This window comes from Mesorhizobium silamurunense (genome assembly GCF_014843905.1).
GTDB classification, from domain to species: Bacteria; Pseudomonadota; Alphaproteobacteria; order Rhizobiales; family Rhizobiaceae; genus Mesorhizobium; species Mesorhizobium silamurunense.
Window position 1 is genome coordinate 56,579 of sequence record NZ_LPVS01000034.1, and the last position, 52,168, is coordinate 108,746.

At 60.8% G+C, this 52,168-nt stretch carries 72 protein-coding genes (2 of these 72 cut by a window edge); 5 read left to right on the forward strand and 67 right to left on the reverse strand.

What is annotated here, in order from left to right; translation table 11 throughout:
• The 8 genes from AU465_RS08995 to AU465_RS09030 all read right to left on the reverse strand — a co-directional run.
• Window positions 1-432, reverse strand: the 5' portion of a protein-coding gene (locus tag AU465_RS08995) for an ATP-dependent DNA ligase (protein ID WP_192246015.1). 480 nt of this gene lie to the left of the window's left edge; only the first 432 of its 912 coding nucleotides appear in the window; its start codon is at window positions 430-432; its stop codon lies off the left edge, out of view.
• 135 nt (window positions 433-567) lie between these two features.
• Window positions 568-783: a hypothetical protein gene (locus AU465_RS09000; protein WP_192246017.1), complete on the reverse strand. Its 216-nt coding sequence runs from the start codon at window positions 781-783 to the stop codon at window positions 568-570.
• A 42-nt stretch (window positions 784-825) separates the two neighbouring features.
• On the reverse strand, window positions 826-1,173 hold the full coding sequence (locus tag AU465_RS09005) for a hypothetical protein (RefSeq protein WP_192246019.1): 348 nt from the start codon (window positions 1,171-1,173) through the stop codon (window positions 826-828).
• A 2-nt stretch (window positions 1,174-1,175) separates the two neighbouring features.
• Window positions 1,176-1,706, reverse strand: coding sequence for a hypothetical protein (locus AU465_RS09010; protein WP_192246021.1), 531 nt, complete (start codon window positions 1,704-1,706; stop codon window positions 1,176-1,178).
• Window positions 1,703-1,906: a hypothetical protein gene (locus AU465_RS09015; protein WP_192246023.1), complete on the reverse strand. Its 204-nt coding sequence runs from the start codon at window positions 1,904-1,906 to the stop codon at window positions 1,703-1,705. The genes AU465_RS09010 and AU465_RS09015 overlap by 4 nt, the downstream gene beginning before the upstream one ends.
• A complete protein-coding gene (locus tag AU465_RS09020) occupies window positions 1,887-2,300 on the reverse strand; it encodes a hypothetical protein (RefSeq protein ID WP_192246025.1) in 414 nt (137 codons plus the stop codon). The genes AU465_RS09015 and AU465_RS09020 overlap by 20 nt, the downstream gene beginning before the upstream one ends.
• A gap of 177 nt (window positions 2,301-2,477) precedes the next feature.
• Window positions 2,478-3,119, reverse strand: a complete 642-nt coding sequence (locus AU465_RS09025) for a lysozyme (protein ID WP_192246027.1) — start codon at window positions 3,117-3,119, stop codon at window positions 2,478-2,480.
• Window positions 3,106-3,390 (reverse strand): DUF7940 domain-containing protein, encoded by a 285-nt coding sequence (locus AU465_RS09030; RefSeq protein ID WP_192246028.1) that lies wholly within the window; start codon window positions 3,388-3,390, stop codon window positions 3,106-3,108. Before AU465_RS09030 ends, AU465_RS09025 begins: the two co-directional genes overlap by 14 nt.
• A 134-nt stretch (window positions 3,391-3,524) precedes the next feature.
• On the opposite strand from AU465_RS09030, the gene AU465_RS09035 reads away from it, so the two are divergent.
• Together AU465_RS09035 and AU465_RS09040 are read left to right on the forward strand one after the other, a co-directional pair.
• The gene (locus AU465_RS09035; protein WP_192246031.1) at window positions 3,525-5,000 is read left to right on the forward strand and encodes a TadE/TadG family type IV pilus assembly protein; all 1,476 of its coding nucleotides are present in this window, start codon (window positions 3,525-3,527) and stop codon (window positions 4,998-5,000) included.
• On the forward strand, window positions 5,000-5,299 hold the full coding sequence (locus AU465_RS09040; protein WP_192246032.1) for a hypothetical protein: 300 nt from the start codon (window positions 5,000-5,002) through the stop codon (window positions 5,297-5,299). The genes AU465_RS09035 and AU465_RS09040 overlap by 1 nt, the downstream gene beginning before the upstream one ends.
• Here AU465_RS09040 and AU465_RS09045 read toward each other — a convergent pair.
• The 14 genes from AU465_RS09045 to AU465_RS09110 all read right to left on the reverse strand — a co-directional run bounded on the left by AU465_RS09045 (window position 5,296) and on the right by AU465_RS09110 (window position 19,413).
• A complete protein-coding gene (locus tag AU465_RS09045; protein WP_192246034.1) occupies window positions 5,296-5,982 on the reverse strand; it encodes a hypothetical protein in 687 nt (228 codons plus the stop codon). The two genes, AU465_RS09040 and AU465_RS09045, sit on opposite strands and share 4 nt — an antisense overlap.
• Window positions 5,983-6,492 (reverse strand): hypothetical protein, encoded by a 510-nt coding sequence (locus AU465_RS09050; RefSeq protein WP_192246036.1) that lies wholly within the window; start codon window positions 6,490-6,492, stop codon window positions 5,983-5,985.
• A gap of 4 nt (window positions 6,493-6,496) precedes the next feature.
• The gene (locus AU465_RS09055; RefSeq protein WP_192246038.1) at window positions 6,497-9,937 is read right to left on the reverse strand and encodes a GTA baseplate fiber-binding domain-containing protein; all 3,441 of its coding nucleotides are present in this window, start codon (window positions 9,935-9,937) and stop codon (window positions 6,497-6,499) included.
• Complete coding sequence (locus tag AU465_RS09060; RefSeq protein WP_192246040.1) at window positions 9,937-10,788, reverse strand: baseplate hub domain-containing protein; 852 nt, start codon at window positions 10,786-10,788, stop codon at window positions 9,937-9,939. The genes AU465_RS09055 and AU465_RS09060 overlap by 1 nt, the downstream gene beginning before the upstream one ends.
• 2 nt (window positions 10,789-10,790) lie before the next feature.
• On the reverse strand, window positions 10,791-11,390 hold the full coding sequence (locus tag AU465_RS09065) for a DUF2460 domain-containing protein (RefSeq protein ID WP_192246042.1): 600 nt from the start codon (window positions 11,388-11,390) through the stop codon (window positions 10,791-10,793).
• Window positions 11,387-15,595 (reverse strand): tape measure protein, encoded by a 4,209-nt coding sequence (locus tag AU465_RS09070; protein ID WP_192246044.1) that lies wholly within the window; start codon window positions 15,593-15,595, stop codon window positions 11,387-11,389. The genes AU465_RS09065 and AU465_RS09070 overlap by 4 nt, the downstream gene beginning before the upstream one ends.
• Before the next feature lie 315 nt (window positions 15,596-15,910).
• Window positions 15,911-16,282: a hypothetical protein gene (locus AU465_RS09075; protein WP_192246046.1), complete on the reverse strand. Its 372-nt coding sequence runs from the start codon at window positions 16,280-16,282 to the stop codon at window positions 15,911-15,913.
• Between the two features lie 11 nt (window positions 16,283-16,293).
• Window positions 16,294-16,743 (reverse strand): phage tail protein, encoded by a 450-nt coding sequence (locus AU465_RS09080; RefSeq protein WP_192246048.1) that lies wholly within the window; start codon window positions 16,741-16,743, stop codon window positions 16,294-16,296.
• A gap of 288 nt (window positions 16,744-17,031) precedes the next feature.
• Window positions 17,032-17,529, reverse strand: coding sequence for a hypothetical protein (locus tag AU465_RS09085; RefSeq protein WP_192246050.1), 498 nt, complete (start codon window positions 17,527-17,529; stop codon window positions 17,032-17,034).
• A gap of 3 nt (window positions 17,530-17,532) precedes the next feature.
• The gene (gp17, locus tag AU465_RS09090) at window positions 17,533-17,931 is read right to left on the reverse strand and encodes a tail completion protein gp17 (RefSeq protein ID WP_192246052.1); all 399 of its coding nucleotides are present in this window, start codon (window positions 17,929-17,931) and stop codon (window positions 17,533-17,535) included.
• Window positions 17,931-18,275 (reverse strand): hypothetical protein, encoded by a 345-nt coding sequence (locus AU465_RS09095; protein ID WP_192246054.1) that lies wholly within the window; start codon window positions 18,273-18,275, stop codon window positions 17,931-17,933. The genes gp17 and AU465_RS09095 overlap by 1 nt, the downstream gene beginning before the upstream one ends.
• A 1-nt stretch (window position 18,276) precedes the next feature.
• Window positions 18,277-18,795 (reverse strand): hypothetical protein, encoded by a 519-nt coding sequence (locus AU465_RS09100; RefSeq protein ID WP_192246056.1) that lies wholly within the window; start codon window positions 18,793-18,795, stop codon window positions 18,277-18,279.
• Entirely contained in the window at window positions 18,795-19,181 is a 387-nt protein-coding gene (locus AU465_RS09105) for a hypothetical protein (protein ID WP_192246058.1), read from the reverse strand. Before AU465_RS09105 ends, AU465_RS09100 begins: the two co-directional genes overlap by 1 nt.
• Window positions 19,182-19,194: 13 nt before the next feature.
• Window positions 19,195-19,413, reverse strand: a complete 219-nt coding sequence (locus AU465_RS09110; protein ID WP_192246060.1) for a hypothetical protein — start codon at window positions 19,411-19,413, stop codon at window positions 19,195-19,197.
• Window positions 19,414-19,692: 279 nt separating this feature from the next.
• On the opposite strand from AU465_RS09110, the gene AU465_RS09115 reads away from it, so the two are divergent.
• On the forward strand, window positions 19,693-19,905 hold the full coding sequence (locus tag AU465_RS09115) for a Flp family type IVb pilin (RefSeq protein WP_192246062.1): 213 nt from the start codon (window positions 19,693-19,695) through the stop codon (window positions 19,903-19,905).
• A 129-nt stretch (window positions 19,906-20,034) separates the two neighbouring features.
• On the opposite strand, the gene AU465_RS09120 is transcribed toward AU465_RS09115, so the two are convergent.
• The 26 genes from AU465_RS09120 to AU465_RS09240 form a co-directional block, all read right to left on the reverse strand.
• Window positions 20,035-21,336, reverse strand: a complete 1,302-nt coding sequence (locus AU465_RS09120; RefSeq protein ID WP_192246064.1) for a hypothetical protein — start codon at window positions 21,334-21,336, stop codon at window positions 20,035-20,037.
• The gene (locus AU465_RS09125) at window positions 21,336-22,913 is read right to left on the reverse strand and encodes a hypothetical protein (RefSeq protein ID WP_192246066.1); all 1,578 of its coding nucleotides are present in this window, start codon (window positions 22,911-22,913) and stop codon (window positions 21,336-21,338) included. Before AU465_RS09125 ends, AU465_RS09120 begins: the two co-directional genes overlap by 1 nt.
• Window positions 22,914-22,925: 12 nt before the next feature.
• A complete protein-coding gene (locus AU465_RS37410) occupies window positions 22,926-23,549 on the reverse strand; it encodes a phage head completion protein (RefSeq protein ID WP_210325036.1) in 624 nt (207 codons plus the stop codon).
• Window positions 23,550-24,185, reverse strand: a complete 636-nt coding sequence (locus AU465_RS09135) for a head-tail connector protein (RefSeq protein ID WP_192246068.1) — start codon at window positions 24,183-24,185, stop codon at window positions 23,550-23,552. It abuts the gene before it with no gap.
• A gap of 3 nt (window positions 24,186-24,188) precedes the next feature.
• Window positions 24,189-24,344: a hypothetical protein gene (locus AU465_RS09140; RefSeq protein ID WP_192246070.1), complete on the reverse strand. Its 156-nt coding sequence runs from the start codon at window positions 24,342-24,344 to the stop codon at window positions 24,189-24,191.
• 39 nt (window positions 24,345-24,383) lie between these two features.
• Window positions 24,384-25,235, reverse strand: coding sequence for a hypothetical protein (locus AU465_RS09145; protein WP_192246072.1), 852 nt, complete (start codon window positions 25,233-25,235; stop codon window positions 24,384-24,386).
• Window positions 25,235-25,615, reverse strand: a complete 381-nt coding sequence (locus AU465_RS09150; RefSeq protein ID WP_192246074.1) for a hypothetical protein — start codon at window positions 25,613-25,615, stop codon at window positions 25,235-25,237. Before AU465_RS09150 ends, AU465_RS09145 begins: the two co-directional genes overlap by 1 nt.
• A gap of 58 nt (window positions 25,616-25,673) precedes the next feature.
• A complete protein-coding gene (locus tag AU465_RS09155) occupies window positions 25,674-26,174 on the reverse strand; it encodes a hypothetical protein (RefSeq protein ID WP_192246076.1) in 501 nt (166 codons plus the stop codon).
• A 56-nt stretch (window positions 26,175-26,230) separates the two neighbouring features.
• Window positions 26,231-26,638 (reverse strand): hypothetical protein, encoded by a 408-nt coding sequence (locus tag AU465_RS09160; protein WP_192246079.1) that lies wholly within the window; start codon window positions 26,636-26,638, stop codon window positions 26,231-26,233.
• Between the two features lie 68 nt (window positions 26,639-26,706).
• Window positions 26,707-28,011 (reverse strand): phage major capsid protein, encoded by a 1,305-nt coding sequence (locus tag AU465_RS09165; RefSeq protein WP_192246081.1) that lies wholly within the window; start codon window positions 28,009-28,011, stop codon window positions 26,707-26,709.
• 93 nt (window positions 28,012-28,104) lie between these two features.
• Window positions 28,105-29,727: an HK97 family phage prohead protease gene (locus AU465_RS09170; RefSeq protein WP_192246084.1), complete on the reverse strand. Its 1,623-nt coding sequence runs from the start codon at window positions 29,725-29,727 to the stop codon at window positions 28,105-28,107.
• A gap of 8 nt (window positions 29,728-29,735) precedes the next feature.
• Entirely contained in the window at window positions 29,736-31,133 is a 1,398-nt protein-coding gene (locus tag AU465_RS09175) for a phage portal protein (RefSeq protein ID WP_192246086.1), read from the reverse strand.
• On the reverse strand, window positions 31,126-32,928 hold the full coding sequence (locus tag AU465_RS09180; protein WP_192246089.1) for a terminase TerL endonuclease subunit: 1,803 nt from the start codon (window positions 32,926-32,928) through the stop codon (window positions 31,126-31,128). The genes AU465_RS09175 and AU465_RS09180 overlap by 8 nt, the downstream gene beginning before the upstream one ends.
• 19 nt (window positions 32,929-32,947) lie before the next feature.
• Entirely contained in the window at window positions 32,948-33,433 is a 486-nt protein-coding gene (locus AU465_RS09185; RefSeq protein ID WP_192246091.1) for a hypothetical protein, read from the reverse strand.
• Window positions 33,434-33,625: 192 nt separating this feature from the next.
• Entirely contained in the window at window positions 33,626-34,354 is a 729-nt protein-coding gene (locus AU465_RS09190; protein ID WP_192246093.1) for a hypothetical protein, read from the reverse strand.
• A complete protein-coding gene (locus AU465_RS09195) occupies window positions 34,351-35,064 on the reverse strand; it encodes a hypothetical protein (protein ID WP_192246095.1) in 714 nt (237 codons plus the stop codon). The genes AU465_RS09190 and AU465_RS09195 overlap by 4 nt, the downstream gene beginning before the upstream one ends.
• Window positions 35,061-35,654 (reverse strand): SDR family NAD(P)-dependent oxidoreductase, encoded by a 594-nt coding sequence (locus AU465_RS09200; RefSeq protein ID WP_192246097.1) that lies wholly within the window; start codon window positions 35,652-35,654, stop codon window positions 35,061-35,063. The genes AU465_RS09195 and AU465_RS09200 overlap by 4 nt, the downstream gene beginning before the upstream one ends.
• A 19-nt stretch (window positions 35,655-35,673) precedes the next feature.
• A complete protein-coding gene (locus AU465_RS38020; RefSeq protein ID WP_446685765.1) occupies window positions 35,674-35,739 on the reverse strand; it encodes an Acb2/Tad1 domain-containing protein in 66 nt (21 codons plus the stop codon).
• A gap of 127 nt (window positions 35,740-35,866) precedes the next feature.
• Window positions 35,867-36,859, reverse strand: coding sequence for an FAD-dependent oxidoreductase (locus AU465_RS09205; protein WP_192246099.1), 993 nt, complete (start codon window positions 36,857-36,859; stop codon window positions 35,867-35,869).
• Window positions 36,860-36,863: 4 nt separating this feature from the next.
• Window positions 36,864-37,448 carry a methyltransferase domain-containing protein gene (locus tag AU465_RS09210; protein ID WP_192246101.1) on the reverse strand — a complete coding sequence of 195 codons (585 nt, stop codon included), beginning with the start codon at window positions 37,446-37,448 and terminating at the stop codon, window positions 36,864-36,866.
• A 3-nt stretch (window positions 37,449-37,451) separates the two neighbouring features.
• Entirely contained in the window at window positions 37,452-38,312 is an 861-nt protein-coding gene (locus tag AU465_RS09215; protein WP_192246103.1) for a hypothetical protein, read from the reverse strand.
• Window positions 38,309-39,160, reverse strand: a complete 852-nt coding sequence (locus tag AU465_RS09220) for a hypothetical protein (RefSeq protein ID WP_192246104.1) — start codon at window positions 39,158-39,160, stop codon at window positions 38,309-38,311. Before AU465_RS09220 ends, AU465_RS09215 begins: the two co-directional genes overlap by 4 nt.
• Window positions 39,145-39,915, reverse strand: coding sequence for a hypothetical protein (locus AU465_RS09225; protein ID WP_192246106.1), 771 nt, complete (start codon window positions 39,913-39,915; stop codon window positions 39,145-39,147). Before AU465_RS09225 ends, AU465_RS09220 begins: the two co-directional genes overlap by 16 nt.
• Window positions 39,912-40,535, reverse strand: a complete 624-nt coding sequence (locus AU465_RS09230; protein WP_192246108.1) for a hypothetical protein — start codon at window positions 40,533-40,535, stop codon at window positions 39,912-39,914. The genes AU465_RS09225 and AU465_RS09230 overlap by 4 nt, the downstream gene beginning before the upstream one ends.
• Window positions 40,536-40,544: 9 nt before the next feature.
• Entirely contained in the window at window positions 40,545-40,907 is a 363-nt protein-coding gene (locus tag AU465_RS09235; protein WP_192246110.1) for a hypothetical protein, read from the reverse strand.
• Between the two features lie 267 nt (window positions 40,908-41,174).
• Window positions 41,175-41,390: a hypothetical protein gene (locus tag AU465_RS09240; protein ID WP_192246112.1), complete on the reverse strand. Its 216-nt coding sequence runs from the start codon at window positions 41,388-41,390 to the stop codon at window positions 41,175-41,177.
• Window positions 41,391-41,786: 396 nt separating this feature from the next.
• Here AU465_RS09240 and AU465_RS09245 point away from each other — a divergent pair, with 396 nt between their 5' ends.
• Both AU465_RS09245 and AU465_RS09250 read left to right on the forward strand, forming a co-directional pair.
• On the forward strand, window positions 41,787-42,089 hold the full coding sequence (locus tag AU465_RS09245) for a hypothetical protein (RefSeq protein ID WP_192246114.1): 303 nt from the start codon (window positions 41,787-41,789) through the stop codon (window positions 42,087-42,089).
• Between the two features lie 2 nt (window positions 42,090-42,091).
• Window positions 42,092-42,355, forward strand: coding sequence for a hypothetical protein (locus AU465_RS09250; RefSeq protein ID WP_192246116.1), 264 nt, complete (start codon window positions 42,092-42,094; stop codon window positions 42,353-42,355).
• A 232-nt stretch (window positions 42,356-42,587) separates the two neighbouring features.
• Here AU465_RS09250 and AU465_RS09255 read toward each other — a convergent pair whose 3' ends face one another.
• The 19 genes from AU465_RS09255 to AU465_RS09345 form a co-directional block, all read right to left on the reverse strand.
• Window positions 42,588-43,151 carry a twin-arginine translocation signal domain-containing protein gene (locus AU465_RS09255; protein ID WP_192246118.1) on the reverse strand — a complete coding sequence of 188 codons (564 nt, stop codon included), beginning with the start codon at window positions 43,149-43,151 and terminating at the stop codon, window positions 42,588-42,590.
• A gap of 19 nt (window positions 43,152-43,170) precedes the next feature.
• Window positions 43,171-43,371 carry a hypothetical protein gene (locus tag AU465_RS09260; RefSeq protein WP_192246120.1) on the reverse strand — a complete coding sequence of 67 codons (201 nt, stop codon included), beginning with the start codon at window positions 43,369-43,371 and terminating at the stop codon, window positions 43,171-43,173.
• Window positions 43,368-43,859, reverse strand: a complete 492-nt coding sequence (locus AU465_RS09265; protein ID WP_210325037.1) for an HD domain-containing protein — start codon at window positions 43,857-43,859, stop codon at window positions 43,368-43,370. Before AU465_RS09265 ends, AU465_RS09260 begins: the two co-directional genes overlap by 4 nt.
• 47 nt (window positions 43,860-43,906) lie before the next feature.
• On the reverse strand, window positions 43,907-44,179 hold the full coding sequence (locus tag AU465_RS09270; RefSeq protein WP_192246122.1) for a hypothetical protein: 273 nt from the start codon (window positions 44,177-44,179) through the stop codon (window positions 43,907-43,909).
• A complete protein-coding gene (locus AU465_RS09275; protein ID WP_192246124.1) occupies window positions 44,176-44,529 on the reverse strand; it encodes a hypothetical protein in 354 nt (117 codons plus the stop codon). The genes AU465_RS09270 and AU465_RS09275 overlap by 4 nt, the downstream gene beginning before the upstream one ends.
• The gene (locus AU465_RS09280; protein ID WP_246505938.1) at window positions 44,526-45,479 is read right to left on the reverse strand and encodes a DNA polymerase beta superfamily protein; all 954 of its coding nucleotides are present in this window, start codon (window positions 45,477-45,479) and stop codon (window positions 44,526-44,528) included. The genes AU465_RS09275 and AU465_RS09280 overlap by 4 nt, the downstream gene beginning before the upstream one ends.
• An 11-nt stretch (window positions 45,480-45,490) precedes the next feature.
• On the reverse strand, window positions 45,491-46,831 hold the full coding sequence (locus AU465_RS09285; protein ID WP_192246126.1) for a hypothetical protein: 1,341 nt from the start codon (window positions 46,829-46,831) through the stop codon (window positions 45,491-45,493).
• Between the two features lie 3 nt (window positions 46,832-46,834).
• A complete protein-coding gene (locus AU465_RS09290) occupies window positions 46,835-47,209 on the reverse strand; it encodes a hypothetical protein (protein ID WP_192246128.1) in 375 nt (124 codons plus the stop codon).
• Between the two features lie 47 nt (window positions 47,210-47,256).
• Window positions 47,257-47,652: a hypothetical protein gene (locus tag AU465_RS09295; protein WP_192246130.1), complete on the reverse strand. Its 396-nt coding sequence runs from the start codon at window positions 47,650-47,652 to the stop codon at window positions 47,257-47,259.
• Between the two features lie 14 nt (window positions 47,653-47,666).
• Complete coding sequence (locus AU465_RS09300) at window positions 47,667-47,891, reverse strand: hypothetical protein (protein WP_192246132.1); 225 nt, start codon at window positions 47,889-47,891, stop codon at window positions 47,667-47,669.
• Entirely contained in the window at window positions 47,888-48,145 is a 258-nt protein-coding gene (locus tag AU465_RS09305; RefSeq protein WP_192246134.1) for a hypothetical protein, read from the reverse strand. The genes AU465_RS09300 and AU465_RS09305 overlap by 4 nt, the downstream gene beginning before the upstream one ends.
• A 15-nt stretch (window positions 48,146-48,160) precedes the next feature.
• The gene (locus tag AU465_RS09310; protein ID WP_192246136.1) at window positions 48,161-48,706 is read right to left on the reverse strand and encodes a hypothetical protein; all 546 of its coding nucleotides are present in this window, start codon (window positions 48,704-48,706) and stop codon (window positions 48,161-48,163) included.
• Window positions 48,703-49,083, reverse strand: a complete 381-nt coding sequence (locus AU465_RS09315) for a hypothetical protein (protein ID WP_192246139.1) — start codon at window positions 49,081-49,083, stop codon at window positions 48,703-48,705. Before AU465_RS09315 ends, AU465_RS09310 begins: the two co-directional genes overlap by 4 nt.
• A gap of 1 nt (window position 49,084) precedes the next feature.
• Window positions 49,085-49,345: a hypothetical protein gene (locus tag AU465_RS09320; RefSeq protein WP_192246141.1), complete on the reverse strand. Its 261-nt coding sequence runs from the start codon at window positions 49,343-49,345 to the stop codon at window positions 49,085-49,087.
• Complete coding sequence (locus AU465_RS09325) at window positions 49,338-49,529, reverse strand: hypothetical protein (protein ID WP_192246143.1); 192 nt, start codon at window positions 49,527-49,529, stop codon at window positions 49,338-49,340. Before AU465_RS09325 ends, AU465_RS09320 begins: the two co-directional genes overlap by 8 nt.
• Window positions 49,522-50,028: a sigma-70 family RNA polymerase sigma factor gene (locus tag AU465_RS09330; protein WP_192246145.1), complete on the reverse strand. Its 507-nt coding sequence runs from the start codon at window positions 50,026-50,028 to the stop codon at window positions 49,522-49,524. The genes AU465_RS09325 and AU465_RS09330 overlap by 8 nt, the downstream gene beginning before the upstream one ends.
• A 162-nt stretch (window positions 50,029-50,190) precedes the next feature.
• Window positions 50,191-51,792 (reverse strand): hypothetical protein, encoded by a 1,602-nt coding sequence (locus AU465_RS09335; RefSeq protein ID WP_192246147.1) that lies wholly within the window; start codon window positions 51,790-51,792, stop codon window positions 50,191-50,193.
• Between the two features lie 5 nt (window positions 51,793-51,797).
• Window positions 51,798-51,971: a hypothetical protein gene (locus AU465_RS09340; protein ID WP_192246149.1), complete on the reverse strand. Its 174-nt coding sequence runs from the start codon at window positions 51,969-51,971 to the stop codon at window positions 51,798-51,800.
• A protein-coding gene (locus tag AU465_RS09345; protein ID WP_192246151.1) for an ADP-ribosylation factor GTPase-activating family protein crosses the window boundary here: on the reverse strand, window positions 51,968-52,168 show its 3' portion. It continues 120 nt past the right edge of the window; 201 of the gene's 321 nt are visible here — the last part of the coding sequence; its start codon lies off the right edge, out of view; the stop codon is at window positions 51,968-51,970. Before AU465_RS09345 ends, AU465_RS09340 begins: the two co-directional genes overlap by 4 nt.

The window sequence follows — 52,168 nt, forward strand, 5'->3', positions numbered from 1 at the left end:
TTGGATGATGCCGTCGGCCGGCTTCACCAGATCCCAAAGCATCGCCTTGCGCTCGATCACCGGCAGCGCGCGGAGATCCCTGCCGTCCAGATGCATGATGTCGAAGGCGACGAATGCGAGCTGCTCGGCGTTCCAGGCCATGCGGGAATGCATCGCATGGAAGTTCGGGCGCCCGTCCGGATCAGGCGCGATCACCTCGCCGTCGATGATGAATGCCTTCGCCGGCAGCTTCTCTGCGGCCGCAACGATCGGCCAATAGCGCTTCGACCAGTCGTGCCCGGTCTTGGTGAACGCTCGCGCCCCGGTCCAATCGAGGATCAGCTGAGTGCGGAAGCCGTCATACTTGATCTCGTGGATCCAATCGTCGCTGACCGGCGGCTCTTCCACCTGAGCGGGCTCCATGGGTTTGATGAACTTCAGCCGATCACGCATCAAAAACACCTCAAATTTGAGGCAATCTAAACGCATCAGATGTCGAAATAGTTTAGGCCCTGAAACGCAAAAAAAGACCCCCACCGGCCGAAGCCGATGGGGGCGACTGGACCCTTGGGAGGATCAGAAAGGAAATCAGGCGGGCGTGAAATCGACGTAATACTCCTTGCCGACTTCGAACTGGATCGCAGCATCCGGATTGTCGACGTTCATCTTCAGATCAGCCCAAGGCGTCGCCTGGGTGAACCTGCCGTTCTCGGACTGGATATCCTCGGAATAGACGGCATGCATGAAGACGGTAGTGCCTTCCTTGGCGCCGCATCGAAATTTTGCTCTCACTCGGGCCGTCATCGGTCTTCTCCTTTTGTGATACCAGGAACCGCCTGGCGCGGATCACCTTCTGCGGGCGATCTCTTTTGACAGGTCTCCGATCTCGTGACGCATCTCGCTAACCTCGTCGACGAAGCGGTTGCCCATCTCGATCAGCCGATAGAGCGCCTGCCTATCTTTTTCACGGTCCTTCCGGGCTGCGATCGATTCCGCGGTGTTCGCCTCGATGGCGGCCGCCAGCATCTTAACTGCGGCGCTGTCGACAAGGGCGCCGGCGAGCTCGACTTCACCGGTGGGGATCAGAGAACTGCGGCCGCGGCGAAATCCAATAATGGCGAGGAGCCCAAGAAAGGCGAGGCCAAGAAAGTTGGCGACCGAGGTGAGCTGGTCGACCGGAATGCCAAGGATCATTTCTACCCCCGATGCGGTTCGTCGTCCGTGTCGATCCGCATCCGATCTGGCCCCTCGCCCTGATCGGCATTCGCTGAGGCAGGAAGAATCTGCTTATGCGATGCGCCTGTGTCGGTCCACGCCCGAAAGAAGTTCCAAACCTCGATTCCCATGAACGTCATGTAGTTGATCACGTCGGTCGCATTGCCGCCGTTGAATGAGGCAACGAACACGCCGAGGGCGATCTGACCCCAGAAAACACACGACACCAACGAAGCGCACGCCCTGAGATGCGGCGCATACCTGAATTCACGAAAGGTGCCGTTGACGACCAGTGAGGCCAGCCTGACCAGCCCCGCCAACAAGCAGAGATTTGCCCAGATCCCTTCGTCTCCGTATTGAGCAATGACGGAGAACGATCGTGAGGAGTCAAAGGTGTCGGCGCTGAGAGAGAGCACCAGCGACCAGCCGAACAGGGCCGCTGTCATGATCCATTCGGTCACCCTGACCTGAAAGTGCTGGCTGATGCCTCGAGCGATGCGCACGATGATCATTTCGTCAGAGCCTTGATGATGAGACCCTTGGCGTGGTTCAAGCGCCAGCATTCACCGAGGCTGGCGCGGTCTACACCCCAAAGGGTGCTGCCTTCGTCCCACGGCACAAAACGATGCGGCACGTCGACGACCTCGTTGCATTCGCGCATCGAACTCGGATCGACGTGGTTCTTCGGCTCGTCAGCGGCGACCGATTGCATCGATGCCGACTGACACCCGGGCGGGGATGCCGCTCCGATACTTGCAAGCGCCAGCACTGGTATCAGCCACTTTCGAACCATTGTCCTCGTCCTTCTGATCTCTGATCCGCTGCTGAAGATCGGCGATGCGCGGCGCGTCGACGCGTTCGCGATCCGCGAGTTCCTGCGTCGCGGCATCTATCTGGGCCTGCATGCTTTTGAGTTCCGCCGCCTTCTTGATCTCGGCGCGGCGCTGCTTTTCCTGCCATACGAGGCGCTCATTGAGCTGGCCGGCGGCGTACTCGCGATCGACGCGGCCATCGACTAGGCCCGACAAAGCGGGGCCGAGAAGCGGGATATAGCGGACAGGCCCAAGCGGCACGCCCTCGTAATAGAAGACGATGGCGCCGGCCACGACGATTGGCAGGCCGACGCGAGACTTCGCAAACGCCCAGAAGGCCCATAGGAACTCGATCATCGAGTCATCCCCACGCCAGGCAGTAGAAGAGGCCGATGATCACGACGGCCGCGATCACCCACAGGGCGACGCGTACAAATGGCGTGAATGCGGCTTGCAGGTTTTCGCCGCCCATCAGGGGAGCCCCGAGACGCAGAGCTCGGCCTCCCCAAGCCGCTGCGCATCCCCCATCTCGCGGCGCTTCACGAGACCGTCGAGCCTGATCCCCCCGGCCTTGTTGAAGGCGGTCTGAGCCTTGCAGGCCTCCAGGTATTGATGCTGCGTGACGAAGTCCGCAGTTCTTGAGCCGAGTTGGCCACGTCGCGGTTTCTTCGAACCGACCCCGAAATTGTAGGCGCCGGAGATCATCGACGACTGCACAGAGATCGGCGCCTGCCAGTAGTCCTTCACGCCATCGACGAGCGGAAGGTAGAAGTCGTGGGTGACGCGATCGATAAGCATGGCGTCGCACTCCTCGAGCGTCTTGCGCATGCCGGGTTTGACCCCTTTGGTTTCGCCCCAACAGATCGTCCAGACCTTGACGCTGTCCTGATAGGCAACCAGCCGCAGGCCTTCCCAAGGCTTGATCAGTTTGTCGACGGCCAGCCGCACCGCCGGCGGGGTGTAACCCTTGGCGACCGCTTCATGGATCGCGACGACCTGACGGTCCGGCTGACTCGTGATGAAGGCGGTCCAGCCGCTGCTGGCCGCAAAGAGGATGGCACCAGCGACCGCCGCTTTGCCACGCGGCGTTTTCGCAATCTTACCGATCGGCATCGGGATCTCCTGAGGTTTTCTTCCGGGGGATCTTCTTCTGGGGGATGAGACGGAGCAGCGGCACAGCCGTCGTTAGCGCGCCATTGAGCAGGATCAGCCAGATCGGAGGGACCGGCAGCGAGGCCGTGATGAAATAGACAACCGCTGCGAAGCCGTTGATAAGCGCAATGAAAATGGCGAGCCTGACAGTCCAGGCGTGCTTCAGCACCGCCCACCAGTCGTCGATCAGGCGGCGCTCGAGCGCAGCCCGCAAATTGTCAATCAATCGCATGGCCGTGACTTCCGTGATCGCGGTTCGAAGGGTTAACCAATTGCTAATGGACCCCCTTGCCGCCTCAAATCGCCGGCCCTATGCTTCACGGCACGGGGAAATAGCTGCGGCTGTAGGGGTTGGAGGGCTCTGCAATGCTTCGCGTATTGCGTGAATTCTGGAACGATCAGCGCGGGATCGCGATGATCCTGGTGGCGATCATGCTTCCGGTGCTTGTCGGATTTGCATTAGTGACTATCGACATGAGCCGGGCCACCGGGCTTCATAATGACCTGCAGAAAGGCATCGATGCTCTTGCTCTGGCCGGGGCCGGTGAACTCGACGGCAGACCCGACAGCATCACCCGCGCCAACAGGGCCATCACCAATCTTATCGCCAACCGGACACTGTTCTCGACATCCGGCGACCATCAAATCGCCTTGGCCGATGTGACCGTGACTTACCTAACGGGCATCCCGGCGAGCGATGACATCAGGCTCGGCGCCGACGGTGTAGATGCCAACGGCGTTAATTGGGCCAGCACCGATCCCGAGGCTGTGAGTTTCGCCGAGGTGACTGTCAATGCGAGTGGCGCGGGCGCATTCGAAACGATCTTCCCCGCTAGTTTCAACGGCGGCGACAACACGATGGAAATCCGACCGCAGGCGGTAGCGGGCTTTCAGACCGCCGTTTGCGACTTCACGCCGATATTCATCTGCAACCCGTATGAGAACGACCCGCTTCATACGTTACAAGATGCAGCGGCCGATCCGAACCTACGGCGCCGCCTGATCGAAGTGCGCAAGGTCGGCAATGGTGCTGCCGCTGGTCCCGGCAATTTCGGCTTCCTGGAACCTCCGGCCGGCGTCGGCAACGGTGCCAAGGGCCTCGCCGAGACCATCGCCACATCGAAACCCACGGGCTGCTACGGCCGCAAAGGCGTCGATACCAAGACGGGCCAGAATGCCGGGCCAGTCCAAGATGCCTTCAATGTCAGGTTTGGCATCAGGGCTACAGGCGGCGGCTTCAATACCGCCGCTTACGGCCCGGCGGCGAATGTCCGCAAAGGCGCCAAAAAGACTTCCGGCGGCGCCGGCCAGTGCCCCGCCATGAACCAGTTGACCTTCGGCCTTGCCGGCAACATGGGGCTGCCAAGAGACAACTCCTTCCCCTATATAAACGGTCGCATGGGCGATGGTAACTGGCCGCTCAGCACCTATTGGAGCACCAATTTCGGATCTACTTCCATGCCGGCCGGCTGGTCGGTGACGAAGCCGACGCGCTATGATGTCTACAAGTACGAACAGTCGGCCGGACTGGTCAATCACGCATCGACTGGCGGCGAAACAGGGACGCCTGCCAATGCATGCCCGGCGGCGATCACGTCAATTGACCGGCGGCTTCTCTACGGCGCCATTCTCAACTGCAGCGCGTTGGAGGCCGAGGGTAATGATCTGTCTGGCCATAGCGTTGGCGTTCCGGTCGAAGCGTTCGGCAGTTTCTTTATCACGGAGCCCGTCATGTCGGCCGCAGATGATGCCTCCGTGATGGTGGAACTGGTCGACATTTCCGCCGGCGGCCAGGGTACCCTTGATAAGTTTGTCCGCAACGAGGCGCAGCTTTACCGATGATGAAAGCCCTGATCGTCTGCGCGATGCTGGTGACGCCAGCGGCGGCCCAGGAGATGTCGCCCACGGCCTGCAACACTCTCAGCGCATCGGCTCAAAACGCCTCCGGGCGGCTCAAAGAGATGCTTGCATCGTTGAGCTCCGGCGACGCGTTCCGAGCCGCCATGCCGGTCATGCCGAAGAGTGCCCAGGCCGCCGCCGCCGATGCCGAGGACGCAAGAGTTGGTGCCGCGTCAGCGCTGAAAGAATACATGATCGCGCTCGATGACTTCTCCAAGGCGATCAAGGGCTGCGGCAACTAGGTTGAAAGGCCCGGCAGGGACGCATCAGCGACCGGCGCCATCAGCCTCACCGATCGGATATAGGTGCCGTTGTAGGACTGATCGGCGGGGTCGCCGCCGAACGAGGCTGTCACCATCGGATTGAGCGTGGCGCCTGATGCCGTCTCGGTATCGACCGCGCTGCCATCGCAGGAGATGCTGAGCCGGTCATTGGTGCGCGTCACCGCGATCTTGTGCACGCCTGGACCGTGCGAGGTGTTGATCTGAACGTCGCGGGTGACGATCGAACCAGATTCATGGGCGTCTACGCGCAAGCTAGTGAATGCGGTGCTGCGCTCAACAACAATGTAATTCCCATCGCCGCCCGGTGCCTGAAAGAGGTAGAGCAGGTAGGTAGCGCCATCGGTAGTCAATTCCTGCCATTCGATGACGACGGTCCAGTCGACGAGAAGGAAATCAGTCAGCAGATCGCCGATTGCCGACACAACGCCATCGACATCGTTGTCTAGGATCTCAAGGCCGCTGGCACCCACCCTTGACGGCTTGTCGATGACGTCAGCCAAGACAACCGACGAGCCGTCCTTGGTGTAGACCTCACTGAGGAAATCGAGGCTCCAGTCGTGGATGCCGGTCGGCGGAACGAAACCGGACGGTGGCGACAGCGCGGCGACCGATGCCAGGAAACCTCTGCGGAGTTGGAACATCTAGGTGAAGTTCCCGACGCCGATGCAGGTCACTCCCGCGCCGGTGGTGATCTTCCATGCCCCGGACGCGCTGATCATCCCAAGCGGAATGATGAAAGGCACCAGGTTCGAAAGGCTGGCGGTGCCGCCCTCGAAGACCGTGATCGATGTCGCGCCGTCGAGCAGCAGGACGTGGCCGGCATCGACCGTCGACGGGATGACAAGGATGTGGCTGATAAAGTCGCCTGCGGCACCGGTGGCGCCGAGAGTCTGAGCGGTTACAGAAGCCGCCACGGTCTCATATTCGCCTGCGCCGAGGTCGGTCAGCGTCTTGAGCGAGCTCGACCGGTCAGTGCCGTCGCTGCCACGAAGCTGTACCGGCATAGGCTTGCCAGAAGCGACATCAACATCGTTTGCTGTGCCGTCCGGACCCCACGTGGTCTTGGTGCGCTGGACAAGTAGGCCTCCGCCTACATCATCGGCCGCAATCGAGACGCCAGTGCCGGGCGTCACCGTCAGGTTGTCACTCATGTCGTCAAGCCCTTGTTAGTGCGAGGAGAAGACCGAGCGGCGTGCCGGCCCCTGAGAAGTAGACGTGATGGCGAGCCTCGTAACCGCGCCCTGCAACAGGACGGTCCTGCCCAGGCACGAGGATATCGAGCGCGCTCATCATGTAGACGCGGAAGAAGAGTTCGGCCGGCGGATCGGCACCAAAGTCGGTCACGACATCGGCCGATGCGTAGTGAACCGAATTCGTCGTCGCCGTCAGCGTCCGCTTGTAGGTCACGCCGTCGACGTCATAGATGTCGATTTCGAAGGCCAACGTCTCTTCGCCGAAATTGGCCGGATTCAGGCCGGTCGCAAGGCGGGAGCGATAGTCCCATGAGATATCAATGCCACCCGGACTGCTTGCCCCGGCATCGAGGTTGACGCAGGCATATGGCGTTTCGGCGGCGCCGCGAATGACGTGAGGTTCGGCCGTCACAGTAGCCGGGCTTTGATTGAAGCCCACCGCTTTGTATAGTTTTGTCGCGCCCAAATCGGACGTCGGATGTAGAATCGCGCGCACCCATTGCGCGCTGACCATCACGAATAGATCACCTACCTGATGGAGGCCGCAAAATACCTCTGATCCTCTGTGGCCCCTCACAGAGAAGCCAGAAAGCGTATATGTGCCATCCCCGTGATCGACGACGGTCTTATAGCCGACACCTTCCCAGCGGCCCTCCCTGCCGATGAATGCACGATTTGCCCCGGCGAGCACTTCATCCTCAGTCCTGTCCACAAGGAGGGTCACATCACCGGAGATCTTTCGGATAGTGACTGATGAAATGTCGGTTGTCGCAAACGGGTCCACAGGACCGTTCAGCATGTCCAGGCAAATGCCAATTACGGCACCATGCGGCCCCTGATCGAACAGGGCGCTGAAGTCGGTCGATGTGTCACCGCGATAAAGTGTGCCACCTCCCCAGTTCGGCTGACCGCGGCTGGCCACCATGCCGTATTGGACCAGCGAGGCGCCGCCAGCGTCATCTGAATAGAGCAGCAGCGGAATATCTAGATGCACATATTGCGTCTGCACCGTCACCGAATTGATGCCGGAGAAGCCAGAATTCGAAACCGCGGCGACCTCTGCCGACAGCGAGGTCTGGAAATCGCGAGCCTCAAAATCGATAACCAGGTTTTCCCTGATGTTCACCTTCGAGATCTGGACTGTATAGGCGATGCTGCCTGACGGGACGCTGACGACGTCTCCCGGAATGAGGTGCGTGAAATCGGCATAGGTCGAGAAGCGGTGCTGCCGTTGTTTAGCCTGCTGGGTCCAAAGCAACTCCCAGACGAGGCGCTCGCCGTCGACATCGGAAAGCACCATAGATGTCGTAAAATTCAGTTCCTTTGTGGACCTCGTGACATCATAGAGCTCGTCGAATGAATCGGCGTGGACCGTGCGCGGCTGGTAGTTGTCGTCCTTCGAGACATATTCGAGGTTGACCTTCGCAATGCTCGTCAGATCGCTTTCGTCGTCCGTCAGGATCGAGCCGTTCGCTTTGAAGACAAGATCGGTGTCGGCAAGAGCTTCATCCGCCGTGAACGAACCGTCAGTCGGGGTTTTCCGGAAGACTACTTCATCGCCGATGTCGGACCAGACGAAGCCCAGAGGATCCTGATACGATCGTAGAACGGTCAGGACGCTGGTATCCTTGTCGATGACGTCGCCCCAATCGGTGAGACCGTCGAAACCAGAGAACCGAATATTGTCAACGTCGTATGGACCAAGGTCAGTGAGAAGGTCCGTGATGTGATTCCGAAGCGTGATCTGCCCGGGAATGGCACCCGGCCCTGCGTGCATCACCCAAGCGTCTTCACCGACCGCGTTGAAGTAGCGTGAGCCGTATTGATCAGCAATGACGTACGACATACGCGTCGAATCGTATGCATAGATACCATCTGCGAAGGTCGTGATCTTCTTGGCGGCGATATCGAGGGCATAGATCCCGAAATGGTTACTGTCGGTTTCAGCCAACATCAGCACGTAGCCGGGTCGAGTGATTAGGCGGTTGTGCAGGATGGGGAGTAGAAAAGAAGCGTTGACATAGTTTCTTCCGTCAGTGACATCGAAGGCATCGATCAGCGTGCCGATATCCGGATTCAGGTAATAGAATCGCCTGAAGGGGCTGACGTTCAGATGGTGCAGGACCACCAGATATCCGGTCAACGGATCAAACCAGAGAACGCTGACGGCCGGGAAATCCGATCCTGTCAGGGCCAGCAATTGGATGCGGCTCCACTGGTCGCCGTCAAACTTCAGCTCATATACAGCGCCGCCGCTATCAGCGGTAAAAAAGGAACAGAAGTCGAAGGTGCTTCGGCCGTTGACTATCACGTAGCTGGACGGACCGCTCAGGGGGTCTACAACAAAAGTGCCCTTGGCGGCATCATAGATGCCGGTGACCCTGGTGCCGTCGTCAAAGTTGTGCCCGACGAACGCCCAAAGGTCGCCAAACGGCATCACCGTAAGCCACTCTTGATTCACGATATCGAGTTGCGAGGCCAACATGTGGCCTGTAGCGGCGTCATAAATTGCTGAAAGCCGCGGCGTCGCCGGTGCTCCTTGCAGTTGCACAAGAAGCAACCCGCTTCCAGGCATCGCAACAGGCACACTCAACTGGTAGTCGATAACATCTCGACCCACCGCATAGGGCTCCGACCCCTCCAGCGGCACACGATACCGTTCCGTCCGCGTATCAACATCAAGGATGGCTAGGTATATCTGCGACAGGCTAGGAATGTCGGTCGGCTGCAGGATCTGATAGATCACGTGGTCGATCGGGTCGTAAGCCGAGCCATGCGGGAAGGAATCCGCAACGCCGCTCGGCACCTCCCCCGTCCAGGCAATCTCCCCGCTTGGGGGGAACGCCGTCGCCGCATTGGAAATCACGGCCGTGATGGTCGGCGCTTGTCCGGCCGGGTAGTCCGGGAGGACAAGGAGCACATCTCCTGTATGCGCTCCAGCATTCGCACCGACGATCTGCTTGACGATCGGATCGACGGTCGTTTGAAGCCCGTTGTAGAAACGAAACTCGATCGTCGGTCGGGCACCATTCTCGGCGTCGAAAACGACCTGATTATCCGCCTCGATACGGATGATATCGTAGCCACGACCGAAGTAATCGCGGGCAAGAAGATAGACAACGTCAATCGTTGCGACAGTTGTCGGTTCTGGGTATGTCAGATTGAGCTGCGATCCGATCCGTGTTCCCTTGTATGTCGTCGTCACGGTTTTGTTTTGGCCATAGACTGGGATACCATCGACACGTCCAGTCCCGATGACCGCCGACTTCGGCCGGCCCAACGCCGGCGGCGTGGTAAGGCCGGTGCGGCGGGTAATATTCTTGTCGATGCGCGGCGGTTCTGATGGAAGCGTATAGTGGCCGAGGACAAGTTGGCCGTTCCGAGCGTCACGTGTGCCAGTCATTAGCCGCCGCCATAAAGTTCGCCCGGCGTGTGGTCATAACCGGAGAAGCTGTTCTTGCGTCCGTTCTGAACGCAGACTGCTCGCGTCCGAGCGCACCCGCCATGCATCACGAAGGAGTCGCCTGGCTCGATGTCCAGGGAGAAACCGTCAGTCAGCTCCACCAGGCTGGTTCCGCTGGTCCACCTACGAATTTTTCGGCTGTCGCCGATATTTGCTCCGGAGGTGAACTTGAGGGCGCCACCGAAATTGAAATCGATGTTGGTCGGATTTGAAATGACGACGGTGAACTTGCCGTTCGTCGTGACGGTGCCGATCACTCCTGAAAGTTCGCGAGTGGACAGATCAAATCCACATTCCGGCGAACCAAAAGTGTGGTTGCACTTCGGCTGGATCTTATCCAGCACGATGTCGCCGAGCTGCTCGCCCTTGGTGGCAAATTCCAGCGTCCCGGCGATGCTGTCAGAGAATGACGATTTGCCGACGAATCCGGTCGCCATGACCTGGCGATAATCAGGGTTGTCGATGTCGGCCAAGTAGAGAACGGTGGTGGCCTTACGCCAGATGCCGCGCTTTACATGCGCCGAATAGACCGGGCCCAGGTCGTCGATTGGCACGGTGATGTCCACCGTCGCGGGGAACCCATCCAACGAGTAGGTCACGCTGGTCATGTTGAAGCCGGGGTCGCCGAGAAAAATTTCGGCCGGGCTGCCGGCCGTCGTCACCATTTCGCCTGAAGATGAAAGGCGCACGACCTGGCCAACGCGGTTGACCATCTCGATCAACCAAACAGGCGTGACCGTAGCCCCCTCCAACATCGTCAGCAGAGGTACGGGAAAGCTGGTTCTGGGCATTTTTAGGCGTTGATATCCTCGGTCGCGGACATGCCATTGATCTTGGCATAGGCCCCGTTCGGGCCGTCGATCATTACATCCTGGCTCGAGCTTTCGAGCCGAACGGCGACGTAATATTTGCCGGTCCAGGTCAGCGTTTCGCCCATCGCCCACGGGGTAGTCGGCACGATGATCCCGTCGGTCTTGCTGGCGATCGCCTTCACGACACCGTTCGATTTGATGACGATGGCGCCATCGTCTTCGTCGAGGAATTTGACCGGGTAGTCATATGGGCGCGCGCCACCGAACGAGATGACGAGCTGCTTGCCATCGCTGGTGCCGTCACCGAACCCGAACACCTGGTCAACGACTGAATAGTGGCGCCAGTCGCGGATCAGCACGGGATACCCGCTGCCACGGCATTCCTCAATCTTCTCGACGATGTTCCGCATGTCGGCAACCAGTGTGTTGCTATAGCCGAACTGATAGCGGCGCAGTGGGCGAGTCCGCCGGACGATCGAACGCACCGCCCCGCCGTTCATCACGATCGACTCGGCGGCAAAGTCCGGCGTGCTGGAAATAAAGCCGAGCGCCGCCGACTTGGGGAAGATAGGGTACGTCATGCGACTGAACTGCTCATGGCGCCATAGACTGTACGGACGAATTCATATGCAGCCTGTCGACCGGCTTCGGCGCCGTCAGAGACCCCGTTGACGTTGATGTCGCCAACGGTGATCCCGACCTGAGTACCATCTGTGGTCGGACCTAGCTTGATATGCGGCTTCGGGCCGAGATTGATGACATCGCCAACATGGCTGCCATGCTGCGGATCCCAGTTCGGTCCGAACATATTCGATGGCGAACTAGGGGAACCCATGCGGTAGCTCTCAGGTACGCCCATGGAATCAAGAAACGCGTTGAAGATAGCGTCCGATTGTGCGCCATATTGCGATCCCGAATTTCCAGTAGCGCTGCCCATAACGGCACCACCCAAAGCAGACATGCCTAGTGCGAGCATATTGGTATTGGCGTTCACGGCGCCGGTCAGGTTGGAGAAGCCCCCTCTAACACTTTGGTCGACAGTGTCGACGCTGGTCCCGACGTCCTTCGTAGCCGCCGTCGTTTGATCTTGACCATACCGCGTGACGTTGACGCCATTTTCAACCGCCGTGACGACCGGAGCTGTCGTATCGGAGCTACCGCCACTGCCGCTGCTGAACCGGGTCACCGAAACGCCGCCAGCGTCGGGATAGGTCGTGCGCGTTCCCGTCGCGCCAGCGCGCTGAACAATCGGATTCTGCTTGAACGTATTGATCGCCCCAGTCAGCTTGGCGATCCAGAGAAGAGCGTCCTCGATACCCTTGATGAAGCCATCCAGTGCATCTGAGTTGGCGCCAAGCTTCTTGAGCTCTTCCCGGATATTGGCAATGCCGGTGGCAAGCTTGTCGGCCGGCAGCCGGCCCGCCAAGAACTTATTGATTAGCGCCTGCAACCGCCCTTCGATGGCACCGTATTGCTGGTTCAGACCGTCGATCTCCAGCGACTGCCCGAACATCCGGTCGCGGCCGACCGAAAATGCTGCGGCGAGATCGGTCTGCGCCAGCTTCAGCTGAGTGCTGACCGCCTCCATGTCGATCTGTCGTTGCGTGATCGCATCGAAGGCATTGGCGACACCGGCGAAGCGAGACTGAGAAAGGTCTTGGCTGCTTGCGTGTTCGAGCGCGTTGCTGACGGCATCCAGAATCTGAAGTTCCCTGGTCGATCCCGCGATTGCCTCCGAACCCACTTTCACCCTCTGCCGGACCGCATCCGTGACCTTGATGTTCTGGCCGGCGATCTTGGCGAGCAGATCGTCCTGAATCTCCAGGCGCTGCTGCTCGTCGCCATAGAGGCCGCGGCGCTCGAGCTGCCTTTTGTTGGCCTCGACCTGGCCGCGAACGAGGTCGTCGATCGCTGCCAGCTGAGTAGCGGTCGCCTCAGGCTTGTCGAAATTGATGTTCGGCGCGATCTGCTTGGCACGGGCGAGAATTTGGGCAAAGAAGCCGCTGGTCGCCTCGGTGGAGCGGAGCCATTCCTCGGATTTGCCGTTGATCGTGTCGAGCACCGTGTTGACGATCGCGACGTCGCGCGCTTCGCCCTCGAGGAGATCCTTGTTGTCCTTCATCACGGCAGCGGTGCCCTGCCGAATCTTCGACTCGAGATCGCTCTCGTCGTTGATCTGCTTGATGTTGAAGAGAAGGCCCTGGGCGGTCTTCTGCGACTGCTTGAGGTTGGTCTCGTAGATCTCCAAGGCATTGGCTGAGGCGGCGGCAGCCTTGTTGATCTCGTCTTCGACGTTGAGATTGCCGACGCCGCTCTTCAACGTCTTGTTCAGTTGGTCGGCCCTGGCAGTCGTCTTGTCGATGGCGAGCTGCAGCTTGCCTTCCTCAGCGACCGCTGCAGCGAGGTCATCGACTTGGTCGGCGTCGATGAACTTTGCTTCCGGAAGTGCCCGGATCGCTTTGTTGATGTCCGCAAAGGCGAGCTCGCCCCGAGCGACCTGGTCGACGAGCGACTTCACCCCGGCTGTCGCCCCAGCAAACAGCTCCGGGAAGTTGGTAGTCTGACCAATTAATTTTGGGTTGACGAATGGATCGAAAGCTCGCGTCAACGACTGCTCGATCTTGGTGCTCTGCTTATCGACGCTCTTTTGGAAGAGCTTGATGTTGTCTTCGGTGGCGGTAAGCTCGCCCTTGATCTCTTCCGTCTTCAGGCTGGTTTCGGCAGCCTGACCGGTCTTGCCGCCGGCGTCAGCAATCGAGCCGAGAACATCGTGAAGCGCCTTCTTCGTGTTCTCCTGCTCCTGTGCCGCCTCGGCCGACTTGATGCCCATGATGGTGAGCAGAGAGATCGCGCCAGTGAACGCGACGCCCCAGGGGCCGCCGAGGAACCCTACGAGGCCGGCACCAGCCGACTTCAGGAGGCCGAACGACTGGCGCAACACGCTGGTGTTCTTGACTGCGACCGACAGCGATGTTGAAGTCGTCTCCAGGCTGGTGCGAAGCCCGTCGAGTTCCGCTTGGGCGGCCCTCATCTCAGCGCCCTTGCCGATGGCCCCGACTTGGTCGATGGCAGCCCTGGCGCGACCAAGACGCTGCGTCTGGTCATATTCTTCGAGATGGAGGCGAACAGACTCTTTCGTCTGATCGGCTGCGATTTTCTGGTACTTGGAGCGCTGTTCCGCAGCTTGGGCTTCGGCGACGCCGATGCGATTAGCCAGATTGATCCGCTGGTTGCCGAGCTGCTCTTCGAGTGCCCCTTGCTTGGTCGCCTCGGAGACCTGCTGTTGGCGGATGCGCGTGATGTCGCGTTCCGCTTCCTTGACGGCGCCGATGTTGGAAACGTTGATAGCCTGCTGACCTTTGGCGGCCGTAAGCCGCGTCTCCGCCTTCGCGAGCTCATTTGCGAGCGAAATCTGCCTCGTCTGGCTGGCTTCGATCTTGCCCTGCGTCTCAACAATGCGATCCGCCGCCGCCTGGCTCTGCTTGGTGCTCTTCACCTCGACAGTATTCGCGGCGTCGATCGCGTCGCGCAGTTTCGTGGTCGTGGCGAGACGGCTCTCGCGAATCCTGTTGAGCTTTGCCTCCTCGCGCTGAAGGATCTTGAGATCGGATTTCGACGCGAATTCGAGGTTGTCGCGACCCTGAAGGTTGCCAAAGGCGCGCGTGCCGCGATCGAGCTGCTCCGCCAGATCGTGCTGCACCTTGGTGAGCTTCTGAACCTCTTCCTTGGCATCTGCGGCCCGGCGCGAAATCTCGCCGAAGGTGGCATCGACCGCCTTGCCGGCGCCGCGGCCGACGAGCCGACCGGCAAACGCGGCACCGAGCGCCAGCCCGAGAGCCGATGCGCTATTCGCGACCGTGTCGATGTTGTTGGCGAAGACCAGGATGCCGCCCGAAACGATGCGGGTGAGGCCGTAGGTCTTGTCCAAGGTGCCGACATACTGGGTCAGCTGGTTGTCGGCTTTGACGAGCGACTGGTCGATTGTGAGGACCGACTTGTTGAAGTCCTCGTCGATGCTGCCTTTGATCTTCTCGAGCGCGCCCAGCACCTTGTCGGCCGTGAGCTGACCGGCGATGCTCATCTGGCGCAGCTTGCCGATCGTGACGTCGAGACCCTTTGCCAGCTCCATGCCAAGCGGGGTCTCAAGGACGGCACGGAATTCGTCGCCGCCGAGACGGTTCGACGCGATGGCCTGCGAAAACTGGATGGCCGCCGAAGTCGCTTCCTGCGCCGTGGCGCCGCCGAGCGTCAGCGCTTTCTGGATGGTCTCGACATACTGAAGGATGGTGCTGCTCGATGTGGAAGGCGCCGCCTTGGCCAGGCGAGAATAGAGCACCGCCGTCGCCGAGAGCGAGGCGCGGCTATTGTTGGCGGCCGCCGCGACGCCGGCCAGCTGCCCTGCCAGATCGGAAGCATCGTCGGACACGACGCGGATCTGGTTGGAGAGGTTGTTGTAGGTGTCGGCGTAGCGGAGCACCAGGTTGGACGACAGCGCCGCCGTGAGACCGCCGAACACGGCCGTCGTCGCCAACATCGTGCCGCGGAGAAGGCCGACACGGTCATTCACCCGCTCGAACGCGCGCGAAACGGCGATCAGACCATAGGGCCTGATGCCGCTGCCGGTGCTTCGCGTGAACCTCTCGATAGAGGCTTGCGCGAGGCCGGCTTCCTTGCGGATGCTGGAGGCGCCTCGCGCAGTGATACGGTCAGCAAGAGCCCAGCCGGCAGCATAGCCGCCGGTCTCCATAGTCAGCGAAGCATAAATCGAGCCGATGGATTCAGCCATTTTTGCCTATGCTCTTTTTTTGAGGCGAGGATGATCGTCGCAGCTTCTTTTGCTGCTCCATGAAGGCACGCGCCTTCCGGAACATCTGAGCCGGCGTCTGGAGCTTCTGCGGATCATCCCAGAGGTCCGACGCCTTGTCGGGGAGCCTCCTGGCCCGCTGAGTCCGCGCAATGTAGTAGGCCGCCTCAACACGTCCCTGCCAGGCTGGGCCGAGCCAAGTACCTACTTCGTGCGGGGTCAGTTCGAAGAATTGATGCGGGAACATGCCCGCCCGGTAGGCATGCTTTTGAAGTTCACTCAGAATCTCGCCGGGCTCTATGGGTTTCCCGAGTCATTCCCCACTTCGAGCTTCCTGACATTCTCAAGATAGTCGAGGTGCCCTTCGAACGTGCGGCCATGCATTGCCAGGAACAATGCATCCAACGCCGCATTGGCGATGTCGACCGTGGGAATATCGAGTTCATCAAAGGCGATGCGGAAGGGCTTGCCATCCTTCTTGCCGCCATACGCGATGACCTCACGCATATACTTCATGTCGAAGCGGTTCAGACGTGGAACGGCATCGCCGAAATAATTGTCGCCAAACTTCGCCTGGAGACTGTCCAGATCGACGTTGGTGAAACGAAGGACGACCCCCTCCCCGGCGGCCGGGAAGGGGAGTTCGCCACGAAGACGTACTTCAGACATATTGTCTCCTATCAGCTCGCCGGGCCTTCTTCGATCTGACCCGACACGCGGATCGTCACTTCGAAGTTGATCGGATCCTCACCGGTGAAGGTGAAGTCGCCGCCGGAGACGTAGCCGAAGCCGTACAGCATGTAGTTGAAGCCGGCGCCAGACATGTCGATCTGCCAGTTGAAGGTCGTGCCGGAGTTCAGCTTTGCCTCAAGGCCAGTCGTGCCGTTGAGCGTCGCATCACTCGGGTTGTAGTGGCAGGTGATTTTGATCTCACCCGGATCCTTGAAGCCGGGACGGAACTCGCGAAAGCCGCCCGTCGAGGCAAGATGGGTGAAGTCGACCTCTTCGACCGAGCGGCCGGAAAGGTTGATGGCGGTAACGTTCACCACAGGGGTGAACACTTCCGGCGATTGGCCGTCTCCGACCTTGAACTTTGTGCCAAGGCCGACTTTACCAGTGGACGCAACCATGGTTGGCGATCTCCTATTTCAGTTAGAGTTTGCGACAGGCTTTCCGGGCCGCCGCGGCGTCCTCGGAGACGAGCGTATCCACCCGGCACTCCCGGCATTTCCAGCACGGCAGTCCGCTCCACTTGGTCTCGATCATCGAGCACTCGCGGGGGGCAGAAACGACTGAGGCCGCCTCGGTGGCGGCCTCAGATTTCGGTGTTTCAGTTGCTGGCGCCGGCGCGTCAGTTGCCGCCGGACGACGCGTCCGGCGCGTGTATCTTCCTCGGGGCATGTGGCCTCCTTCGGCGCCTACCTGCGGCGCACGATGCTATTGGCTAGTCTCAGCCAAGCGCGGCGGCCCAGAGTGGCGAGAACCTCGCCTTTCTTGGCGTCGAATGCCGGCCGGAAGAATGGATGTGCGCGAGAGCCTGGATGTAAGAACCCGCCGCGAAAGTTCTTCTGGAAGTGGGGCGCAGTCCCGAATTCGAGCAGATGAACAATGGTCCGAGCGCGCCTCTTGAACGACACCCACCAGGTGCGCCGCTTCGCTGTGCCGGATACCCTGACAGAAACGACATTCTCATCGACATGGCCGCCTGGCGGTGAGCCCGCCGGCTGCGGGAAGAAGTCGGGATACTTGCCGGCATAGTTCCGGAGCGGCACCGCGTTACGTTCCGTCTCGCGCCGCATCGGCTCGAGGGCTGTTTCCATGTCTTGATCCATGGCGCGGCTGTCATAGATGCCTGCTGCGCGCCGCATGTTGGCGCGGACCTGGACATCGCCGGTCAGCTTGAACCCTTTGGCCATCGCTCAGTTTTTCCAGCGGATGAAGAAGTCCACCGTCCACCGGTACGTCGAGCGATCGTCAGAGAAATCGGTGCGCTCGAAATTGGCGAAGGTGGTCGAGACATCGGAAAAGCCGGCGATCTCGGCGCTCTTGTTGTCCTCGAGCGCATCCATTGCGGCTTTGCGCATGGCCTGTGTCTGCTCTGCCGTTTCAGCCAGGCAATCGATGGTCACTCGGTTCCGGTAATACTGGCCGGCGCCGTCCAACATCTTTTCGTCGAATCCGCTGACGATGTTGACTTTGTAGCAGGGCGCGCGGGCGCGCTGTGGCAGGTCAATCGGGTAGATGCCTTCGGTGCCGACGATATCGGTTGCCGCCGACTCGGCTCCGAGCATCGCGACTGCAATTGCGAGCGCCGACATCAGGCATTCCGGATCAAGGTTGGTTTGATCGTCACGGCGCCGGTGACCACGGTGGCAACCGATCCAGCGAAGCTCACGCCTTCAGCCTCGTGATAGTAGACACCACCCTTGAAGCCGTCGGTGTCGGCGGCATTGATCGCGACTTCGAATTCACCGTTGCTCGGATCAGTCAGTTGGATGCCGGTGCCAGAGGCCTTCGACACCAGCGGTGAGCTCTTGACGTTCTTTGCGAGCCTCCAGCGAAACGTCCAACCCGTGATGTCGACCAGATCGTTGTTCTCGTCGCGCACGATGACGAGGACGATCTTGGTGTCGCCGGCGTACATCTCGAAGTCGGTGACCATATCAGGAGACCCTTCTTACGACGCGCCCGTCGAGATGGATGCGAGAAGTGGTAGATCCAGTCAGCTCAACCGTGCCATCGAGCAAGCCGTCGAGCACGATCCTGGCCAGCGTCTCGATTTCAATGCTGGACGATTCATCGAACGCCAGAAGCAAGGCATCGACGGCGGCAAATGCTGCGCGGGGCACCGCGGCATCGCCGATCAAGGTGGCCAAGGCGTCCGATCTGTTCAGCGCCACAGCGGATGCGACGGCTGTATCCAAACGTGGCGGCAGCGTGTCGGAGCGATTCAGACGCGCCAGCAGGGCTTCGACCGCGTCCTCTCCCAGAACAGCGAGGATATCTTCGCGCCCGAGTAGCGCGGCGACCGCCAGTGCATCGGATAGGAGCACTTTGACAGTATCTAACCGAGCCAGGGTTGAGCGAACCGCTCGATCTTCGGAGATGGCGACAACGACACTGTCCGACGCCGACACCTCAACCTGCGTTTCGCCAGCGGCGAAAAGGAGCAGAAGGCTCATTACGAACCGATGTTGACCGTGATATCGACGGTTATCAGCCAGCTCTGCGCTGATGTTTTGGTGCCGAGGGACTCGACCTTGCGGCTGAGCATCACCCCGGCGGTTGGGTCGTTGAAGACCCCCCATTCCTCCCAGGCGAAGTTGCCTTCTGATGTACCGAAGAGAGATTGAAAGGTCAGGACGTTGTTCGTGCGCTGCGGATAGCCTGCTTCCATCGCTCGACGCAGTTTGTTTGAGGCGGCCTGCAGGTCAGTCTGACTGGCGGCGAAGGCGGTCGATGAATCCCCAGCGCCTATGAACGAGCCGGCCCCATCGAAGAAGGCCGGCGGCCCATCATTCATAATCGCAGCGGCAATGAAGTTCCGGCCTGCGTTGGTCAGCGGCATGGGCTTACCCCCTTTAGAGCGTGTCGACGCCTTCGATCACTTCGACGGGACGCTTGTCGGTCGCGAATTCACCGTCGAACTTTTGCAGCCGCCATGCGATACTGACGGAAATGTTCAAACCCTCGCGGCGCCCAGCATCAACTTCGGCTATACGACGCCGAATTTCGGCGGCCTTCTCGGGATCGGACGCCTCGATAAGCACGGCAATCTTCTCAAGATCAGAACGGTTCATCTTCAACTCATGAGCCACGAGACAAATAGCCGGTTATATTGAGCTTCAAAGATCGAGCATCGCGATATTTGCATTTGATCGGATGGTTAATCCGGCAAATTCTCTCGACAGTTCAGCTACTTACAGATTGTCGTCTACCGCCGGGCAGTACTTCTCGGTTAACAAATTGCTAATTTTCCTTTGACACCAAGAGCCTGACAGGAACAGGATCGCTCTCGGGACACGGGGGATGAGCTTAACAGCACCTCTGTCCGGGTATTGGGTAACAGGGGTACACACATGAAGAAGCTTCTCAGCACTTACGAGCAGTTCCGCGACGATGACAACGGCGCTGCCATGGTCGAATACTCGATCCTCATCGGCATCATCGCAGTCACCGCGATCGGATTCATCATCGGCATCGGCGGCTGGGTCACGGGCCGCTTCTCGGGTCTTTGCTCGGCTATGGACAATTCCGGCGTGGGCAATTGCGCTTCCGGCGCCGGTAGTTAATATTCACGCGCGCCGAAGAACCCACGGCGCTTGCGGCAGTAAACACCTCGGGTTTTCATGAGCTTTTGCTTGAGGGGGTATTGTCGGCCTAGGAAGGAGCTGGCGTCGTCGCGCCGGCTCCTTTTTTGTTTACGCCTGCCAGCTGACCGCCACGACCTTCGGATTGGTGCCGCCAGTCGTGGCGCCTGGATCGTTCGTGGTGGAATTCTCCGTCGTGTTGATCGAGAAAGACCCGATCGGACAACTCGACGTTTCGAGTCGTGTACTGCCAGACAGGTCGGTCGCAAGGGTATCCGCGCCGTTATATGACGCCGCGCAATCGGTGTTGGTATTGCCGGCGATGGCGACGATCAGGAAGCCGCCGGATTTCACCTCGATGTCGGCGATCGTTACCGGGCTTGCGCCAGTATTTGCTCCCGAATCCAGAGGCGTCGGATTGGCCGTCAAAACGCGATAGGACGCTACCTGACATGCTAGCGCGCTGCCACTGAAGCTGACGACAATCGTCGCAGTCGTCCCGAAGGTATTCGCCAGCCAGACGATTGCGCATGCGCCCTGCGCGGCGCCGCCCTGTTGAGCAGCGATATTCATGGCGTGCGCGCCGGAGCCGTCGCCATTGTCGATGGTCACGCCCGTCAGGGTTCGAACGGACGTACTGTTTTCCCAGAAGATGACGACGGGCGTCACCCTGTTCGCAGCAGCCGTGCCTGTGTTGATGGTGAACGTGTAGCTGCTGGAATTGGGAGTCTGCGCGGCTGGCGAGCCGATATAAGAGCCGATATCAACCGGGGCCACTACATCAGCAAACTGATCGATCGTGATCGAGAATGGCCCGGCATCGGCATTGTTGAACCAGAGCGCAACACCGAAGGTCGCTACGCCCGAGACGTTGGAGAAGGGCGATGGCGTCTGCCCGGTAAATTCCGTGTTCCAGGTCGTGCCGTTGACGCTGGATTTCAGCGTGTAGGTCGTGCCGTCCGCCGAGGTGATCAGGCGAAGATAATTTGGCCCGGTCTGGGTTCCCGATGCTGCAGCGCCGCCGTCATTCGTGGTGTGTCCGGTCTGGACATTCCAGCCGTTCGGCGGAGTGCCGTAGACCTGATACTTATGCAGGCCAGTAGAGCCGTCGCCCCTCAGCCCGGCGATATGGAAGTCGTTGTTGGTTTTGAATCCGAAACCGACCATGGCGAGCTTGCCTTGCTGGGCGAGCTGCGCGAACTGCGGCGTGTAGCGGAATGTGTATTGCCGGCCGGCCTGGACCGTGGCCAGCGGCACGACGAACTTGCCGAAGGAACCGGCCTTGACCTTGCCCTTGATGGTCGTGTCACCGCTTGTGGTAGTGGTGACGACGGGCTGGTCGACGAAGCCGTCGCCGTCGCCAGCGCCGGCCGCGCCCGGTCCGCGCAGCCCGAGCAAGTATGGCGCAAACATCAGGCCGCGCCCTGGAAGCCTTCGGCGGTCAAGGTGAAGGTGGTCGAGTTGGCTGACGGCGAGAAGTCGTTCAGCGTCTGCAACAGTGCGTAGATGGTCTTGGCGCCGGAGACAGGCGTGGTGATGATGCGCGAGCCCTCATCGGGCACGCACACGGCACCGGAGCCATCCTGGAAGGCCCTGAAGGTTCCCGACATCGAGCCGATAAACCCGGCCTGCTTCTGGCTCCAAGCTGCATTATCGCCGCCCTGCACGCCGGAATTGGCGGTCGGATCGGAATTGAACAGCCAGACGCGGAAGGCCTTGCCCGCCACGCCGGTATCGGTTGACATAATGCGGATGCGCTCCAACGTGACCGTATCGTCATTGACATCGGACAGGCTGAGAGAGATCGCGGTGACGGAACCGATGGTGGCATTGTTCGACACAGCATCGTTGGCCGTATAGCCGGACGTATTGGCCGGGCGGGTGTAGGCCGCCGCCGCAGCGACGATGAACTTGGTCTTGACCTTGCCGATCAGATTGGTGCCGGCGCCGAGAACAAGCGTGCCGGCGATCCATTGCTTCACCAGGCCGCGCAGATATTGCTGGATCGTGCCGTTGGCGTCGGTGATGACGGCAGCGCCAGACGTGGCACCCAACGTTGCCACGGCCGGGTCATCAGAGGCTAATGTGACACGCTGGACCGTTGCGCCAACCGCGCCCGCGCCAGCCGCTACACCAGCTTGCCCAACAATCGGATTGACCTTGGCGCGGTCGCTTTCGTCCCAGTCGTCCATGACGCCGAGAGAAGCCAAGGCGGCATCGTCGGATGCCAGCGTGACGGCCAATGAGTTCGCCGCCGTCTTGGTGCCGAGCGACGCAGGGAAAAGAGTCGCGAGATCGGTATGCAGCGTATCGAGCTTGCTGTTGGTGCTAGTAGCAAGCGCCTCGAGCCCGTCGACATAGCCTTCGATCTGGTCGGTGTAGCCCTTGAGGTCGGTGAGCAATCCGCTGAGTGTCGTGGCCAGATCCGAATGGATGGTGTCGAGCTTGGTGTTCGAGCTGGTTACCAAGGTTTCCAGCCCATCGACATAGCCGGCAATTGTCGACGTCAATGCGGTCAGAATGCTCGACAGGCTGGAGTTGCTGGTGCCGACCAGCGCTTCGAGGCCATCGACATAGCCGGCGAGCGTTGTCGCAAGATCTGAATGAAGCGTGTCGAGTTTGGAGTTGGTCGAGCCTATGGCTGTGACGGCAGGGTCGTCGCTGGCCAACGTGACACGCTGAGCAGCAGCAGCTGTACCCGCCCCAAAGACGAACAACTGGATCGATTTCGAAATCTGCTTCAGGATCGAGACGATCGAGACCGATGTCGTGTCGGTCTGGGTCGCCGCAGCATCGGTCGGCTCGCCGATCGGGATCAGGCCGGTGGCGCTGCGAACCTGAACGGGCAATGCCTTGCCGGATGCCGTGTCGACCTTGTTGATCGTGTCGTCCGGCCCCCATGCGGGCTTCACATACTGATATTTCTTGCTGGCAACCTCATCAGCAGCAACGGTGTCTCCTGTCCCGGGAAGGACCACGTCATCGGACATGTCACGCGCTCCCTATGCCGTCACTGTCAGATCGATCGACGGGAGCGCGGCGACCTCGCCAGCGGAGTCCGTCACCTTGAACGTGACTGCGGATGTTCCAGTCGCCGACGGCGTTCCGGCGATGGCCCCGGTCGAGGCATTCATCGAAAGCCCGGCCGGCAGCGCTCCCGACGCAATGGCGAAGATGTATCCGGCGCCCGATCCGCCGGCGGCCGAGAGACTGAAGCCGCCATAAACGACGCCAACCTTGCCCTGCTGGATCGCCTGCTTGATCGCGATCGCCAACGGCGCCGCGCCGAGAACTGCGTCCTGCACCGTGCATTCGATGATGCAATCGACGCGCTTCTGGCCATCAGGCCGGATCGCCTTGATGTCGAATTCCGTCCCGTCGTACACGACGCGCATCGAGGCATCGATGCCTTCGACCTCGACATACCGCACACGGAACTGCCAGACCTCTTCCGAATAGCGCTGCTTGGTCTGCGAATCGAAATGCTCGCGCCCGCGCAACACGGTGAGCTCGGCGAAGGGCTCGCGCCAAGTCTGCCAGACCATGTTCGGCGCGTTCAGACTGTCGACGCCGACCTGGACCTTTCGCTGGATCTCGATCGGGTTGCGTTGCGAACCAGCGCGCACTTACTCGTTCCAGTCGTCATATGACTTCGGCACAGCGAGCGCGGCGCGAAGATCATCCATCGCAAACAGCACGTTGCGGTCGATCAGCGTCTTGTTCTGCTCGAGGATCGTGGCCTCCGCGTTTTCGATGTAATGGGCGGCGAGGAACTTGATCATCCTCGCCAGCTTCGGCGGATATTCCTCGTAGCCATTGCGATAGGTGATCGAGACCGCGCGCGGCCCCTCTGTTACCGTCGGCCAGCTCGTGCGCGGATGAATCTCTGGCACCAGCATGCCGCTCTTCACGACGTACTCGGCCGGGTCGACCACGTTCTCCGGGCTGCTGCCGTCCTCGATCGTAATGCCGATGAACTGCAGCAGCGGCGGGTAAGGGATCATGATCGGCTTGGGCTTGCCGCTCTTGTCGTTCCCCGGAAACTTCGACAGATAGCGCTTGAAGGTCGTCGGGAAGAGCGTGCGGTTGAGCTCGCCGTTGATGCCGTGGAGCTTGTCCGCGGCGTCCGTCACGGCCTGGTCGATGACGTCATCAAGCTTGGTCACTGTCGCCGAGATGCGCAGATGCTTCTTCATGCCCGCGCGGCTGACGATATCCAGGCCGGAGTCCTCCGGCGGAACGATGACCTCGATGTCGAGCATGGCTCAGCGCGTCTTGTAACCGCGGCCGCCATTGCGGGCCGGCTGCATATCGCGAGGCGTCACCGGCACTTCCTTGCCCTGCGGCCGCGTCACCGGTTTCGGCTTTGGGCCCTTGGCCGACTTCTGCTCTTCAACCTTGACATATCGATCGCGGATCATTTCAGCCTCACAGTGGTCAGGAAGGAGCGCATCGGCTTCTCAGTCGCTCGGGGATGTGGTGGCGTTGGTCAGGGAGCCGGTCAGTGTGAACGCTCCCCCCGTGCCTTTATTGGTGGCGAAGCCAGTTGCATCACCGGAAAAGAACACAGCCGGAGCCGTTCCTGTTGGCATCTCACCATTGGCCCCGAGATAGACTGGCTTGCCACTCGCATCCACGAATTTGCGCCGGTTGGCTTCGACCGAGAAGTCGATGAACTGCCCGGGCGCGAACCAGATATCGGCGAAATCCCCCGAGACAGTCGCTGGATTCAGCACGTCATCGAAGAAATGCAGTGACAGCCCGTTCCATGTCTGGAAGAACGGGGCCGGGGTACTGTAGTAGGTCGATGGCTCGAACCCGGAGACATAAAGAACTTGCGTATCGCCAAGATACGCCTGCAAAACCATCGAAGAAGTCGGAGACCTGTTGGTATCGATGGACACCAGCAGGGGCACCCAAGTATCTAGAGGGACAACAGTCTTACCGGGATCAGAGGGAGTGGCACCAATCGTAGCGCTAATGCAATTTTCATCCTGCGAGGCGCAGGCTTGCAGATGGATGAAACCGATCCCTGCGCCGCCGCCATCGCTGAAATATGAATTTCCAGGGTAGAAATTCTCTGGATCCTGCACCCACATGACGCCTTGGTTGCCGAAGTCCGCCCCACTCATCTTGAACCAGTAGACGTAAGTCAGGTAGCCGGTGTCGTCCCCTGTCGCGACGAGGCTCGGATTGCCAAGGCCAGTTCCGGTAGCAACATGCACCGCCTCGGCTACATAGGGCGAACCACCGCCGCCGGCCCCGATGTTCGCCGCCACTTGGGCGAGCGATAGGCCGCTGCCAGAGAGCATCAGGCGGTCCGCCCATAGAGGCGGAAGACGTTGGCGCCGAAGGCTGCCAGTGTCAGCATAACGAACCGCTTCTCGGTCGAGAGCTGATCGTCCGGTTCGTTGATCGTAACGCCGTCTTCCTGAAGCGTGACCCGGCCGGCGCCGCCCTGGCTGATCCCGCAGATGAAATCCGATGGCAGACCGGCCGACACCGTGAGCGTCACCGCGCCGTCGGCAACGAAGTCGACGATCTTGCCGTGATGGTCCTTCGTCAGCGCATATTCGGTCGCGACGATCGTGACAATCTGCGGCGATGCAAGAAGCCCGATCTGGCTGAGCGGCACGCGCGCGCCGTCGGCGCCGTTTGGGCGCTCGGTGCGGAGGAAGTCGCTCTCGTGCATCTCTGCCTCCTCACAAACAGTCGGCGGGCCCGAAGGCCCGCCGCTTTTGCTTTGCCGATTAGTCGGTCGAAGCGACCGAAGCGATCGCCAGGCTGGCGGGCTGTCGGCCATCGCCGAAGAACACCAGGGCGGCGGACCATTCCAGCGTGTCGGTGTTCGCCCGGTTCAGGTCGGGAGTGATCTGAGCACGGATGAACTCGCGCGCGCCGCCGAGATCGACGTCAACCTCGACCGTGCCGGTCTCGGTGGAGCCGCCGGAATCGCCGGTCGCGGCAACGGTCGCCGAAACGGCGTCGGCATAATCCGCGGCGCCGGAGCCGCCGATGGTATCGGCATCCTGGAAGTTCAGCGCGAAGGACAGCGTATTGCCCTGGCCGAGCGCGGTCGTATAGGTGATGATCAGCTTCGCCGACATCGCGATGCCCTTGTCGCCCTTGCGGTCGACCCAGGCGCAATCGACTTCCGTGGCATCGCCGGTGGAACCGGCGGTGGCCGTCTTGTTGATCGCCTGGAAGGCGGTGCGGCAGTACGCGCCGCCATTGTAGATTTTGTCGCGCATTGGAATCTCCTTTTAGCGGGACGTTGTGGATGACCGAGAGGGCCGGATCGCTCCGGCTACTCGGCCTGCTTCTCAGCGGCGGCGCGCCGCTGAACTTCAGCGCCGATGATGCGCATGGCGGCATCCAGCGGCTTCTCGTCGCCTTCCAGCGTCAACTCGCCGCCAACGATCTTCTGGGCGAGCTTCACGCGCTTCAGCCACTGCATGGTTTCCCAGTCGTCGGGAATCTCGACATCGCCAGCCGGCTCGGCTGCCGCGGGCTGCTCGACCGGAGCCGCGGGGATGAAATCCGCCACGTCGAAGGTCTCGACGTCGGCCGGGACCGGATAGAGTTCGACTTCCTTGGCCGCGAGACCAGTGCGCGCCTGTTCGGGCGTGACGCCGAAGACCTGACCGGATCGCATGTTCTTGTGGCGGACAAGTGCCTTGACCGGAACGAGGCCGGTCAGCTTGATCACTTTCATGGATCTTTCCTCTCAAATTCCTTTTCGGCGCAACGGGCTGGAGAGGATTCCCCAGCCCGCTATTGCGATTAGGCGCCCCAGCGAACGGCGGTGAGAGAGGCCATGGCTTCGACGTACCTGGCGTCGAAGTCATGCTCGGATTCGGCGCGCAGTACCGTCACGCCATCCTGGAAGGCGTTGATGGTCTGGTTGCCGTTCTTGACGGTGGCGACATCCGAAATCGCCAGCTGCATGCGCAGCGCGTCGCCGAAGTAGACGTGGCCGAAGGCGATGAGCGAGATCGTGCTCTCGTCGGTCGTGCCGCCGCCGTTGATCGGGAACTGCGTGGTCTTGCGCACGCGGTAGCCCTTCCAGATCGGGTTTTCACCCTGCAACCCGGGATAGATCAGGTTGCCGTTGCCGTCGCGCATGTCGGCCAGATAGTTGAACACGCGCGGTGCCATGCGCCACTCGACGCGGATCAGGGGAACATTCGCGTTCTCGAGCCGGTTGAGCAGTTTGCGGGCATCGGCGTCGACCTGAGCATAGGTCGGCGCCGTGCTGTTGGTGGCCGCGACAGAGTAGACGCCCGGGATATTGAGGATGCCGAGCGGGGTGTCTTCGAGGCCGTCGCCGAAGAAGGCGTTGTAGTCCATGACCGTGCCCATGGAACTGCCCAGGTCGCCCTGCGCCCAGGCGCCGACGTTCGGACCCGACCAGCGGATGAGCTGGTTGGAGATCGGCACGATGCCGGCCAGAAGCTTGGCCGACATATTGATGGCCTTGAACGACGGCGTGGTCACCGCCGCCGACTTGGCTTCACCGCGGTAGGCCGCCGTGGAACCGGAAGCCGCCGCAGGCAGCTTGTAGGTGCCGTTCGGCATCGGAATGACTTCCGGAATGCCCTGCAGGAACGTGGCGTTCGGGCGCAGGATGTCGATGATGTCCATCGACATGTCTTCCGGGAGCAGGATGCCGCCGGCGCTGGCGTTCGAGGAGATCATGGTGCGCTTCTGCGCGGGCTCGAACTCCTTGACGAGAGCGGCGTAGCCGTTCTCTTCGATCGCCTTCATCGTCGGGCGAAAGCCGCGCACGCCATTCTGGTTGAGCGCGGTGACCATGCCGGAGATCACGATGCCGATCTTTTCTTCCGGCTTGAGATCCTTCTTCACCTGGGCCGGGACGGTGTCGGCCGGGGCATCGGCCGGGGCCGCGATACGCGCGCGGGCGGCTTCGGAGGCCTTGACCGTGACGATATTGGCTTCGATCTCCACGATCTCGGCGGTCTTTTCCGTCATGGCCTTCAGGTCGTCGGCGGTGAGAGAGTCTTTCTTCTCGAGAGCCTCGAGTTCGCCGGCGAGTTCCTTCAACCGGGCTTGCAGTTGCTTGAGCATGGATACCTCCGTTCGCTCATGAAAAAAGCCGCCCGGTTAGGAGCGGCTTGGTGATCCCCCGGGGAGCCCGGCAGGGAATTTCTGGATGCTGGTCTAGGCTGCGAGCAGCCCCTTCTCGGTGAGCCGAGCACGCGCCGCAGCCGCGGCAGCCTTGGCGGCGGCAACGGATTCATCAGAAGGCGGCTCCGGCGGCGTCGGCGCCGCCGGATCAGTCTCGGTGAAACGACCGAAGATCTTGGCCATCTTGCTGGTGAGACGATCGACCATCGCCTCGAGTGCCCCGACCTTTTCGGTGGCGTCCTTGGTGTCGACCTCGATCGATACCGACAGACCGCCAAGTTCTTTCTCCTTGGCGGATTCCTTCGCCTTGTTGACGCGGTCGCAGATCGATTGCGAGGTTTCGTTGATCTGCTTGATGGTCATGTCGAGGGGCAGCTCCAGCTCATCGATCCGTTCGCCGTCACGCTCCAGCGCCAGGCACATCTCGTCGCCATCGCGCAGCACGACGACATCGCCATCCTTGACCAGAGCCGCGAAGGCATCGAGAACGTCGTCGGTCAGCAACTCGGCGCCCTTCGCTTCGACTGCTTCCTCTTCGGAGGCCGTCTTGTCGGCATCGTCGGCGCATTCCGGATTGTCATCCGGCTCCGGCATCTTGTCTTCGGCCTTCGAAACCAGCAGGAAGCGCTCCGCTTTGATGCCGCGGAACATGCCGCTCCAGGCGTCGGTAAGGAATTCCACGGCGAGGGCGTGGACGCCTTTGAACTCGCCTTCATCGACGATCCAACTGGCGATGACTTCACCCACGCCGCGACCGATAACGGCACAGTGCGGGCAGTCCTTGTTCTCGGCGTGCGCCGGGTCAAACATCACCTTGGCGCCGACGAACTTCTCAGCCTCGGCGTCCGTCGACGCCTTCAATTCCATGTCGGCGACAGGAACAAACTTACGCGCTGACGGCGCCAGCGCCTTGTCGATGATGAAGGCCGAGTTGCCGGCCGGTGCGATCGCGTCTTCACCGATCTTCTGCACGATCGTGCGGTAGGTACGCTCATGGACGCTCTTCGGAATCAGGATGCCATCCGGCGATTTCGCCCAGCCGTCGATGATCTCCTCGATCACCTCGCGGGCGAGCTTCCAATCGCCATCAACACCCTTGGCAAGAGCGTCCGGCTGTGCCGGGATCGGCACCAGCGAGCATTCGAGAAGCTCCGACGCGTTGAACTTGAGGCCGGTGATCCAATCCTCTTCATCGTCGAGAATGAGCTCGATTTGATCCCAATCCGGATTGAAGCCGATCGAAACAGTGCGAAGCGAGCCGACCGCGACGTGGCGCGCGGCGCGATCAGCGTCCTCGTCGGTACCCTCCGGCAGGAAATTGAAAGTACCTTCGGTGCGCTTCGGGCGCCCAGTGAGGTTCTTGACGACGTCCGACCACATTCCGGCAGGCCATGCGCGGCTATTGTGGAAGAGAAGGCCCTGGGGGTTCTCGAGAAACCTCGTGGTGTCCAGGCCATTCTGCACGACGATGTCGCCATAGCGATCGACCGCCTCGCTGGTCATGGTGAAGCGCGCGTTGCGCTTCTCCGCATTCCATGACGGCGGCGCTTTGAACGTGGCGCCCTTGAACACCACGCTCTTTCCGCCGACATCCTTGACGATGTTCGCACGGGTTGCGCGGGCCTCGTCAGCCGAGACCTTTTTGAACCTGGCCATGATGCCTCCTAGTTGCTGGAAATGAGGCGCAGCGCCTTCTTGCCGGCCTCGGTCTGGGATGGGTCGCCAGTGTCGCCGGCGCCATCGGTCTTGCCGTCCCCGCCCTTCCCGTCGCCGCCCTTATCAGGCGCGTTGGAGCCTTGCAGGACCACCTTCCCGTCGCGGCCGATGATCGTCATGTTGGCCGGCACCATTCGAAATTGCCCTTGGCCGTTCGGCAGCGGCCCCCAGCCAAGCTTGGCCCGCGCTTCATCCCATTCGATTGCGCCGCGCTCGAGCGCGCGGATGACACGCTCGGTCTCACGCTGGGTATCGCGAAGGGTCATTTCATCGCGGTCATGCTCGAAGATGAGCCCGGCGAGGCGGTCCTTGCGGCTGAGAAGAACGCGCTCGTAGCGCTGTTCGAACCGCTCACAGACCGGAACCAGCGTGTCGCCGACGTACATTTTTTCCTGGGTTTCGAGATTCTCGTACTTGGCGCCGTCCATCTGGAAGACCTTGTGCGGCGGCACGCGCAGCAGTCGGCACGTTTCTTCGATTTGGGAGATGAACTGCTTTGAAAGCTCCAAATCCTGCGGCTTCGAGGCGATCGGATCGAACTTCAGGCCGCCCTCCAGAACGACAGGTTCGACGCCGGCACGGAAGCGATCCATCAGGATGCGGAACTGGCTGCGGAGCCTCTGAAATGCGACCTCGTCGAGCACGCCTGGCTGATCGCGGGTGAAGACGCCGCGAATTTGGCCTTCCTCGCCAAACAGGGTGTCCCGGAAGTCCCCAATCGCCTGCGCGGTCTCCAGTGTTCGACGACCGGCGATCATGGTGGAGTAGCCATCCATGCCGTCGATGAGGCGGCCGCGGACATGGATCATGTCGCGTTCATGGAAGGTGCGGAATGGCGCACCAAGCAGTGCCTGCTCCTGCATCGTGCTCGCCGAGACGTCGTAGAAGATGTCGCGGCCGTCGACCTTCTCCATGACGCGATTGGTCATGAACGGGAGCAGCTCGAGCGGATCGCCAAGGTTGTTGCGGATGACGCCGGCCAGCGAGTTCTGGCTGAAGCACATCCAGTAGGCGGTCATCTCCTTGTACTCGTACCAGGTGTGGCGGCGGTTCGGCTCCAGCGCCAGCATCGCCGCGATCGGATGGTCGTTCGCCTCAATGACGACCGAGGTGTTGATGCCGATCTTTTTCCGGAGTCGGAGTGTGCTCTTGGCGATGTCCTGGGCGATGACGTCGCAGCACAGCATGAAGGCAGCCTGCTCCATCGCCTCGCGGATGCCGAGCGTGCCGAAATTCGTATTCATCCACTGGACCATCTCGGTCATTTCCATGACCGGCCCATGGGACTTCTCCACGACAACCGCCTGCGATTTGGTCTCGGCGATCGTTTCGATCACATCATCCATTCGTCATTTCCTCGAAACCGATGATGCCGCGCAGCTTGTATGGATCGATCGTTTCCGGCTCGGGCCCGGCTGACTTCGCCTGGGCAGGCTCGAGGCGGCAGCCGTTGGCGAAGCAAAGCGCCACCGCTCCGTCGATCTTCCGAATCGATTCTTTGGTTTCCTTGCGCGGCAGGATGAGACCGTTGCCCTTCCGGTCGCCGTGCACGTTCTGCATCATCCAGGCGAGCACAGGATTGCCGTCGTGCCAGATCTTTTCCGACGCGATGCGCCCTTCGATATCGTCCCACGGCGGTGTCATGGTCGGCGCCGTGTTTGGGTAGGTCATTACTGGCCGGTTGCCATCCCACAGGTGCTTCACGGTGTTGTGCGCCTGGTGCGGGTCGCACGCGACGACGACAACATCGAACACGTCGCAGAAGGCCTCGACATCCTCGCGGACGAGATCATGGTCGGCCAACGGTCCCGGCGTCAGCACCAAGTGCTCAGCCTCATGCCAGGCCGCCAGATGCTCGGAAATCTCGGGGTTGCTGGCCGTTTCGGACAGCTCCGGCAGATAGAACTTGCCGAAGACGACGATCTCCCCCGTCGGCTCCTCGAACAGCAGGATGATCGCGCACATGTCGCGGACCTGGGCGAGGTCGACGCCGATCCAGCAGCGGCGGCCGATGTAATTTTCGATCGAGATGTTGCGCTTGCATGCCCCCCACGCATGCGCCTCGATCAGGCTGGTCCCGGAACCTACCCAGAGGTTGAAACGAGTCCTTGCGGTCTCTCGCCTCTTGCTCGGCAGGCGGCGGGCCTTCGAGATAGCAGTCCTGATCTTGATGATGTCGAGCCCGACATCCATCATCGGATTGCACTTGTAGATCAGATCCTCGTCGCCGAAGAGCTTGTCGTAGTCGACGGCCTTCGATTCGGGATTGATGTAGTCTTCGGTGTCCAGCGTGTAGATCGCCGCGAAGAGCGTCCAGTCTTCTGCCTTCCCTTCGAGGACCATTTTGGCCTCGAGCAGCAGATCGTATCCGGGGCCTTCTGGCCGATAGCCGGCGGTGGTGATCATGCGCTTCAGCGCATTTGGCCGTGCGCCGAAGGCGGATTCGACGACCGCATAGACTGAAGCGGCGCCGGCGTGGCCTTCCTCGAAGATCGCGAGGCTCGGATTGAGACCGTCCTGCCGCTCCCCTTGGGAACTCAACATGAAGATCTTGCCGTCGCCGCGGCTGATCTCTTCCTTCGTCACCTTCAGCCCGTAGTGCTCCCTGAGCTCGGGCTCGTTGTTCACCATCTTGATGATGTCGCCGAAGAGCGTGTCTTCGGACTGCTTCTGCGTCGCCGCGGCGATCGGCACTTCCGCGTTGCCGCCGCCGCAGCACAGGTCGAACAGCGCCGCGACTGTCGCCTTCAGCGATTTCGCGTTCTTGCGTGGAAGCACTTCCAGCGCGGTCGATACCAGCCGTTCGCCTGTCAGGCGCCGGCGGAACCCCTGAATCGCCGCTTCGGCCCAGATTTGGAAAGGCTCGAGGATGATCCTCGGGTCCGGCTTGCCATCCGGTCCGATCTGGGTGAATTCCCAGGAGCCGCTCTCGAAATGCCGGAGCTTTTCAGCGAATCGGCAATAATCGGTGACGTGGACCGGCGAGAAGTAAAAATCGTTTTGCGGATCCTTCGCCATCTCCAGCATGCGGAGATAGCGCTCCGCCGCCGCGACAAGCAGGCGATTGGACGGCAGTCTCTTCGACGCCAGAGCCTCGGCGTAGAGCCGGGCTATCCCAGGGTAGTCTGGGACCAGTTCCACCTCGCCCGTTTCAATGTTCTCAAGCTCGAGTTTTGGAAGGTGCTCGCAGTCGGAACGGCGAAGCCCTCGAATTCGAGAACCCGCAGTCCGCGAACTTGTTTTTCGCCCCGCCGGGCGCCGTGACTTGGGCATTCTGGGCGATGTCTAGATCGCGCAGCGCGCTTTGGAATTTGGCCACATCGTGAGCACTCGGGTACTTTCCGTTCGCGGCCAGGTGGTCGAACTTCTGATGCAGCAGAGCGACCAGCGATGCCCTCGTGACCGAGACCTTCGTCAGCTTGCTCTGTTCGAAGAGCTCGCGAGTCAGCTCGTCATATTTCTTCCGGCCGACGGCGTTCAGCGTGTATTCCGGGTCCGGAATCTCCGAAAGCCACGGGCCGACAACGACCTTAGCGGCCTGCCTCTCGGCATAGACCGCATCGGAGCTGTCGGCCCTGAACGTCCCCCGACGTTTTTTTTCCGCGTCGCTTAGGCGGTTATGCCCGCCGCTTCCCCTGCCGCCCATTCTCACACTCCGGCGACCTCGGGCGGCCGTAAATCCTCTCGCCGATCTGCTGGAGGAATTCCTTTTCCACCCAGCTCAAGCGAGGATCGTTGATCGAAACGACAAGCATGCCCTGATCGCGCAACGCGTTCCGCTTGACCGCCTCATAGTCGATGGTCGTCGGCTGCTTCAGGCCGGATCGAAACCCCAGGCTCATGCGACTGCAACCGAGCCAGCCGCCCAGCGCTCGAGTTCGGCACGCCACTCGTCGGCGTACTCGCAGTTCTCGTAGTTGGGCATCAGCGGCGTGCCTTCGGTGAAGTGCACGATGTCCGGACTGATCTCCGGACTGGTGTGGCCGACCAGATAATTCCAGGAGGCGTCGAGCTCGCCGATCAGGTCGTCATCGAGCCAGCAGAAGGCATGAAGATCGCGCCCGGGCAGCGTGTTGACCATCTCGACGGTCAGTTTCTTGTTCGCCGGATGATCACAGTTGAAGAGCAGCACGCTCGACCAATTCTTTCGGGCGTATCGCGATTGCACCTGGCCGTCCATTTTCAGGCCTTCCGGCGGCTGAAAATCATGCTTCACGACCATGACGGCCTTGGACATGTCGAAGGCCTTGAAAAGCTTCTCAACGTTGGTGCGCGCTAGCACGTCGCAGTCGACGAACAGAGCCAGCCCGGTCTTGGCGAGATGGGGCACCAGGAACCGCGAGTTCGAAAACTCGGTCGAGCAGAATGCCCCCGAGATTTCGTCCCAGAGCTTGCCGTCCCGGATACTGGTCGGCCGGTAATAGAGACCGGCGGCGCGCAGATTGGATTGCACGAGCCCGCGCACATGGATGGGCGAGATCAGCCTGCGTTCGATCGACTCCTTCGCGACAGCGAACGCCGCGGCCTCGCGCGGATCCCAACCAATCCAGATCGAATGCCGCGTCATTGATCCTTCCTTTTGCCCTTCTTGTGGACGGTGCACGCGGCAAGAGGCGAGTGCGGCCAGACATGCCCCTTGCCACCCGGATTGAGGTTCCGGATGACGAGGCCGTGGATGCTTTCGAGGCATCGATCGAAGACGAAGGCGGAATGCCATTCCCACAGCTCGAAGACCTTGTCGGCTCGGTAGAACGAGGCGAACTTGTCGAGCAAAAGCCGTGTCTTGTCGCTCACGCGCAGAGCATAAAAACCGATTTCAGAATGCGTGCCGGCGCGCTGCAGGCAGGCAACGTCGCAGATGCCGAGAAGATCCTGCACCCAGTTGCGCGGCACCGGCGCCGTCGTCTCGACATCGGCATCCAGCCAAACGAAAATATCACCGTCCTTCAGCTCGTCGATCACAGCCATCGGCGCCAGCGCCTGCGGCATCCATTTCAGCGCATCGTGGCGCCAGGAATAGCCGGCGCCGTCCACCTTGGCCCCGGCGAGACCGATGCCGGATGCCTTGGGTATATTGCCCCAGCGCCGCCGGAACGCATCAACGCCGGCAATCCCTTGCAGCGGCAATGAAACGCCGCGGGTGAGCGCCAGATTGGCGTCCGAAACGATCACCAGTTCGACTGACGCCGGCCAGTGCCTGGCGAAGCTCGCAGCGAAGGTTTTGCCGTAACGCTCCCACGCTGTGCCCCAGACGAGGCTGCAGACCGTTACGGTCACGGCTGCCCGCCATGCATCCGGATCACGGTCCCGGAGATATACGGCTGGAAGTACAGGAGCGTTCTCGCCATTGCGGCGACCTCAGCCGCCATCAGGAATCGCTTCTTCGGATGCTCGGCGCGCCGGCGATCGAGGTTTTCGACGTCAGTCCGCGACGTCGTCATCCGGCAGTCGCCGATGATGCCAGGCGAGACCGCCACTAGCTGCTGCTGCGGCGAGCTCAAGCGCTTCTTCTCGACATAGGCGTGCAGCAGTTCCTTGGCCGATGCATAGTTCTCGTCGAAGGACCCGCGATACCCGCTCTCGGAACCGATAACGCAAACCCTCGCCAATTCATTGGACGCGAAGATCAGATCGCAGGCCCGAACGATTGACCCGAAATTGACTTCAATGCCTTCCCTGATCTCGGCATCGGTCTGGTCCTCAATCCGCTTCGGCCGAAGCAACCCCTGGCAGAACAGATATCGCTCCGCGCCGAGCGGGAAATTGGGCTCCAACGCCTTGCCGTGCACGATCTCTTCGTTCGATCGCAGCAGCCGGCGGAATTCTTCAGCGATGGCGCTGCGCCATCCGGTGATGACGATGGTCACCGTCTGTACCGCCGCGATCTCAAGCAGTGATGTGCTTCACCGCCCACATGACTGCTTCCTCGATTTTGGTCTTGGCGATGGACAACTCTTAATTTTCAACATGGCAGCCTTCTCGTCGTCGCTCAGCACCCGGTAGGCATGGCGCATTGTGTTGTTGACGGTTCGGTCATCAGAAGCGCTATCGACGGTGTCCATGTCATTCCCTTGTTTCGTCAGGCGATCATCTGTTTGATCAGCCGCTCCGCCTGAACAACGGCATCGATCTTGCCGGCCCGCACGCGCAGCGCGCGCTCCCCGACCTTGACGACTTCGACCAAGCGGCTGTCAGCGCCGGAGAGCGGCATCGCGCGAATGCTCAAGCGGTAATCTTCCACCTGGTAGAGATCGCGGATCGCCGGATAGAAGCCGGCCATGTCGCTGATCATGAACTGCGCCTGGCGCTCCACATCCGCGGCGCTGAGCCCCTTGAGGAGCGCCTTCGCCTCTTTCCAGGTCTTGCAAGTCTTCGAAAACGGCGTCCACTTCGCCGAGGAGAGGCTCGACAGGCCGAGCTGTTCATTCCAGACATACAAACTCGGAAAGGGCCCATCCACGATGGTCACCGACTTGTCGGTCGGTCCTTTCAGCAGCACGACCAGGCACGGCTCGTAACGATCGACGCCGGCGCCGTCGTTGGCGCAGAACGAGCAATCGACCGTAAAATCGAACTTGCGGCTATCGACCTCGCCGATCGGCGTGTTGAACTTCACCACGCCGTCGAGCTGCGATGCGAAATAGCTCCTCGCCTCATCGACGACGATGTGCCGCTCTCCGACCATCACGCCGCCTTCCACATAGGTCAGGCCGAACTCGGCCGGATTGTGCAGCGTGATGAACTCGATCTGGTCGCGAAGAATCCGCCGATAGGTGCCGAAATCGATCAGCGAATGGTCGGCGGCGACCGCATAGATGTTGACCGGAACCGGTCGGGTGAAGCGGCCATACCGCTCCATGAACTCGGCCTGGTGCTCCTGGCAGGCCTTCTGTGTCGCTGACGAGCGTGGATAGTGCGGTGCGCCCAGATGCAGACGAGCCGGGATGTTCCCGGAGGCGCCGTTGAAGATGCGGCCGCCGCTCTCATGCACCTCGACCTCATGGCCGTCGGCAAGTAGGCCCAATGCGATGCTGCAGCCGTAAAATCCGGCGCCAAGGACACGGATGCGCATGCGCTCAGAGCTTCATCCGCTCTACCACGACGCCTTCGGCGCGCTGCTCGCGGATCGACAGCGTCACCTCGATAGGCAGCTCTCGCCTGATCGCCGCAGCCCAGCGCTGCGCGTCCCACTCGAACGGATGAAGATCGGGGCGATTGAACACCTGCTTCTTCACGGGCGCGATCTTCTCCGCGATATAGATCGCCTTGTTCGACAGCGAGTAGAGCCGATCGATGATCATAGGCAGATCGGCGATCGGGATCGAACCCAGCGTGTGCGTGCAGATCACTAGATCGAACGTCCCGGTCGGCTCCGCCGCGAAAGGCAGGTACGCGGGGTCATATTTCGTGACTGCGACGCCCCAGAATTCCTCGATCGTCATCCCCACGGGGATCGAACCGACCGGATCTTCGTTTCGCCAGGTATATTGCGCGCCCTTGCCGCATCCGTAGTCGAGAATCGACGCGCAGCCGAGTCGCTCGATGATCTCCTTGATGAAGGGAGCGTGCGGCCGCAGGAATCTGCCTGAAAATGTCTTGTTGCTTGCGTGGTGACGCTTGCTCTGCTCGAGCGCAGAATAATACTCAGCGCTCAGCTGCATCGATCACCCGTAAATTTGCGGCCGCAGGATGCTCCAGGCGAGACCGGAGCTCATCTCGTGCATCGTGTATTGGCAGTAGGCCAGGTTATGCGCCCACTGCTGGCGCTCCTCGTCGGTGGCGAGCAGCGGATTCTCGATATCGTTCAGCCGAATCGACGAGATCGGTCTCGCGACGGCGTCACCAAGAACGATGCAGGGGACGCCGGCGAGCAGTGCCTCAAAACAGGCGTTGGACCCATGCGTGACGACGACGTGCGCGTCTTCAAGCACCTGGTCGATGCTTTCCGGTGATCGCGAGAAATAGGTGCCCTCGATCGGCTCCGCCTCGCGCCAGCTCGGCTTCGGCCGGTACACGATCGGCCGCTCCGGCGAATATTTCCGCAGCTTCTTGATGACGCGTCGCGCATAGGATGTCGGATCGTCGAGCGAGTAGAACTCGTGGTACTTCGCCGATGATCCGGCGATGACGATCTTCTCGCCGCGCTCGCGCCAAGGCTTCATATCGAGCTCGAGGCTGTCCCAGCGGTCCGACGGCCGCGCCACCTTCATCAGCTTCGACGTCGGGTGATGCCCATCGACGGCGACCCGCCAGAACTCCCAGAGTTTGACGGGCCCGTCGAGGCGGTGCCGGCAATAACCCTTGTCGAACATGATGGTGTGGACGCCGGCCTGCCAGTTCGACATGAAGAGCTCGCGGCTCTTCACCCCAACCATGCAGGCGACCTCGCAGTCGCTCGCCACCTGAGGCTCTTCGGTCAGCGGCCGTATCACGATCTCGTCACCATGCTCGACGACGCCGCGGGCGAAGGCATCGGCAAGCAGCCGCTCCCGCGGCTTCTCGGAGGCGAAGAAGCAGATTTTCATGCCGTCACGAGACCTTCGTCTTTCAGGTGGCGCCAGGCTAGCCCCGCTTCCATCTCGGCGGGGGTCCACTGGCAATAGCTGATGTCGTTGATCCACTGCTGCCGGCCTTCCGGAAACAGTGGCGACTCGATTTTATCCAGGTCGGCGCACGCCATCGGCGCCGCAACCCCCTCGAGGCAGAACGCCGGCACGCCGGCCAAGAGACCGTCGATCGCGGCATTCGAATGGTGGGTGACGACGGCGTGGCAATCAGAAAGCCATTGTCTGATGTCGACCTTCGTCTGGCAGAAGGTGGAACCGGGGATCGGGGTCGCCCCCGTCCAACTCGGCTTCGGCCGATAGATGATCTCGCGATCGGTGTGCTTGCGCAGCGTGTTGATCGCTTCGGTTTCCCACTGCTGCGGATAGAAGCCGTCGACGACGGCACCCTTGCCGCTAGTGCCGGCAACGATGATCGTGCTGCCACTGCGCCACGGCTCGATTTTCAGCCCGAACCGAGCGACGCGCTTGTCGTCATGCTTGACGCGCTGGAAATACTCGGTCGGGTGCCGGGCATTAACCGACACCTTGTGGTAGCCGGACCACTTTCCGCCTTCCAGTCGGCCCCAGTAGCCCATGTCGACATAGACGACCGGCCGGCCGGCGGCGCGATAGGCGTTGAAGATTTCCTGCAGGCGGTCATCGAACCCGTAGAAGACGGCGACATCCCCTGCGGGCGCCTGGAAGCCGGTATACGGTACGAGCCGCGGCTGATCACCGACTGCCGCGACGCCTTTCGCCATCGCGGCGCCCATCAGGATCGAGCGCTTGTGATCCGGGATATGGTAGACCGTTACGCGAGCAACCAATGGAAAGGCTCTCCTGCCTTAATCTCGTCGACGGTCCATTGTGCATAGGCGAGGCGCCGCAACATCGGCATCCTGTCGCCGATGAAGGGATCTTCGAGATGCTCAAGCCCGAGACGCGCCGCCGGCGCGCCGATCCAGCTCGGCAGCTCGTGGATGACCGGTACACCGGCGAAAATCGACTTAATGCCGGCGCCGCTCGCCCAGGTCACCGCCGCCCAAGCGTTTTTCAGTTCATCGTAGGGCTCGGTACGCGCCCTGCCTGGGTGTTTCCGCACCCTGATTGGCCGGTCCGTGACCTTCCGGAGACGGGCGCCAACCTCATCCGGCCAGCTCAGCGGCATTGCGATGCCAGGCGTGCCGATGCCGCGCTGCGGCAGCACCACGATCTCCCGACCGCCGGCGCGCCACGGCTGCGGCGTCATCTCGAGCAGCTTCCACCGGTCCGTCGGACCCTCGACCCATGTTCCGGCGCCGAGGTGAAACCCGAGCGCCATCGCATAGAGCTGGCGGCTTTCCTGGTCCTTCCCGATGTAGCCGTTCTCGACGACGATGACCTTGGCGCCGACGGCTTCGTAGCGTTCCGCGAAGAAAATATCGGATCGCGTCCGGTTCCAGATGACGAGAACGTCGTCCGACGAAGGTCTCTCAAGCGGCTTGCGATCGACGATATAGCCGTGCCGCGCAAGTCCGGCGAGGATCTCGCGCCGGATGTAGTGCGGCGAGTCCTTCAGCGTGTCGGAGGCGATGCCCTTCATATCAGCAGGGTTCCGAGATCATACGGCGGCAACCAGTTGATATTCGACTGGAGCGTCGCGTTGAACACCTTCACGCCGCGCTTCGCGAGCTCGTTGGTCAGGATCCGGAAAAGGCGAAGCCTCTCTGTGATGTTCGAATGCTTGTCCATCGAGCCTTCGTGAAGGCCGAACCAGTGCTCGCGGGAGCCGTTGTCGGAAAAATCGAAGCCAGCGAGGATGATACCGCCGCTGCTGGCGCCGATCTTGGCCGCCAAATGCACGGACTGGTAGCCGCCATTGGAGCCCGACCGGAGGCACCCAGGGGTATCGTCATACCCTTCGATACCGGTGTTCTTCATCGTCCGGATGTCGTGGTAGCCGGTGATCTCGAGCGAGACCTTCAGGCCCGGGAATCCGGGAACGCCGTTCTTGCTGTTCCACCAGACCTTGTCGCAGGCGTAGCCGATGTCGGCGAACCAGCACGGAAACATGTTGTCGTTGATCGCGATGACGCGGCAGCGGTCGAGAGACCGCGCCCGGCCGATCTGCCAGACCTGTTTCAGCGTCAGCGATGGGCCCGACGCGACGCAGATGACCGGCCGATCCCCGAACGGCGGGATCGGGATGCACTTCTCGATCAAACGAAAATCTCAGTAGGACGGAGGCGGCACGAACAGGCAAATCGTCTTGCCGGCGTCTAGGCCGGCCTGGTGCGCGCACCAATGATATTCGCCGTCGGGGGAGTCCTTCACACGCTTGTCGCGGTAGGCGATGACTTCGCCGGTGTCCTTGATGACGTACCCTTCCGGCCGCTCGCTGATCGACGACTGCGGTACCTCCTTGCAGTCATAGTTCGCGCAGCAAGCAAAAGGATAGCTCCAACCCTGCGGGAGTGCGGCCGTCGGCGTCGCTTCATGAGCAAGCGCGGCGCCGATGCAGATCAACGATGTCACAATCGCGATCGCGAGAGAGCCGGCCAGCAAAAAGCGGCTCTGGCGGTCACGGTGGCGCATCGAAAAAGCTCCTGCGGGCGTTGATAGATGGCGAAACGAGTGATATTGGTCGGGACGGCCGATCGTCTGACCGCCCCGTGGCACCCCGGCAAGGTATATAAGGTTCCGTTCTAACCGCTACGGAACAAACAACGGGCCTGCTGTCGTGAGGCGAGACGTATCCACGGGATCTTGGCCGTGGAATTGCAAAATCCTGCTCGGGGAAGGATCATAGCAACCGACTGATCAGGCCGGCCCCATCCCCTCCCCCTTCTCTCTCAGCAGGAATCAGAATTCGATCGTTTCGCCGTCGGCGAACGTAATGGACTTCACCTCGCGCTTCGTCCCTGTTTTGGGGTCGGCGACGATGAACCGCGGCTCGCCAACAAGCTCCATCTCGGCGAAGATCTCGAGGTTTACCCGGATAGGATCGTCGGCCCCGAACCGCGGCACTTCCACCGATACGACGGCCGGGATGTCCTTGCCCGTCTCGACGTCGGTCACCTTGGTTCCAAGGCCGATTCCTTGGTCTAGGGTGACCACTTTCACGAAACGGACCATCTGACCCAGGGTGATTCTGCTCTATCGACAAAGCGATGATTCCGCCGAGAAGTGACTCGCGCTCACAAAACCGTCAACGGGTTGTGTTTATAACTCAGTTCAGCCCCTCGATCTTGTGTTCAAAAACATTCTACGGCGACAGGAACTTTGACGATCGGCGAAAATTTTTTCGAGATGATCGCTGGTCAGTAAGGCGATCGGAGCCTGAATTCGCGATTTCAGATGCCAAGATCGACCATTTTGTCAGCTTCAAAATCATTCAAAAATTCCTCTGCCAGTTGACGTTTTCGATGTTTCGGGCTTTCAAATGTCCGAACCAATGTCCATTGAGGTACATTCATGACCGCCAAAGGCGTCTCCGAGATCGAAAAGCTCCGTCCAGAGCTCCTGGACATGTCAGTCGCCGAGCTGGAGCGCCGCCGCGCCGAGATCGACATGGCGATCACGAAGAAGGCCGAGATCGAGGCCGCCGCGATCCGTGCCAAGGACGTCAAAGAGGCAGATGAGCGCATCACGCGGTTATTCGAGGATCTCCGCTGGCTCTACGATAAGAATTTCCTGTCGCCAAAGCTCCTCGAGGCGTTCACCAGCGCCGACGGCCAGTTCGCGCCGCATCGATCGCTGAAACGGCCGCGGGCTTAGCCATGCGCGTCCTGGTCGCCGCCGCCTGCATCGCGATCATCGTTGGTGTCACCTATTTCGTGAGCGCCGAGTTTGTGACCTATCGACTCACCCGTGATGCCGACACCAAGAAAGCGCTCGCCGACACTCTGCGGGTCGCCTGTCTGGATGATTTGCAGTCCGTGCTACCGAACAAGACGAAGATCCGCAACTGCCTAGACATGGGCGCCTTGGGCGAGGTCGACGTGGTTCGGCGGGAGCGGCAGATCGGCGCTGTTCTGCATTAGTGGTGAAACCATGATCGAAGCAGCCGCCGTATATTTGATACTCCAATTTCCCGCGCCACCATTAACTGTTGAAGTCTTGCCCATGGCAAACATGGAGCTTTGCAATCGCCAGAGCCGCGAGATTGTTGCTAACTACAGGGACACCGGGCACGCATACATATTGTGGGCATATTGCATTGAAAGTGGAGTTGGCGCGCCTCCGCCTGCCAAGGAGGGGAATTAGCAAGGCGAGCTAGTTTCGACTGATCTCCACCTCGGAAATGTTGAGCTCGAACTCATTTCTGACCGCGCCAAGGCCCAGACGGGGGCGGCGCTGAGGTAGGCCGACCATTCGCGTCGTATGGTCCTCATCGTAGCCGAACAGCCTACTCATCGACATGATGGCGGATCGCTTCAGTACATATGTCCCGTAACCTTGGCCGATGGCAAAGTCGGTCCGTTCACGTTCCATAAAATGATGGCCGAGCAGTTTCTCGCCTTCAGGATCGAAGATGACTTCGCCGGTGGCCTTGATGTCGACCGTGCTCAGCCCCCTATATCTTCGCTCGCGCGGCGAAATCCAAATCTCTTCCTCGTCCCTTCGCACGGTGAGCTGCAATCGGCTCGAACGCCCGATGAAACGCCAGGCGTTTGCAGTCTTCATGAAGATGTCGCCGAGATCGGCATCCGGAAATGGAAGCGGCGGCGGTTCCGCCGCGATCTGGGCGACGGCTGGCGCCACAGGAATGCCGACCGCGGCGACGCCGGCAGCTGCCATCAGGCCCTTGAGGAAGTTGCGACGGTTCAGGTCAGTCATTTTGCGACGTCACTCGTGTTCATGGAAGTCCGCCTTTTGCGATTCGGCGCGCGATAGACATTGCACTTTCCGGCCTATCTGACCGATCGCGCTGTCTTTCATCCAAAAGAGCACCGGCGAAGGATTTGATACAGGCATCGCGGTCAGCGTGGCCGATCGGAAAAAATTCCGTCACGATGCGCGTGGCGGTTCTCAGAATGTCGTCGGGGATATCGGTCATGGCTCACATTGCGCGGCCGCGCGCGCCCAGAGTGTGGCGTCACCGTCCTTCAGCACCTCGAGCAGCCTCAGCTTTTCGTGGCGGTAGACGCGCCAGAAATCCGGATCGCGTTCTTTGATCGTCGAGGTGTTGTCGATCAGGTCGGCGAGCTTGATCGTCTTCGCCTCCGGCGGCGCCTGGGCGATGTGCGCAAGATCGAGCGCCTTGCGGGCGGCGCGATTGCCGTCGGATGGCTTGGAGACATCGGTCAGCCATCGCACCAGGCCGGCCACTCTGGGGCCGAACTCTTCCTCGATGTCCTCGAAAGTGGCAGGTGTATCCTCGACGGTATCGTGCAGCAAGGCGGCAACTATCATTTCTGGCGTGTGCGGAACCGATTTGACGATCTCGGCGACCGCAACCGGATGCACAATATAGGGCTCGCCGGTGTATTTCCTGAGTTGCTTGACCGAGCCGTGCGCGGCCGCTGCGAAGCTATAAGCCCTCACGTCCAAATCGTTTATCCGGCACGGCGGATAGTTTTCAGGCCATTCGATCAAGCCGTATCTCCCTCATATTTCTTCCATATCCGGCAATCGGCGCCGTCATCCGGCTTCATCCGCTCGCAATTGCTGCCCTCTGGCTCGGCGGCGGACCCACCGAGCAGCACAGCCATGATCCTGGCTCGCCCATACTTTCGGACCGCCCAAATCGGATTGTCGCCGCCCTCTCCTACGGTGGAGTCGTCGACGCCGGCACCACAACTGATCAGCCCGTTGTCGCGAAGCCATCCCCGCGCGCACGTCCCGCATTTCTTCTCTTCGCTCATGCGATCTCTCCAAATTTCCTTTTCAGTCGTTCCAGCTCGGCGCGGTCATGCTGGTTTTTCTTTTCCCACGCGTCGATCGCCGCGAGATCCTGGATGGCGCGCTCGCCATAATAGGTCGGCACGACCAGCTCACGCCAATTCGGCTTGAACTGGAAATAGTCGTTGTCGTTGAGGAAGCTGGAGTCGAACGACCGCTTTTCCTTCTCCTTGTGGAGCTCGATCCAGTTTCGCGATGTATCGGCGCCGGTCATCTCCCAATGGTGCGTGATTTTGATCACGCCGGACGCGAGCCAGCGGACATCGGCTTCGCTGATCTTGTGTTTCCATTTTGGGCGGGCGTCATCAGTCATGCCAACACCTCCTTCCGGTAGACGCTGGCTACGAAATTATCGATCCAAGCCAAGTCCGGCTCATCCGGAAGCTTCGACGCTGCCGCCGCCGCCTCCACGCGCACCAGCCAATCCTCAATCTCGGCCGCCACGTCCTGGTAAGGTAGATTCCCCTGCTTGATCTCGAGGACATGGGCGGCGTTCGGCAGTGGGAACGTCACGAAGCCAGTCTGAAGGAGCTCGACCGCCTGGCTACCGACGCGAACAGCATGGGAAAGCGCCTTCCAATCGACGCCGTGCTGGCTCTCAGCCATCAGCGCGCGCTTCCCGTACTCATCGACCAGGCGCTTCATGATATCGTGGGCGTTCTTGATCGAAGCCGTGAACGGCATCTTTCGATTGCAGACTTCCCAGAGAATGACCGTCTGCCCGTGCGGCGTCCGGTCCTCGCTCAAGCTCATATGCTCATGCTCGGCACAGAGCGCTCGGATCTGGGCGTCGAGCGTCAAAAGCTTCTCGGTCGACGAGAAAGCATCGGCCAGAATCTTCAAAGCATCGCGGGACGCAGCGACACGCGACCCTCGGATGCCATACTTGTTGGCTTGCTGGCGGGCGTAGCCGATAAATGCCGCGGACTTTCTCGTCAGAAGGCGGTGCCGATTGGCGATGATCTCATACCATTCCGGCGCCGGCGGCTCAGTCGCCGCCCAGCCGGGCGCAAAAAGGACGTCCAGCGCGACCGTCTGCCCCTCTGAGGCCAGCTCAAGGAATCGCTGAAGGCTGAAGCGCTCCTCCTCGACCTCGCCGGCGTAATTCTTCTCGTTTTCGGCCTTGGGCCGCTGATCGTTCACGACTCGCTTGGCCCTTTGGAGCAGGATCGATCTCGGATCGGGCACAAATACGCTCTTGAAGTCGAAATCCGAGGCAGGTGTCGACGTGCCATAGAGGTGTGAGCCGAATTTGATGCGCAATATTTGTCTCATTAACTCTCTCCGTCGAACCTGATGCTGGCGCGCAGCCGGCGCCACATCGGCGCGGCGTGACCGAAGACGATCGTCGCGATGATCTCCTCGTAGAGCGGACCCATTTCCTGCAGATAGGCCATCTTGCCGGCGTTGAAGGCCTCCCGGTTGTCGTTGATGTCCTGGCGCTGGACACGTCTCAAGCCTATTTCGGCGAGCTCTTCGTCATCCATCTGGCGCAGCTGCTGAGCTCGAGATGCGCCCCGATGCGCGGCAATGATCGGATGGGCGTCGCCGGCGGGCTCGATAGCATAGAGGTTTCCGGTCGACAGGATATCTTCGACGCTGCCGGACCGCACATGCATCGCCAGCGAGACGAGCTGATCGAGCGCCGGCGCCTCCTGGTAGACGCAGACACCGGCCAGTTTCGTGCCGTCGGGCTGGTGCACTCCGACGGCGACGGCGCCATGACCGCTTCTCGATATCGTTCCGGTCAGCTTTGCGGAAATCGACACCTCGGGCCCGGGCAGCATCACTTCCTCGCCGCGCGCGAATGCGGACACCGTGGAGGCGCCAAGCACCGCGGCCGCCAGCATGGAGGCACGCTTCACGGCGCGCCGGCGCTGCTTGCGCTCATTACGAATCTTCTCGCGAATGCCGGGCTTCAACCGCACGACAACGTGATCGGCCAGTCGGGACTGATCCGAAACGTCGAGGGTTGCAAACCAATTGGCTGTTTCGACGGCCTGGCGTGCCGCGCGCGCATGCGACTCCATCTGGTCGCCGAGATCACGGAAGATCGCTTCGCGGTCCTCATCTGTCGCCGGGCCGCCCGGCGGGATCGCGGTAAGGATCTTGAACAGCTGCCGCTGTTTCGGCAGTTCATCGCCCTCGGCGAGGATGTATCGCTTGATCGCGGCACGGCTCCGCAGCCGGCGCGCAACCTTCGGCGTCGGCAGCATATCGCGGCGCACTCGCGGCGGCGACAGCCAAGCCCGCAGCGCGCCGCCCTTTGTCATGTCCTCGTAGCAGCTATCGGCCAGCCATTCCGTCTTGGTGATGACGTCGTGCGTCAGGGAGAGCAGGCCGCGCTCGACGAGCGCAGTGCGACGCGGCCCGGGTAGCTGAGCGATGATCTCGGCCCCGTAGCGCTCGACGGCCAGTTCCCGAGCAAGGAGACTAGAGCGCCATTTCCTACCGCCGTCGACTTCCTTCCCCTCGTTCCATAACTTGTCCAGCCGATCCGCTTCGCCATAAAGCCGAATGGCGATCTCGGCCGCCGCGGTGATGCCGCAGCACTGCGAGGCGCTATCCAGACAATACTGGAGATCATGAGGAAGGAGCGTACGGCGAATTTCCACGCATCAGCCTCCGCGCATCGGCTTGACGCCAACGCTTTCGCTCTTGGCGACTTCCTCGGGGTTCTTCGCCTTCCGGACCGTCTGCACGGGCTTGTCAGGTGTCTTCACGACGTCGCCGCCGCCCTCGCCGACGAACCGAGCGATATCCTCGTCCTTGATCGCAAGAGCCCGGTGCTTGCGCGCCTCATCAGCATCGGTCAAAGGCGTCCTTTTCGGCGGCAGGAGGCCGAAAAACCGCGGCTCGATAATAAAAAACTGGATGCCTTGAGCCATCTTCTTGCGGATGATTTCCGTCATCGTGTCGTCGCTGGATTCATCCCACACGATCGTCTGGTCGCCGGCCTCGTTGAGGATCGTCAGCGCGCGCTGCCTGCTCATCATTTCTCCGTTCGTTGCCTATCCGATTTAGACACGCTCGCACTGCCTTAGCCGATGGGCTTGTGGCTCGGCGGGCTGCTGGGAAGCGGCGGTCCATCCGCAGACTCTGTTTTGGGTGCGACATCCAATCGATACGGCGCGCTCGTTTGCGCCCTCCACCACAAACGGAAATTGTCCGTGTCGGCAGGTTCGCTCATGATCATCATCGAACTAGGAGCCAGCGGTCCTCCAAAGTGCAGCAATTCCAGATAGATATCTGCGCCATCAGCGATGGCCTTGCGCTGAGCGTCGGTGAAATGAAACCTGGCAATCGCGCTGTCGCCGTTTCGGCCCGGCAACGTGCGCAGCGGGAGATACTGCGGCTGATCTTTGGCGTAGACCGTCTCGAATCTTTCAAGCCCGACTACAACTGGCCCGTCGTGCGGTTTCACAAAATCAAACATCTTCAAATCCCCTTTCAGTCGATGTGGCCTTGCATGCTATATAAATCTTCCAGCTCGATTGGCTCGGCCTCGATCTCGACGTCGCCGGCGCCGTGGCATACTGGGCATTCGCCGGCGTCGCGCTCCCCCCAATGAGGATGACCACAGCCGGGCTCATAGACGAGAGCGCCGACATAGATGCGGCCTTCAGAGCCGCAGGCCTCGCATAGGACGAAGAGCGGGCTCAGCTCGGCCATCATCGCTGGATGGTGGTCGCCAGATCAGGCGTCTTGCGCGCGACCAGACGCTGCCACTCTTCCATGGCCCGCGCATGCTTGAGCACCGACAGCACGAGCTGGTCGGACGCCCCGGCAGCGGCAGCTGCTACCGCATAGGCCCGAAGCGCTGCCGGCGCCGCGATATCCTGGCCGCGGAAAACCATTACCGGCTCCTCGTCGGGAATGAGCCCTGCCGGGTCTTGGATGCGATTATAGTCTTCTCGCGCATGCTTCATGTGCGACTTCTCCTCTTACGTTCTAGCTGGACCGGCGATTGCTTTCATCGCCGGAACGGTGATCTGAGGCATGAGACTTTCGACGGTAGGCATCGACTCGAGGAACAGTCGGGCAGCTGCGCTTGAGATCCCGCTGCTCATGATCTTTTCCTGGGTCTCGACGGACTGTTTTTCGATCGCCAATTTTGCCGTCTTTTCGGCCGCGGCAATGGTGCGCGCTGCGACGTTGCGAAGCTCGGCGCGGCGCTCCTTGCTGGCGTTCTCTCCTCTCGAATACCAACTGAGATTCATATACGGAGCGAACTCTGGCGGAATACCGAGCCGCTGGCACTCCGCCTTTATCTTCGCTGCTGCTTCGGCGACGGCCGCTTCGGCTATTGCCGTGGCTTCCTTCCAGACCGTGTTGTCGTTGAAGGAGAACTCCTGGTCGAGCTGTCGCTCGAAATCAGCGAGCAGATGCGCTGATCGTTCGGCTGCGGCCGCCTTGGCAACGCGCTCACGCTGCTTAACGATGCCAATCAGCATCCGGCGATCGCCGGCGGTCATCTCGTCGGCGCTCATTCGCAGGACTCCGAATGCGAGTACCAGAGCACCCACAGATCATCGCCGAGCTGCTCGTATGGCGCGTAGATCGGCCATTGGCTCCAGCGGGGCTCGCTTGGCTTGCACATCCAGCTCCAAGGCTGGTCATCGGCCGGCGGCCACTGGATCTGGGTGCCATAACCATTCGTCGGATGGCTTCGGTAGATCGCCTCGACGACTTTCGAGACACCATCGAGCGTGCCGACGATGATGCCCTCGGTGAACCCATAGCCGACGTTCTTCCGCTGCGACATGTGGACCGTGCCGTCATCCAGCGTGCGGATATAGGATTGCCCGTATGGAGGCGGCCGGTTGTCGGGATGCCAGCGCGAGTGGCGCGGATAGTGGTGGGACATGTCAGCCCTCTCCTCGACGGGTCTTCAGCGCGGCCGCGGCCGCTTCCAACGCGAGATCGGCGCAAGTCTGACAAAGGTCCGGGAAGGCCAGCTTTTCCTTGCCACCATAGCTGTCGGTGGAACGACCGCCTTCAGCCTTGATGCTGCCCCAAGTTCCTGGCCTATGAAACGATCGGGAAGCCCCAGTGCCGCGCACTTCCTTCTCGACAGTCAGACCGCAGTTGTCGCAGCGGATCTTTGGGATGATGTCGACTTCAGCCATCGTGTTCCATTTTCGCAACCGCATCAGCAATCAGGCTGGCGGCATCCCAGTCGATCGCGACTTGCGGAAAGAGCATGTTCACGCAGCCGATCAGCACAAGGAACGGATTGAGTTCGTCCTTACGATTCGGCTCGCTGATGAACGCATAGGCGGCGTCACTAGCCTTCGTCCGTGTGTCATCCATTTGTTTCTTCCTTTTCATTGTCTGTCAGTGCCTTCCTCGCTCTATGCACTCGGCTCTTGATTGTGCCGACGGCCACGCCGTTCGCCGCAGCGATGTCCTCGTACAGTTCGCCCAGAGCGATCTGATACAGCGTGGCTTTCTGATCGTCCGGCAGCGTCTCGATGCGCTCCAGCGCGCGCTTGGCGTCGACGGCGAACTCTTGGACGGAATCGGTGGCACGCACATCGAGCGCCGAGTCCCATGGCATGTGCGGTAGACTGTTTCTCAACAGCTTCCTCGAGGTGAAGAGATGATTGCGCATGATCGTGATCAACCAGGCCAGCGCATTGGTCCCCTCGGCGAACCTGTCGCGCGCCGTGAGCGCTTTGACGATGGCGTCCTGCACAAGATCGCCGCCGCGATCACTGCTGTGCGTCCATCTATTGGCAAACCGCCTCAGCTCCGGCAGAAATCGGACAATCTCTTCGTCCAAGGTCAGCTCGGCGCGCTCCTCAGCCATCGTGGCGCCTCCGGATCTTGCGAGCCCGCTTCTGCCGTTTTCGCGCGACGCGCTTCTCGGGATCGGCTTTTGATGACGTTTTCGAGGCTTGGAAACCGCGCGGAGGTTCCAGCAAAGGGCCGACAGAAGTCATTGCGGCCAGGAGTGCTAACGACCGCCATTTCATTCAGGCTGCTCCTTGGCGAGCAGGCCCTTTACCTCTCGCTCGGCCGCTTCGAGCAATTCGGCATCGTCGACCATAGCGGCATAGAGCGGCATCGTGAATTTGCCCTCGCGCTCCAGCCGGAACGGCAAATAGTTCGATGGCAAGTTGGCTCGTGCCTCAAATTGCTCCGGCGACACGAAAATGACTGGTCCGTTGGCGGCGCGGTCAAATCCGCATCCCATGCACCGAATCTTCCCGCTCCCCGGCACGCGCTCTTGCGGGATATCGGGGTAGTCCCAAGACCAGTTTTGGTCATCCTCCCAGCCGGTGCCGGCGCAATGCGGGCACTCCGGCGATGCGATTTCAGGGACTATAGCGAAGGCCTTGGATAGATACTTGCCGAGCGCGACGACTTCGCTCGCCGCCAGTTTTATATGCGGACCATCCTCCTCATGTTGCAGATCACCCTCTTTGAAGGCGATGAGAGCATCGCCGGCCCGGTCAAGGTGCAGAGAAGCGTCTTCCATCTCCAAGACACGACCGGTCCAACCATGCTTGGCGTTCTCAGCTTGGTAGGCCGCCGCCGGTAGCTTGCCGAGCGCAGCGAACGCACGCCGCTCCTCGTCGGTGAACTCGCGCGCCGGCCACTCATCCTCGCGGAATTCCAGCCATCCTGGCTTCTCACCTTGGCCGAACAGCCAGCGATATTCCGCGACATGCCATTCGGCCTTGAATCGCTCACGGAAGACGTGCGGGGTGACCTCGCGAGCGCCGCATTTGAAGGAGACGAAGTAGTCGCAGCGGCCGTCGCTCAGCTTCATCGGCTTGATGCTGACCACCGGCGTCGCCGCGGCGAGCGCCGCCTCGGCGGTTTCGGCGCGGTGCTTGAGCGCGTCTCTGATGGCTGCATTGGCCTTGCCGCCGGCTTCGATCTGGCTGGTCATGAGATCGAGGAATTCCGCCGTCGCCGCGTCCTCATCCTCGCGTTTCTTGGTCGCCTCGGCTTCGCGCCGCTCAACTTCGGCCAGTTTTGCTGAGAATTCGGCGAGCGCTTTGGCGGCTTCGCCATAAATCGTCGGGGAAACGCCGGCCACCTCTTCGCCGTTGACGTAGCTGATTTCCGAAGCGTGGCATCTCTTCAGCCGCTCGACAAGCTTCGCGATCTCCTCTGTCGGCGCTACCGCCTGTGGTAGAATAGCGAGAGGGTTGCCGTACGGGTCGCGACCTTCGGCGGCCAGTTCGTAGGAAGTTTTCCATGCCCAATCAGGGATTGCCGATGAGCGAGGAGATGCGGCGGAAAGAGCAGATGGCAAGTCATCAAATTGCGTTACCAACGGATGGTTGACGAATGAGAACTCGGCACAGCCAATAGCAAACACCGAGCGTCCAGCCGCCAGCGCAATACCTGCCTCGATAAATGCACCCTTGAGGATTTCACCCGGCTCACGGTAAAGCAGGAGGACGGAAGCTTTCGAGGCCTCGTCGGCGCATCTCTTCCAAAGATCGGCGAAATCTTTCGTTTCGCCAACCCAGGCTTCATCGATCCATGTTGAAATGATCGGCCATCCTTCGGCGCGAAGTTTCTTCCACTTATCGGCGTGAACAACCTTGCTTGCCATATATATCATGGCTTCACCGCCGCGATTGCGTCGAGGGCAATTCGCTCCATTTGCTCAATCATCTTTGAGGGTTTGACTTTTGATGGTCGCAGATAAGCGATGCGCTCAAGTGCTGCGACCAAGACTTTTACCTCGTCAGTGTGGACGGACACGTTGGCCGGAGATGAATTGTCGGTCATGAGACTTCACCATTGATGATGTGGCCATGCCAGCCGTGGCATTGCTCGCCGGCACGTTTGTGCGGGGGCGTGTTGAGGCTAGGCGAGAGCGACAACGTATCCCAATCCAGGAGTGGTCCCTGTGTGGCCTGCCAGACGCGCTCAAAACGGTCGTTGCCTCCAGCATCCTTCCACCGAACTTCGCCCGGCGGATGAGA

Excerpts from the sequence above, each read along its gene's own strand:
- AU465_RS09115 (WP_192246062.1), top strand. The coding sequence starts at position 19,693 with ATGAAGAAGCTTCTCAGCACTTACGAGCAGTTCCGCGACGATGACAAC.
- AU465_RS09125 (WP_192246066.1), bottom strand. The coding sequence starts at position 22,913 with ATGTCCGATGACGTGGTCCTTCCCGGGACAGGAGACACCGTTGCTGCT.
- AU465_RS09170 (WP_192246084.1), bottom strand. The coding sequence starts at position 29,727 with ATGGCCAGGTTCAAAAAGGTCTCGGCTGACGAGGCCCGCGCAACCCGT.
- AU465_RS09225 (WP_192246106.1), bottom strand. The coding sequence starts at position 39,915 with ATGAAGGGCATCGCCTCCGACACGCTGAAGGACTCGCCGCACTACATC.
- AU465_RS09105 (WP_192246058.1), bottom strand. The coding sequence starts at position 19,181 with ATGCCGCTGACCAACGCAGGCCGGAACTTCATTGCCGCTGCGATTATG.
- AU465_RS09080 (WP_192246048.1), bottom strand. The coding sequence starts at position 16,743 with ATGGTTGCGTCCACTGGTAAAGTCGGCCTTGGCACAAAGTTCAAGGTC.
- AU465_RS09025 (WP_192246027.1), bottom strand. The coding sequence starts at position 3,119 with ATGCCGATCGGTAAGATTGCGAAAACGCCGCGTGGCAAAGCGGCGGTC.
- AU465_RS09075 (WP_192246046.1), bottom strand. The coding sequence starts at position 16,282 with ATGTCTGAAGTACGTCTTCGTGGCGAACTCCCCTTCCCGGCCGCCGGG.
- AU465_RS09050 (WP_192246036.1), bottom strand. The coding sequence starts at position 6,492 with ATGAGTGACAACCTGACGGTGACGCCCGGCACTGGCGTCTCGATTGCG.
- gp17 (WP_192246052.1), bottom strand. The coding sequence starts at position 17,931 with ATGTCGGCGCTCGCAATTGCAGTCGCGATGCTCGGAGCCGAGTCGGCG.
- AU465_RS09120 (WP_192246064.1), bottom strand. The coding sequence starts at position 21,336 with ATGTTTGCGCCATACTTGCTCGGGCTGCGCGGACCGGGCGCGGCCGGC.
- AU465_RS09160 (WP_192246079.1), bottom strand. The coding sequence starts at position 26,638 with ATGAAAGTGATCAAGCTGACCGGCCTCGTTCCGGTCAAGGCACTTGTC.
- AU465_RS09185 (WP_192246091.1), bottom strand. The coding sequence starts at position 33,433 with ATGGGCGGCAGGGGAAGCGGCGGGCATAACCGCCTAAGCGACGCGGAA.
- AU465_RS09070 (WP_192246044.1), bottom strand. The coding sequence starts at position 15,595 with ATGGCTGAATCCATCGGCTCGATTTATGCTTCGCTGACTATGGAGACC.
- AU465_RS09270 (WP_192246122.1), bottom strand. The coding sequence starts at position 44,179 with ATGAGCGAAGAGAAGAAATGCGGGACGTGCGCGCGGGGATGGCTTCGC.
- AU465_RS09150 (WP_192246074.1), bottom strand. The coding sequence starts at position 25,615 with ATGCACGAGAGCGACTTCCTCCGCACCGAGCGCCCAAACGGCGCCGAC.
- AU465_RS09340 (WP_192246149.1), bottom strand. The coding sequence starts at position 51,971 with ATGACCGACAATTCATCTCCGGCCAACGTGTCCGTCCACACTGACGAG.
- AU465_RS09065 (WP_192246042.1), bottom strand. The coding sequence starts at position 11,390 with ATGACGTACCCTATCTTCCCCAAGTCGGCGGCGCTCGGCTTTATTTCC.
- AU465_RS09045 (WP_192246034.1), bottom strand. The coding sequence starts at position 5,982 with ATGTTCCAACTCCGCAGAGGTTTCCTGGCATCGGTCGCCGCGCTGTCG.
- AU465_RS09055 (WP_192246038.1), bottom strand. The coding sequence starts at position 9,937 with ATGACTGGCACACGTGACGCTCGGAACGGCCAACTTGTCCTCGGCCAC.
- AU465_RS09145 (WP_192246072.1), bottom strand. The coding sequence starts at position 25,235 with ATGCTCTCTGGCAGCGGCCTATCGCTCGCCCAAGTGGCGGCGAACATC.
- AU465_RS09010 (WP_192246021.1), bottom strand. The coding sequence starts at position 1,706 with ATGATCATCGTGCGCATCGCTCGAGGCATCAGCCAGCACTTTCAGGTC.
- AU465_RS09060 (WP_192246040.1), bottom strand. The coding sequence starts at position 10,788 with ATGCCCAGAACCAGCTTTCCCGTACCTCTGCTGACGATGTTGGAGGGG.
- AU465_RS09175 (WP_192246086.1), bottom strand. The coding sequence starts at position 31,133 with ATGGATGATGTGATCGAAACGATCGCCGAGACCAAATCGCAGGCGGTT.
- AU465_RS09290 (WP_192246128.1), bottom strand. The coding sequence starts at position 47,209 with ATGAGCAGGCAGCGCGCGCTGACGATCCTCAACGAGGCCGGCGACCAG.
- AU465_RS09245 (WP_192246114.1), top strand. The coding sequence starts at position 41,787 with ATGACCGCCAAAGGCGTCTCCGAGATCGAAAAGCTCCGTCCAGAGCTC.
- AU465_RS09300 (WP_192246132.1), bottom strand. The coding sequence starts at position 47,891 with ATGATGGCCGAGCTGAGCCCGCTCTTCGTCCTATGCGAGGCCTGCGGC.
- AU465_RS09310 (WP_192246136.1), bottom strand. The coding sequence starts at position 48,706 with ATGAGCGCCGACGAGATGACCGCCGGCGATCGCCGGATGCTGATTGGC.
- AU465_RS09030 (WP_192246028.1), bottom strand. The coding sequence starts at position 3,390 with ATGCGATTGATTGACAATTTGCGGGCTGCGCTCGAGCGCCGCCTGATC.
- AU465_RS09295 (WP_192246130.1), bottom strand. The coding sequence starts at position 47,652 with ATGTTTGATTTTGTGAAACCGCACGACGGGCCAGTTGTAGTCGGGCTT.
- AU465_RS09155 (WP_192246076.1), bottom strand. The coding sequence starts at position 26,174 with ATGCGCGACAAAATCTACAATGGCGGCGCGTACTGCCGCACCGCCTTC.
- AU465_RS09110 (WP_192246060.1), bottom strand. The coding sequence starts at position 19,413 with ATGAACCGTTCTGATCTTGAGAAGATTGCCGTGCTTATCGAGGCGTCC.
- AU465_RS09085 (WP_192246050.1), bottom strand. The coding sequence starts at position 17,529 with ATGGCCAAAGGGTTCAAGCTGACCGGCGATGTCCAGGTCCGCGCCAAC.
- AU465_RS09100 (WP_192246056.1), bottom strand. The coding sequence starts at position 18,795 with ATGAGCCTTCTGCTCCTTTTCGCCGCTGGCGAAACGCAGGTTGAGGTG.
- AU465_RS09165 (WP_192246081.1), bottom strand. The coding sequence starts at position 28,011 with ATGCTCAAGCAACTGCAAGCCCGGTTGAAGGAACTCGCCGGCGAACTC.
- AU465_RS09140 (WP_192246070.1), bottom strand. The coding sequence starts at position 24,344 with ATGATCCGCGATCGATATGTCAAGGTTGAAGAGCAGAAGTCGGCCAAG.
- AU465_RS09005 (WP_192246019.1), bottom strand. The coding sequence starts at position 1,173 with ATGATCCTTGGCATTCCGGTCGACCAGCTCACCTCGGTCGCCAACTTT.
- AU465_RS09315 (WP_192246139.1), bottom strand. The coding sequence starts at position 49,083 with ATGTCCCACCACTATCCGCGCCACTCGCGCTGGCATCCCGACAACCGG.
- AU465_RS09040 (WP_192246032.1), top strand. The coding sequence starts at position 5,000 with ATGAAAGCCCTGATCGTCTGCGCGATGCTGGTGACGCCAGCGGCGGCC.
- AU465_RS09275 (WP_192246124.1), bottom strand. The coding sequence starts at position 44,529 with ATGACTGATGACGCCCGCCCAAAATGGAAACACAAGATCAGCGAAGCC.
- AU465_RS09205 (WP_192246099.1), bottom strand. The coding sequence starts at position 36,859 with ATGCGCATCCGTGTCCTTGGCGCCGGATTTTACGGCTGCAGCATCGCA.
- AU465_RS09250 (WP_192246116.1), top strand. The coding sequence starts at position 42,092 with ATGCGCGTCCTGGTCGCCGCCGCCTGCATCGCGATCATCGTTGGTGTC.
- AU465_RS09235 (WP_192246110.1), bottom strand. The coding sequence starts at position 40,907 with ATGCGCCACCGTGACCGCCAGAGCCGCTTTTTGCTGGCCGGCTCTCTC.
- AU465_RS09260 (WP_192246120.1), bottom strand. The coding sequence starts at position 43,371 with ATGACCGATATCCCCGACGACATTCTGAGAACCGCCACGCGCATCGTG.
- AU465_RS09330 (WP_192246145.1), bottom strand. The coding sequence starts at position 50,028 with ATGGCTGAGGAGCGCGCCGAGCTGACCTTGGACGAAGAGATTGTCCGA.
- AU465_RS09320 (WP_192246141.1), bottom strand. The coding sequence starts at position 49,345 with ATGGCTGAAGTCGACATCATCCCAAAGATCCGCTGCGACAACTGCGGT.
- AU465_RS09335 (WP_192246147.1), bottom strand. The coding sequence starts at position 51,792 with ATGGCAAGCAAGGTTGTTCACGCCGATAAGTGGAAGAAACTTCGCGCC.
- AU465_RS09210 (WP_192246101.1), bottom strand. The coding sequence starts at position 37,448 with ATGCAGCTGAGCGCTGAGTATTATTCTGCGCTCGAGCAGAGCAAGCGT.
- AU465_RS09000 (WP_192246017.1), bottom strand. The coding sequence starts at position 783 with ATGACGGCCCGAGTGAGAGCAAAATTTCGATGCGGCGCCAAGGAAGGC.
- AU465_RS09135 (WP_192246068.1), bottom strand. The coding sequence starts at position 24,185 with ATGCTCGACATCGAGGTCATCGTTCCGCCGGAGGACTCCGGCCTGGAT.
- AU465_RS09015 (WP_192246023.1), bottom strand. The coding sequence starts at position 1,906 with ATGCAATCGGTCGCCGCTGACGAGCCGAAGAACCACGTCGATCCGAGT.
- AU465_RS09215 (WP_192246103.1), bottom strand. The coding sequence starts at position 38,312 with ATGAAAATCTGCTTCTTCGCCTCCGAGAAGCCGCGGGAGCGGCTGCTT.
- AU465_RS09305 (WP_192246134.1), bottom strand. The coding sequence starts at position 48,145 with ATGAAGCATGCGCGAGAAGACTATAATCGCATCCAAGACCCGGCAGGG.
- AU465_RS09095 (WP_192246054.1), bottom strand. The coding sequence starts at position 18,275 with ATGGTCACCGACTTCGAGATGTACGCCGGCGACACCAAGATCGTCCTC.
- AU465_RS09255 (WP_192246118.1), bottom strand. The coding sequence starts at position 43,151 with ATGACTGACCTGAACCGTCGCAACTTCCTCAAGGGCCTGATGGCAGCT.
- AU465_RS09035 (WP_192246031.1), top strand. The coding sequence starts at position 3,525 with ATGCTTCGCGTATTGCGTGAATTCTGGAACGATCAGCGCGGGATCGCG.
- AU465_RS09190 (WP_192246093.1), bottom strand. The coding sequence starts at position 34,354 with ATGACGCGGCATTCGATCTGGATTGGTTGGGATCCGCGCGAGGCCGCG.
- AU465_RS09325 (WP_192246143.1), bottom strand. The coding sequence starts at position 49,529 with ATGGATGACACACGGACGAAGGCTAGTGACGCCGCCTATGCGTTCATC.